The organism is Acinetobacter sp. CWB-B33 (assembly GCF_039655955.1).
Classification (GTDB): Bacteria; Pseudomonadota; Gammaproteobacteria; order Pseudomonadales; family Moraxellaceae; genus Acinetobacter; species Acinetobacter bouvetii.
Map to the genome: position 1 here is coordinate 57,672 of NZ_JAGFEU010000001.1, position 57,271 is coordinate 114,942.

Annotated in this window: 55 protein-coding genes and 3 pseudogenes (1 of these 58 running past the window's edge); 37 read left to right on the forward strand and 21 right to left on the reverse strand. The window is 45.2% G+C overall.

Annotated elements, in window-relative coordinates; genetic code table 11:
• Positions 1–923: the 5' portion of an aldehyde reductase gene (locus tag JZ784_RS00285; protein ID WP_346314230.1), read on the reverse strand. The gene continues 148 nt to the left of window position 1, outside the view; only the first 923 of its 1,071 coding nucleotides appear in the window; the start codon lies at positions 921–923; its stop codon lies off the left edge, out of view.
• A 305-nt stretch (positions 924–1,228) separates the two neighbouring features.
• Between JZ784_RS00285 and rlmF the strand changes: the two genes are divergently transcribed.
• Both rlmF and bfr read left to right on the forward strand, forming a co-directional pair.
• Positions 1,229–2,203: a 23S rRNA (adenine(1618)-N(6))-methyltransferase RlmF gene (rlmF, locus tag JZ784_RS00290; RefSeq protein WP_346313401.1), complete on the forward strand. Its 975-nt coding sequence runs from the start codon at positions 1,229–1,231 to the stop codon at positions 2,201–2,203.
• 358 nt (positions 2,204–2,561) lie between these two features.
• Positions 2,562–3,026 carry a bacterioferritin gene (gene bfr, locus JZ784_RS00295; protein ID WP_130147622.1) on the forward strand — a complete coding sequence of 155 codons (465 nt, stop codon included), beginning with the start codon at positions 2,562–2,564 and terminating at the stop codon, positions 3,024–3,026.
• Positions 3,027–3,097: 71 nt separating this feature from the next.
• Here the strand turns inward: bfr and JZ784_RS00300 are convergent, their stop codons facing one another.
• Positions 3,098–3,670 carry a peroxiredoxin gene (locus JZ784_RS00300; protein WP_005011890.1) on the reverse strand — a complete coding sequence of 191 codons (573 nt, stop codon included), beginning with the start codon at positions 3,668–3,670 and terminating at the stop codon, positions 3,098–3,100.
• Between the two features lie 130 nt (positions 3,671–3,800).
• Between JZ784_RS00300 and JZ784_RS00305 the strand changes: the two are divergent.
• From JZ784_RS00305 to bioD, 7 genes and pseudogenes are all read left to right on the forward strand, one after another.
• Positions 3,801–4,130, forward strand: a pseudogene (locus JZ784_RS00305) (DUF6176 family protein).
• Positions 4,131–4,628 (forward strand): hypothetical protein, encoded by a 498-nt coding sequence (locus JZ784_RS00310; RefSeq protein WP_346313402.1) that lies wholly within the window; start codon positions 4,131–4,133, stop codon positions 4,626–4,628. It begins immediately after the preceding pseudogene.
• Positions 4,629–4,691: 63 nt separating this feature from the next.
• A complete protein-coding gene (locus JZ784_RS00315; RefSeq protein WP_346313403.1) occupies positions 4,692–5,432 on the forward strand; it encodes a hydrolase in 741 nt (246 codons plus the stop codon).
• Positions 5,433–5,526: 94 nt separating this feature from the next.
• Positions 5,527–6,843, forward strand: coding sequence for an adenosylmethionine--8-amino-7-oxononanoate transaminase (gene bioA, locus JZ784_RS00320; RefSeq protein WP_346313404.1), 1,317 nt, complete (start codon positions 5,527–5,529; stop codon positions 6,841–6,843).
• Positions 6,840–8,003: an 8-amino-7-oxononanoate synthase gene (locus JZ784_RS00325; RefSeq protein ID WP_346313405.1), complete on the forward strand. Its 1,164-nt coding sequence runs from the start codon at positions 6,840–6,842 to the stop codon at positions 8,001–8,003. The genes bioA and JZ784_RS00325 overlap by 4 nt, the downstream gene beginning before the upstream one ends.
• A gap of 10 nt (positions 8,004–8,013) precedes the next feature.
• Entirely contained in the window at positions 8,014–8,799 is a 786-nt protein-coding gene (gene bioC / locus JZ784_RS00330; RefSeq protein WP_346313406.1) for a malonyl-ACP O-methyltransferase BioC, read from the forward strand.
• A complete protein-coding gene (bioD, locus tag JZ784_RS00335) occupies positions 8,796–9,440 on the forward strand; it encodes a dethiobiotin synthase (RefSeq protein WP_346313407.1) in 645 nt (214 codons plus the stop codon). The genes bioC and bioD overlap by 4 nt, the downstream gene beginning before the upstream one ends.
• A gap of 588 nt (positions 9,441–10,028) precedes the next feature.
• On the opposite strand, the pseudogene rluB reads toward bioD, so the two are convergent.
• The 3 genes and pseudogenes from rluB to JZ784_RS00350 all read right to left on the reverse strand — a co-directional run.
• A pseudogene (gene rluB / locus JZ784_RS00340) lies at positions 10,029–10,886 on the reverse strand (23S rRNA pseudouridine(2605) synthase RluB); the annotation flags it as partial.
• Between the two features lie 41 nt (positions 10,887–10,927).
• Positions 10,928–11,533 (reverse strand): SMC-Scp complex subunit ScpB, encoded by a 606-nt coding sequence (gene scpB, locus JZ784_RS00345; protein ID WP_346313408.1) that lies wholly within the window; start codon positions 11,531–11,533, stop codon positions 10,928–10,930.
• Positions 11,530–12,324: a ScpA family protein gene (locus JZ784_RS00350; protein ID WP_346313409.1), complete on the reverse strand. Its 795-nt coding sequence runs from the start codon at positions 12,322–12,324 to the stop codon at positions 11,530–11,532. Before JZ784_RS00350 ends, scpB begins: the two co-directional genes overlap by 4 nt.
• 288 nt (positions 12,325–12,612) lie before the next feature.
• Here JZ784_RS00350 and JZ784_RS00355 point away from each other — a divergent pair.
• A pseudogene (locus JZ784_RS00355) lies at positions 12,613–13,347 on the forward strand (GNAT family protein).
• A gap of 281 nt (positions 13,348–13,628) precedes the next feature.
• The gene (locus JZ784_RS00360) at positions 13,629–14,201 is read left to right on the forward strand and encodes a hypothetical protein (protein WP_346313410.1); all 573 of its coding nucleotides are present in this window, start codon (positions 13,629–13,631) and stop codon (positions 14,199–14,201) included.
• A 157-nt stretch (positions 14,202–14,358) separates the two neighbouring features.
• Here JZ784_RS00360 and JZ784_RS00365 read toward each other — a convergent pair whose 3' ends face one another.
• Together JZ784_RS00365 and JZ784_RS00370 are read right to left on the reverse strand one after the other, a co-directional pair.
• A complete protein-coding gene (locus JZ784_RS00365; RefSeq protein ID WP_346313411.1) occupies positions 14,359–14,976 on the reverse strand; it encodes an L-threonylcarbamoyladenylate synthase in 618 nt (205 codons plus the stop codon).
• Positions 14,977–15,084: 108 nt separating this feature from the next.
• The gene (locus tag JZ784_RS00370) at positions 15,085–15,747 is read right to left on the reverse strand and encodes an elongation factor P hydroxylase (protein ID WP_346313412.1); all 663 of its coding nucleotides are present in this window, start codon (positions 15,745–15,747) and stop codon (positions 15,085–15,087) included.
• Between the two features lie 97 nt (positions 15,748–15,844).
• On the opposite strand from JZ784_RS00370, the gene JZ784_RS00375 reads away from it, so the two are divergent.
• The 6 genes from JZ784_RS00375 (at position 15,845) to lysM (ending at position 19,584) form a co-directional block, all read left to right on the forward strand.
• Positions 15,845–16,402 (forward strand): YceD family protein, encoded by a 558-nt coding sequence (locus JZ784_RS00375; RefSeq protein ID WP_346313413.1) that lies wholly within the window; start codon positions 15,845–15,847, stop codon positions 16,400–16,402.
• A gap of 75 nt (positions 16,403–16,477) precedes the next feature.
• Positions 16,478–16,660: a 50S ribosomal protein L32 gene (gene rpmF, locus JZ784_RS00380; RefSeq protein WP_005011848.1), complete on the forward strand. Its 183-nt coding sequence runs from the start codon at positions 16,478–16,480 to the stop codon at positions 16,658–16,660.
• Between the two features lie 205 nt (positions 16,661–16,865).
• The gene (fabD, locus tag JZ784_RS00385) at positions 16,866–17,852 is read left to right on the forward strand and encodes an ACP S-malonyltransferase (protein ID WP_130147648.1); all 987 of its coding nucleotides are present in this window, start codon (positions 16,866–16,868) and stop codon (positions 17,850–17,852) included.
• Entirely contained in the window at positions 17,849–18,583 is a 735-nt protein-coding gene (gene fabG / locus JZ784_RS00390; protein WP_130147650.1) for a 3-oxoacyl-ACP reductase FabG, read from the forward strand. The genes fabD and fabG overlap by 4 nt, the downstream gene beginning before the upstream one ends.
• Before the next feature lie 83 nt (positions 18,584–18,666).
• Entirely contained in the window at positions 18,667–18,903 is a 237-nt protein-coding gene (acpP, locus tag JZ784_RS00395; RefSeq protein ID WP_005011841.1) for an acyl carrier protein, read from the forward strand.
• Between the two features lie 207 nt (positions 18,904–19,110).
• Positions 19,111–19,584 carry a peptidoglycan-binding protein LysM gene (gene lysM / locus JZ784_RS00400; protein WP_005011839.1) on the forward strand — a complete coding sequence of 158 codons (474 nt, stop codon included), beginning with the start codon at positions 19,111–19,113 and terminating at the stop codon, positions 19,582–19,584.
• Positions 19,585–19,677: 93 nt separating this feature from the next.
• On the opposite strand, the gene JZ784_RS00405 is transcribed toward lysM, so the two are convergent.
• Entirely contained in the window at positions 19,678–20,145 is a 468-nt protein-coding gene (locus tag JZ784_RS00405; protein ID WP_018572660.1) for an Lrp/AsnC ligand binding domain-containing protein, read from the reverse strand.
• 135 nt (positions 20,146–20,280) lie between these two features.
• Here JZ784_RS00405 and JZ784_RS00410 point away from each other — a divergent pair, with 135 nt between their 5' ends.
• The 6 genes from JZ784_RS00410 (at position 20,281) to JZ784_RS00435 (ending at position 27,336) form a co-directional block, all read left to right on the forward strand.
• Entirely contained in the window at positions 20,281–21,540 is a 1,260-nt protein-coding gene (locus tag JZ784_RS00410; protein WP_130147654.1) for a D-amino acid dehydrogenase, read from the forward strand.
• Positions 21,541–21,576: 36 nt separating this feature from the next.
• Complete coding sequence (gene alr, locus JZ784_RS00415) at positions 21,577–22,674, forward strand: alanine racemase (protein WP_346313414.1); 1,098 nt, start codon at positions 21,577–21,579, stop codon at positions 22,672–22,674.
• 37 nt (positions 22,675–22,711) lie between these two features.
• Positions 22,712–23,071 (forward strand): RidA family protein, encoded by a 360-nt coding sequence (locus JZ784_RS00420; protein WP_004694941.1) that lies wholly within the window; start codon positions 22,712–22,714, stop codon positions 23,069–23,071.
• 141 nt (positions 23,072–23,212) lie between these two features.
• On the forward strand, positions 23,213–24,655 hold the full coding sequence (locus JZ784_RS00425; RefSeq protein ID WP_005011833.1) for an amino acid permease: 1,443 nt from the start codon (positions 23,213–23,215) through the stop codon (positions 24,653–24,655).
• Positions 24,656–24,841: 186 nt separating this feature from the next.
• Positions 24,842–25,942, forward strand: a complete 1,101-nt coding sequence (locus JZ784_RS00430) for an acyltransferase (RefSeq protein ID WP_346313415.1) — start codon at positions 24,842–24,844, stop codon at positions 25,940–25,942.
• A 74-nt stretch (positions 25,943–26,016) separates the two neighbouring features.
• The gene (locus tag JZ784_RS00435; RefSeq protein WP_346313416.1) at positions 26,017–27,336 is read left to right on the forward strand and encodes a hypothetical protein; all 1,320 of its coding nucleotides are present in this window, start codon (positions 26,017–26,019) and stop codon (positions 27,334–27,336) included.
• 57 nt (positions 27,337–27,393) lie between these two features.
• Here JZ784_RS00435 and hemJ read toward each other — a convergent pair whose 3' ends face one another.
• Positions 27,394–27,846, reverse strand: a complete 453-nt coding sequence (hemJ, locus tag JZ784_RS00440; protein WP_004694935.1) for a protoporphyrinogen oxidase HemJ — start codon at positions 27,844–27,846, stop codon at positions 27,394–27,396.
• 23 nt (positions 27,847–27,869) lie between these two features.
• Positions 27,870–29,099, reverse strand: coding sequence for a beta-ketoacyl synthase N-terminal-like domain-containing protein (locus JZ784_RS00445; protein WP_005011818.1), 1,230 nt, complete (start codon positions 29,097–29,099; stop codon positions 27,870–27,872).
• Between the two features lie 271 nt (positions 29,100–29,370).
• Between JZ784_RS00445 and JZ784_RS00450 the strand changes: the two genes are divergently transcribed.
• From JZ784_RS00450 to rimI, 7 genes are all read left to right on the forward strand, one after another.
• Positions 29,371–30,843: an EcsC family protein gene (locus JZ784_RS00450; protein WP_346313417.1), complete on the forward strand. Its 1,473-nt coding sequence runs from the start codon at positions 29,371–29,373 to the stop codon at positions 30,841–30,843.
• 156 nt (positions 30,844–30,999) lie between these two features.
• The gene (rpsL, locus tag JZ784_RS00455; RefSeq protein WP_004638184.1) at positions 31,000–31,374 is read left to right on the forward strand and encodes a 30S ribosomal protein S12; all 375 of its coding nucleotides are present in this window, start codon (positions 31,000–31,002) and stop codon (positions 31,372–31,374) included.
• A 179-nt stretch (positions 31,375–31,553) separates the two neighbouring features.
• A complete protein-coding gene (rpsG, locus tag JZ784_RS00460; RefSeq protein ID WP_005011815.1) occupies positions 31,554–32,024 on the forward strand; it encodes a 30S ribosomal protein S7 in 471 nt (156 codons plus the stop codon).
• Positions 32,025–32,154: 130 nt separating this feature from the next.
• Positions 32,155–34,290, forward strand: coding sequence for an elongation factor G (fusA, locus tag JZ784_RS00465; RefSeq protein WP_005011812.1), 2,136 nt, complete (start codon positions 32,155–32,157; stop codon positions 34,288–34,290).
• A 93-nt stretch (positions 34,291–34,383) separates the two neighbouring features.
• Positions 34,384–35,574, forward strand: coding sequence for an elongation factor Tu (tuf, locus tag JZ784_RS00470; protein WP_005006977.1), 1,191 nt, complete (start codon positions 34,384–34,386; stop codon positions 35,572–35,574).
• 219 nt (positions 35,575–35,793) lie between these two features.
• Positions 35,794–36,675, forward strand: coding sequence for a metal-dependent hydrolase (locus tag JZ784_RS00475; protein ID WP_130147196.1), 882 nt, complete (start codon positions 35,794–35,796; stop codon positions 36,673–36,675).
• A gap of 119 nt (positions 36,676–36,794) precedes the next feature.
• Positions 36,795–37,253: a ribosomal protein S18-alanine N-acetyltransferase gene (gene rimI / locus JZ784_RS00480; protein WP_346313418.1), complete on the forward strand. Its 459-nt coding sequence runs from the start codon at positions 36,795–36,797 to the stop codon at positions 37,251–37,253.
• Positions 37,254–37,309: 56 nt separating this feature from the next.
• Here the strand turns inward: rimI and JZ784_RS00485 are convergent, their stop codons facing one another.
• The 3 genes from JZ784_RS00485 to trxB all read right to left on the reverse strand — a co-directional run bounded on the left by JZ784_RS00485 (position 37,310) and on the right by trxB (position 39,945).
• Entirely contained in the window at positions 37,310–38,125 is an 816-nt protein-coding gene (locus JZ784_RS00485) for an arginyltransferase (RefSeq protein ID WP_346313419.1), read from the reverse strand.
• Positions 38,126–38,164: 39 nt separating this feature from the next.
• Complete coding sequence (aat, locus tag JZ784_RS00490; protein WP_346314231.1) at positions 38,165–38,896, reverse strand: leucyl/phenylalanyl-tRNA--protein transferase; 732 nt, start codon at positions 38,894–38,896, stop codon at positions 38,165–38,167.
• 98 nt (positions 38,897–38,994) lie between these two features.
• Positions 38,995–39,945 carry a thioredoxin-disulfide reductase gene (gene trxB, locus JZ784_RS00495; protein WP_005011799.1) on the reverse strand — a complete coding sequence of 317 codons (951 nt, stop codon included), beginning with the start codon at positions 39,943–39,945 and terminating at the stop codon, positions 38,995–38,997.
• 252 nt (positions 39,946–40,197) lie between these two features.
• On the opposite strand from trxB, the gene JZ784_RS00500 reads away from it, so the two are divergent.
• A complete protein-coding gene (locus tag JZ784_RS00500) occupies positions 40,198–43,281 on the forward strand; it encodes a DNA translocase FtsK 4TM domain-containing protein (RefSeq protein WP_346313420.1) in 3,084 nt (1,027 codons plus the stop codon).
• 110 nt (positions 43,282–43,391) lie between these two features.
• Here JZ784_RS00500 and JZ784_RS00505 read toward each other — a convergent pair whose 3' ends face one another.
• On the reverse strand, positions 43,392–43,925 hold the full coding sequence (locus JZ784_RS00505; protein ID WP_346313421.1) for a hypothetical protein: 534 nt from the start codon (positions 43,923–43,925) through the stop codon (positions 43,392–43,394).
• 112 nt (positions 43,926–44,037) lie between these two features.
• The gene (locus JZ784_RS00510; RefSeq protein WP_346313422.1) at positions 44,038–44,925 is read right to left on the reverse strand and encodes a LysR family transcriptional regulator; all 888 of its coding nucleotides are present in this window, start codon (positions 44,923–44,925) and stop codon (positions 44,038–44,040) included.
• 105 nt (positions 44,926–45,030) lie between these two features.
• On the opposite strand from JZ784_RS00510, the gene JZ784_RS00515 reads away from it, so the two are divergent.
• On the forward strand, positions 45,031–45,933 hold the full coding sequence (locus JZ784_RS00515; protein WP_346313423.1) for an AEC family transporter: 903 nt from the start codon (positions 45,031–45,033) through the stop codon (positions 45,931–45,933).
• Between the two features lie 183 nt (positions 45,934–46,116).
• Here the strand turns inward: JZ784_RS00515 and JZ784_RS00520 are convergent, their stop codons facing one another.
• From JZ784_RS00520 to JZ784_RS00545, 6 genes are all read right to left on the reverse strand, one after another.
• Positions 46,117–46,404 (reverse strand): PA4642 family protein, encoded by a 288-nt coding sequence (locus tag JZ784_RS00520; RefSeq protein WP_219191023.1) that lies wholly within the window; start codon positions 46,402–46,404, stop codon positions 46,117–46,119.
• A 245-nt stretch (positions 46,405–46,649) separates the two neighbouring features.
• Positions 46,650–46,922 (reverse strand): cell division topological specificity factor MinE, encoded by a 273-nt coding sequence (gene minE / locus JZ784_RS00525; RefSeq protein ID WP_005011785.1) that lies wholly within the window; start codon positions 46,920–46,922, stop codon positions 46,650–46,652.
• A 1-nt stretch (position 46,923) separates the two neighbouring features.
• Positions 46,924–47,736, reverse strand: a complete 813-nt coding sequence (minD, locus tag JZ784_RS00530) for a septum site-determining protein MinD (protein ID WP_005011782.1) — start codon at positions 47,734–47,736, stop codon at positions 46,924–46,926.
• A gap of 65 nt (positions 47,737–47,801) precedes the next feature.
• Positions 47,802–48,521, reverse strand: a complete 720-nt coding sequence (gene minC / locus JZ784_RS00535) for a septum site-determining protein MinC (RefSeq protein ID WP_130147213.1) — start codon at positions 48,519–48,521, stop codon at positions 47,802–47,804.
• Positions 48,522–48,643: 122 nt separating this feature from the next.
• Complete coding sequence (locus JZ784_RS00540) at positions 48,644–49,702, reverse strand: hypothetical protein (RefSeq protein WP_005011779.1); 1,059 nt, start codon at positions 49,700–49,702, stop codon at positions 48,644–48,646.
• Between the two features lie 30 nt (positions 49,703–49,732).
• Positions 49,733–50,659, reverse strand: coding sequence for an acyltransferase (locus JZ784_RS00545; RefSeq protein WP_005011776.1), 927 nt, complete (start codon positions 50,657–50,659; stop codon positions 49,733–49,735).
• A 245-nt stretch (positions 50,660–50,904) separates the two neighbouring features.
• Between JZ784_RS00545 and JZ784_RS00550 the strand changes: the two genes are divergently transcribed.
• The 5 genes from JZ784_RS00550 (at position 50,905) to argB (ending at position 57,170) form a co-directional block, all read left to right on the forward strand.
• Positions 50,905–51,558 carry an OmpA family protein gene (locus JZ784_RS00550; RefSeq protein ID WP_005011774.1) on the forward strand — a complete coding sequence of 218 codons (654 nt, stop codon included), beginning with the start codon at positions 50,905–50,907 and terminating at the stop codon, positions 51,556–51,558.
• Positions 51,559–51,682: 124 nt separating this feature from the next.
• Positions 51,683–53,722 (forward strand): UvrD-helicase domain-containing protein, encoded by a 2,040-nt coding sequence (locus tag JZ784_RS00555; RefSeq protein WP_346313424.1) that lies wholly within the window; start codon positions 51,683–51,685, stop codon positions 53,720–53,722.
• 32 nt (positions 53,723–53,754) lie between these two features.
• Complete coding sequence (gene dut, locus JZ784_RS00560) at positions 53,755–54,207, forward strand: dUTP diphosphatase (protein ID WP_346313425.1); 453 nt, start codon at positions 53,755–53,757, stop codon at positions 54,205–54,207.
• Positions 54,208–54,829: 622 nt separating this feature from the next.
• The gene (locus tag JZ784_RS00565; protein ID WP_005011764.1) at positions 54,830–56,251 is read left to right on the forward strand and encodes a phosphomannomutase/phosphoglucomutase; all 1,422 of its coding nucleotides are present in this window, start codon (positions 54,830–54,832) and stop codon (positions 56,249–56,251) included.
• Positions 56,252–56,261: 10 nt separating this feature from the next.
• Positions 56,262–57,170: an acetylglutamate kinase gene (gene argB / locus JZ784_RS00570; RefSeq protein WP_005011762.1), complete on the forward strand. Its 909-nt coding sequence runs from the start codon at positions 56,262–56,264 to the stop codon at positions 57,168–57,170.
• Positions 57,171–57,271 lie beyond the last annotated feature (101 nt).

Below are 57,271 nucleotides of genomic sequence, written 5' to 3' on the forward strand. Positions count from 1 at the left end.
ACAAAAGATTTGGAAAAGCCAATGAAAGGGCCCAGCAGCTTGAACGCCGCTTTAGGCAGCTGATTGCGCGGGAAGGGGAATTTATTGCCAAAATGCTGGCGCAGGATTTTACCCATCTCCAGCAGGCTTAATGTGCCGCCGCTGATAATATAGCGGTTCTCTGCCTTGGGATTGAAGGCCGCCTGCAGGTGCGCATCTGCAACGTCACGCACATCGACAATGCCGTTCCACATGGGCGGAACACCCGCCAGCGTCATGCCGTTGGCAAACTGCTGCAGAACCTCGACGCTGCCAGACTGTGTGCTCGGCGTAAGCGATGGGCCAAGCACCAGCGCAGGATTAATGCAAACCAAATCCCAGCGCGTTTGCGCTTTTTGCATGTCCCATGCTTTACGTTCAGCCATGACTTTTGAATACGGATAAGGCTGATGCGCTTCGGAACTGGTGGTATTCCAGTGCGATTCATCAAATTCATTATTGGCTGTCTGCCTGATATCAATGGCATCGCCATAGGTCGATGCAATGCTTGAGGTGACGACCACACGCTTGACCGATTCAGTGTTATTGACACTGTTCAGGACATTTTCAGTGCCTAAAACAGCGGGTTCAATAATGTCTTTAACGGCATCTTTATAATTGGTGACCACAAAAGGCGAAGCCATATGCAGAACAACTTCACAGCCTTGCATGGCCTGATCAAATGAACCCGGCTCCAGTAAATTGGCTTGAAACAGCTGCAGTGAGCCTGAACTTTGATTGGCGATTTTTTCCAGGTGGGCAAAACTCTTTTTCTTATTTAAATCTCGAACGGTGGCATGTACAGTGTGTCCTTTTTCGAGCAATTGTTTAATGACCCAACTGGCAATATAGCCTGTGGCGCCTGTAACGAGTATCGGTGTTGTCTTGGTATTCATGTTCTTCAACTTTAATTGACGCATTTTTTATCATATTGAGAATATTTAGTTTTGTCTTTGATTAATTTGAAAAAATATATTTTTATTATTGAGTTTAATGTGCTCTAAATTCAGCAGAAATCTCATGAGAGCGCTGCAAAAGCGATTTTTTATTGATTTCAAAAAACGCTAAGATGGGATGAATGCTGGATAGACAAATAAAAGGATTGGGGCGTCATTGAGCGTTAAATTCACGTACAATATCGATTAATCTGCAGGTATAGATCCTGCCTTATCAGATGATTCTGTTCTCCCGTTGATTTATTGGCATATACATGGCGCAAGCAAAGAAATCTTTTCCGCAGCAAAAATCGGAATTACATGCACGAAATCTGCATCGCAGTCGTTACGATTTTCCCCAATTAATTAAGAGTTGTCCGGAACTTACGTCTTTTGTCAGCCCAAATAAATATAACGATTTATCGGTCGACTTTTCTGATCCGCACGCTGTGAAAATGCTCAATAAAGCATTGCTCAATCATTTTTATGGCATTCAATATTGGGATATTCCTCAAGATTATCTTTGTCCGCCTATTCCGGGTAGAGCGGACTATATCCACTATTTAGCTGACTTGTTGAGTGCCAACAATAAAGGTCAAATTCCAACAGGACATGTCGTTCACGTATTAGATATTGGAGTTGGTGCCAACTGCATTTATCCGATCATTGGTCATCGGAGCTATGGCTGGAAATTTGTCGGCTCAGACATTCATTCTGCATCCGTTAAAAGTGCTCAATTTATTGTGGAGGCAAATCCGAATCTGCGTAAAGGGGTTCAGATTCGATTGCAGAAGACAGCGGGCAATATTTTCAACGGTGTGATTAAATCCTCAGATCGTTTTGATTTAACGATGTGTAATCCGCCATTTCATGCCTCGCAAGATGAAGCAAACGCGACCGCAACGCAAAAATTAAGAAAACTTGGCAAGCCGGCTGATCGGAGCAAGGTGGTGTTAAACTTTGGCGGTCAAAAAAACGAACTCTGGTGTGATGGCGGCGAAGAGCGTTTTGTCTGCCAAATGGTACAAGAGAGCATCCAGTTTGCTAAGCAATGCCTTTGGTTTAGTACACTGGTTTCCAAGAAAACAACATTGCCTGTGCTCTTAAATGCCTTAGCTAAGAGCAGAGCAGTAGATGTGAAAACCATTAAAATGACGCAGGGACAAAAAGAAAGCCGTTTTGTCGCTTGGACTTTTCTAGATTCAAAACAGCAGCAAGCGTGGAAGAATACGCGTTGGACTTCAGCTTAAGCCTGTCTTCTCTGGAAATGGTACCCTTATCTTTGACTAGTACAGTGCTCCCTGTATATAAGCGCAGCAGCTCAAGCGTGGCGTGTTGAATCAATCAGGTGATGTTTGCGCTAAACAAGACGCATTGTTAATTGTTACAAAAAACAGCACGCTTCATTATTTGAATAATTGGCATGCCGCGATATCTGCGCGTTGCGCAAAGGCTTATTTTTTATGTAGAAATTGCGCTGAATTGAACTGTAAATGCGTATGTTTATCATTTAAAATTTATATAAATCATAAGCTTACAAAATTAAAGTTTTGCAATCACCATTAAACTTGTCCATAATATTTAAAAAAGGGTATGGAGTTAATCAAAATGCGTGGCAATCCAGAAGTCGTAGACTACTTAAATATGTTGATCGGTGGCGAACTGGCTGCTCGTGATCAATATCTCATCCACTCCCGCATGTATGAAGACTGGGGCTTATCCAAAATTTTTGAACGGATTGATCATGAAAGCCAGGAAGAGGGCGCGCATGCGGATGCCTTGATCCGCCGCGTATTGTTCCTTGAAGGAACTCCAAACATGGACCGTGACGCGATTGACGTTGGTTCAGATGTTGTGACTTGCCTGAAAGCGGATTTGGCGCTGGAATATCATGTGCGCGGAAAATTGGCGCAGGGCGTGAAGCTGTGCGAAGAAAAGGGTGATTATGTGACCCGCGATATGCTCCGTCAGCAAATGTCAGATACCGAAGAAGACCATACCTACTGGCTTGAAAAACAAATGCGTTTGATTGAGCTGATTGGCCTGCAAAACTATATTCAATCTCAGATGTAAGCTGAACGGCGCCGCTTGAATTGTTGATGTTAAAAAGCCTTTGAATGAATGTTCGAAGGCTTTTTTATCGTTTATTTCTTTGAAAACTTCTGAATATCTGCCAGCACTTGCCCTGCATGAGCTTGCGTATTGACACTGCTATAGTGATAGGAAATTGTCCCTTGCGGGTCGATCAAGAAAGTTTCCCGTTTGGCGATTTTCGCAATGCCTAAGTTTCTGACAATACCCAATTGCGCTGCGAGTTTATGGTCATGGTCGGCCAGAATCGGGAAATTCAGTCCGAGCTTTTCTGAAAACTTCTGATGTGATTGAACATCGTCCAGGCTGACCCCTAAAACCACAGCATTGTTTTTAATGAATTGCGGATAAAGCGCTTTGAATTGATTGGCTTCCTGAGTGCAGCCAGGCGAATTATCTTTCGGATAAAAATATAAAACGATCCATTTGCCTTTGTACTGGCTGAGTTCGTGCCACTTTGAGTTTTGGTCCTGCAGCTTGAAGGCTGGTGCGGCTTTGCCTACCCATTGCCTTTGCTCTGACGCGGATTTAGAGAAAATTGAACTTTCAGCATGGCTTACTGTCGTTAACCCGAAAATTGCAGAAAGGGAAAGTAAGCTGATCTTAAACAGTGTATTGAGTTTCATCTTGCATACATGCCTAAATTGAATTTGTTTTGAGTTTAGCAAAGTTTATTGTATTTGCTTGCTGTTAAATTCTGGTATTTATTGTTGATTATTCTATGATGGTAATCCATTGAAAATAAGCAGAAATAAAATGACCGATGTTGGCGCAGTGCTGATTCAGCTTAAACCGGATTCAATGCCAAATGTTGAAGCATGGTAAACAGAATTAAATGCGCGTCAGGGTGAAGCGATTGAAACCTTAAAAGCTGAAGGGGTGTGCGTTGAATCATGGTTTCATGTGGCGCTTGAAGGCAAAGATTATTTGATTGCCTATATGCGCGCTGAAGATATTGCCAAGGCGCAGCAAATTGGACGGGAAAGCAGTTTTCCCATAGATGCCATGCACAAGCAGTTTAAAGCCAATTGGGCAAAAGGCTATCAGGCTACGTTATTGGTCGATTTGGAAAATATGGACAAATAGATGAATGAAGTTAAGGCGGTTTTATTAGATGAGCATCCTATTCATGGTGTGATTCATACTGCAAAAGGTGAGCTTAAACCTTTTCCGATATTGGCTATTGATGATCTTCCCTTAAACCAGTGGATGAATCAATTTATGGAATTCAAAGATGATTTATCTATTCTTTCATTGGTCCCTGCACAAGGCTGGCTGATTGATGAGCAAGAAAATAAAGCAGCTTGGACTCTCCTAAAAACAACAGATGATAAATCTAGTTCGGCGATTGTCCCTTTATTGATTTGTCCTGATGATTTGGATTTGACCTGTACGACTTTGGTTGTTGAACAAGTGCAAATGGATTCAAAAATTATTTGGAAAAGATTTGGTCAGGCTGTGAATGAAATCAATGCGGTGGTTTCTGCTGTTGATTGGTGGGTTGAGGATCAAAGTTTTGAATTTGAACGAAAGGCATTTGATGCCGCGATAGCGCATTTAATTGAGCTCGATCAAGCATATTGATCATAGGAACAAACGCGAAATTATTTCATAATGCTGGTGTTTTATTGTCATAAGAATCCTCCATTGAATCAAAAAATTTTACTCATTACAGGCTGGGGCGGTGGAACCAAGCTGCTCAATTCATTCAAACAGGCTTTGGAAAATAAAGGCCATAGCGTTGCACTGATCAATATTTTTAATGCTTTGGATGAGCATGCATTACAGCAGCAGGCTGAAAAAGCCAAAGCTTTTGATGTGATCATCGGCTGGTCTTTGGGCGGTCAACTTGCCACCTTATTAGCCGATCAAATTTCCAAACAGTATCATCAGCAGAAAATCCTGATTACACTGGCCTCAAATCCATGTTTTGTCGAAAGCTGTATTGAAAATGCAGAATGGCATACAGCGATGCCTCAAGCGACATTCCAAAGCTTTAAACAATCCTTTCAGCAAGATGCGATTGCCACTTTAAAGAAATTTGGCTTTATGGTTTGTCAGGGGGTGAAAACCACCAAAGAAGACTTCGCAACTTTACAAAGTTTGATACAGCCGCAGAATTTAGACATTTTAAAGCAGGGTTTGAATTGCCTTGAACAACTCAATAATGTCAGTATCTTGAAAAACTATGCAGGGAATCAGTACCATTTATTCGCAAAACAAGATTTCTTAGTTAGTTACAAAGTTGCCGAAAATTTTCAAAACTTCAATGCAAAATTTTTAGAAACTGAGCTCATTAGCGGCTCGCATGGCTTTCCAGTTTTTCAATATGACAGCATAACTGACAAAATATGCCAATATTTACAAAAAATAAATCAAACATCCTGATAAGTGGCAAATCTCGCAATTTATTTTTAATTCATGCGGGTTTAAGATCTGCAAATTAGATTTTTTGCTGTAGATGTTGCACATGGAGTTAAGGATGGCCGATTCATTGATTGAGTTAGATGATCAAACTTTTGATCAGCAGCATATTTGGCATCCTTATACCTCTATGACTCATCCGCTTCCGGCCTTTAAAGTGAAAAGGGCGCAAGGGGCAATCATTGAATTGGAAGATGGCCGCCAGCTCATTGATGGAATGTCGTCTTGGTGGTGCGCAATTCATGGCTATAATCATCCTGAATTGAATCAGGCAGTGACCGATCAGCTGCAGAACATGTCGCATATCATGTTTGGCGGCTTTACCCATGATCCTGCGATTCAACTCGGCAAATTGCTGCTGAAAATTACCCCGCCCAGTTTGGATAAAATCTTTTTTGCCGATTCTGGCTCTGTCGCTGTGGAAGTGGCTTTGAAAATGGCGGTGCAGTTTTGGCATGCGCAAGGCAAGACTGAAAAAACCAACTTTGTCACGCCTCGTTCGGGCTATCATGGGGATACCTGGAATGCCATGTCGGTCTGTGACCCTGTCACGGGAATGCATCAAATTTTCGGCTCAAGCCTGCCGAATCGGATTTTTGTTCCTGCGCCGCAAGTTGGCTTTAATGAAGAATGGAATCAGGCGGATATTGCTGAACTGGAAAAGACTTTAGCTGAACAGCATGAACATATTGCGGGTTTAATTCTTGAACCGATTGTGCAGGGCGCAGGGGGAATGCGTTTTTACCATCCCGAATATTTACGCCAAGCCAAACTGCTTTGTGAAAAATATAATATCCTGCTGATTTTTGATGAAATCGCTACAGGTTTTGGGCGTACAGGCAAGCTCTTTGCATGGGAGTGGGCAGGGGTTGAACCGGACATTATGTGCATCGGCAAAGGGTTGACCGGCGGTTATATGACGCTGTCTGCGGCACTCACCACCAAAAAAGTCGCTGAAACTATTAGTCAGGGTGAAGCAGGCGTATTTATGCATGGCCCAACCTTTATGGCAAATCCATTGGCATGTGCAGTGGCAGTGAAAAGTACCGAAATGCTGATTTCTCAAGATTGGCAAGCCAACATTCAGCGCATTCAACAGCAATTATTCATCCATTTACAGCCACTTGCACAGCTTGAATATGTCAAAGATGTACGCGTGCTTGGCGCCATTGGCGTAGTGGAATTAAGCTTTAATGTTGATATGAAAACCTTGCAACAAGAATTTGTCCGCCGCGGCATTTGGATTCGTCCATTTGGCAAGTTGGTCTATATCATGCCGCCGTATATTATTTCCGAGCAAGAATTAACAACCTTGTTGGAACAATTGGCTGAAGTGGTTAAAAATATTCAGAACATTCAGGAGCAAAGTGCATGAACAGTCCATTGCTCGGCCACTTTGCAAGCCAATTGGATGATTTAAAGCAGCAAGGCAATCTGCGTCAGTTCACTTCAAATCTTCAGCAAGATCGCTATATCACCATTCACCATAAAAAAATGCTGAATTTAGCCTCGAATGACTATTTAGGCTTAGCGTCTAATATTCAGCTTCGTGAGCAGTTTTTTGATGAAACCCCGAACGTACAGCGTTGGATGAGTTCATCATCCTCTCGATTGCTGACAGGAAATTTTCATGAATATGAACAGCTTGAGGCGAGTTTAAGCCAAGCCTTTCACGGCCGTGCAGCGCTGTTATTCAACAGTGGCTATCACATGAATATCGGGATTTTGCCTGCGCTCGCAGACAGTAAGACCCTGATTTTGGCGGATAAGTTGATTCATGCCAGTATGATTGATGGCATCCGTTTATCGACTGCCAAATATGTGCGCTATCGCCATAATGATTTAGTGCATCTGGCACAGCTTTTACAGAAATATCATCAGGATGAGGCTTTCGAGCGCATCATTGTGGTGACGGAATCTATTTTCAGTATGGATGGCGATGAAACCGATTTGGCTGAATTGGTTCGGATTAAAAAGCAATTTTCCAAAGTCATGCTGTATGTCGATGAAGCGCATGCCATTGGTGTGCGTGGCGAGCAAGGTCTAGGCTGTGCCGAACAATATGGCGTGATGGATGATATTGACCTTTTAGTCGGGACATTTGGCAAAGCCATGGCTTCGATTGGCGGTTATCTGATTTGCCATCCGGTCATTCGGGATTACCTGATTAACTCAATGCGGCCGTTGATTTTCAGCACCGCTCAGCCGCCGATCTGTATGGCGTGGACAGATTTTATTTTTAAAAGAGTTCTAAGTCTTAAAGCTGAACGGCAACATTTGCAAATGATCAGTCAAAGTTTGCAGCAAGCGGTTCAATCCAAAGGTTTTGATTGTCCATCGACTTCGCATATTGTGCCGGTGATTATTGGCGAATCGGGCAAAACGGTAGCGAAAGCAAAGGCTTTGCAAGATGCTGGTTTTTACATCATGCCTGTGCGCCCGCCGACGGTGCCGCAGCACAGTTCACGCCTACGCATTTCCCTGACTGCTCAGATAACCCAGACTGATCTTAATCAGCTGACACCGTTATTGTGAGCAGATGGTGATGAAGCGCGTGAATCATTCAGACATTGATAAATCCCAAGTGGCGCTGCGCTTTGCTCAGGCAGGGCAAAGCTATGTTGAGCATGCCATTGTGCAAAAGCAGATTGCACAGCATTTATTTGATTTAATTCAGCAATATTGCCCTGCGCATCTCAATCACGTTTTGGAAATCGGCTGCGGTTCAGGCAATTTAAGCCATTTACTGCTGCATCATCTGAAAGTCAAACATCTGGTGTTAAATGATCTATATGCTGAAATCCAGCAGCATTTTCCATCGCTTTCCAAGATCGAATATCTGATTGGTGATATTGAGCGGCTTGAATTTCCGCAGCATTTAGATTTGATCACTTCAAGTTCCGCTTTGCAGTGGGTGCAGAATTTAGAAGGTATTTTTCAAAAAGCATTCCACAGTTTAAAGCCTGATGCCTATTTCTGCTTTTCTACGTTTGGACAGCAAAATTTGCAGGAAATTAAAGCCTTAACAGGGCAGGGTTTAGACTATTTAAACATTGAAGCGATCCAAAACTTGTTAGAACGCAATGGCTTTGAAATTTTACAGATTTCAGAACAAACCGCTCATCTGAATTTTAAATATCCCAAACAGGTTTTACAGCATTTAAAAGCCACAGGTGTGACGGCAACGGCGTCTAATTTCCGCTGGACGAAACAGTCGCTGGTTGATTTTTATCAGGCTTATCAACAGTTTTCATACAGGGATGAATCAGGTCAGGCGCAATTCCCATTGACCTATCATCCCATTTATTGCATCGCACGGAGAATGCCATGACAGGTTCAGTTTACTTTATCAGCGGCATCGACACAGGCATCGGCAAAACGTACACGACAGGCTATTTGGCGAAGCAGTGGAATGCGCAAGGCCAGAAAACCATCACGCAAAAGCTGATTCAAACGGGCAATGTCGATATTTCAGAAGATATTGAACAGCATCGTGAAATTATGGGCATGGGGTGGTTGCCTGAAGATGAAGCTAAGCTGACTATGCCTGAAATTTTCAGCTATCCTGCATCACCGCATCTCGCGACCAAGCTCGATGGCCGTGAAATTGATTTTCAAAAAATTGAACATGCTACAGCGCAATTGGCTGAAAAATATGAAGTGGTTTTATTGGAAGGTGCAGGCGGTTTGATGGTGCCGCTCACCACAGATTTATTGACGATTGATTATGTCGCAGAGAAAAAGCATCCTGTCATTTTAGTCACTTCGGGGCGTTTAGGCAGCATCAACCATACCATTTTAAGTTTGGAAGCCTTGAAAAGCCGCGGTTTAGAGCTGTATGCATTGGCCTATAATTTAAATGATGAATCACAGGATGAGCTGATTTCTAAAGATACGGCAGAGTATTTAAAAGCGTATTTGGCGAAACATTTTCCGCAGGCGCTGTGGATTGATATTCCTGTACTGAAATAATCAGATGCACTGTCAGTCAGATGGCGGTGATCCAGTGTCTCATGCTGAATTGAATACGCTGCATCAAGCTGGCCAACACTTAAAAAGTGTACCGCTGAAAAGTTGCTCGGTCTATGCAAGCGGTCAGCCATGCGCAGAAAGGTTTGGCGCTGCCGCAAGTAAGGCAATATGCGCCATTTGAATTATATGCATTGTGGAAGCAGCAATAATGAGGCGCACATGCAAAAGCGGGCATATTAAACCGCAGGAAAATAGAAATAAAAAAGACAGAGCTTAGCTCTGTCTTTTTTTGATCTTTAAAAAGCCTTTAGATTAGAACTTTTTAAAGATTTTTTTCGTGCCGTATGGCTTGCGCGGCGCATTGTCATCACGGCGCTCGCGGTTGCCAAAGTTGTCGTCACGGCGTTCGCGGTTTGCAGCGCCTTCCTGACGGTCACGCTGGCCATAAGTGCCCTGATTGCCATTGCTGCGTTCACGCTGCTGGCCATACGCGCCTTGCGTATTGTTTTGACGGCGTTCACGCTGCTGAAATTGGTTGGTTTCATCGCGGCGTTCACGTTCACGGCCAAATACAGGCTTTTGCTGGCCTTCTTCTTCATTGTCACGGCGCTGCTGACGCAGGAAACCGCCGCGGCGCGCAGACATCGGCTTGTCTTGCATGCGTTCGTTGCGGCGTTTGGCCATGCCGAATAGGCCCGTGCCTTGACGCGGCTTCAGCTCTACAGATTTGGTTAAGTTGTCGATATCTTGTTTGTCCAATTCCATCCAGCGGCCAGTGCGCAGTTCGCGCGGCAAGATGACCGTGCCGTAACGGGTACGCAGCAGGCGGCTGACTTTTAAGCCTTGAGACTCAAAAATACGGCGCACTTCGCGGTTGCGGCCTTCTTTAACCACCACTTGATACCAGCGGTTGATGCCGTCACCGCCAATTTCTGTGAATGATTCAAATTTGGCAGGGCCATCATCCAGTGTAACGCCTTTCAGCATGTTGTTTTTCAGCTGCGGAGTCACTTCGCCCATGACGCGGACGGCATATTCGCGTTCAATTTCATTGGATGGATGCATTAAGCGGTTCGCCAATTCACCATCGTTTGTGAACAGCAGCAAGCCAGTCGAGTTAATATCTAGACGGCCCACCATCACCCAGCGGTCGCCTTGGATTTGCGGCAATTGCTCAAATACGGTCGGACGGTTTTCCGGATCGTTGCGCGAGCAGATTTCGCCTTCTGGCTTGTAGTAAATCAGCACGCGGCGGCGGATTTCATCTTCAATCTGAAATTGCACTTTACGGCCGTCGATGCGAAGCTCATCGCCCGGTTCAATGCGTTCACCCACTTGGGCAACTTGCCCGTTTACGCTTACACGCCCAGCGGCAATGACTTCTTCCATATAACGGCGAGAACCCAAACCAACACGTGCAAGCACTTTTTGCAATTTTTCACTCATGACAGCATAACCTTAGAAATTATCATCAACAGTTCACCTATTTATGACTTCGGCGCATTTGCGTCGAGGGCCATAAAAGCTTCCTTGGCATCCTGCAGGGGAGGCAATTGACCTAAAGAGTGAAGGCCAAAAGCATTTAAAAAGTGTGGCGTTGTAACTAACAACGCAGGTCTTCCTGGGAGTTCTCGGAAACCGGACTCTTTAATCCAGTTCCAGTCAAACAGCGTACGTAAAATTTGGCTGTTATTGGTGACTCCGCGAATTTGCTCAATATCTGCTCGGGTCACTGGTTGGTGGTAAGCAATCACAGCGAGGGTTTCGAGCAACGATGGCGATAAACGAGATGGTCGTTCAGGCCATGTCTGTACAATAATATTACGATATTTTGCGCGAACTTGAAATCTGAAACCTTGTGCAGTTTCAATCAATTCAATGGATCTGCCATGCTGCAGCAATGTGAGCTGCTGCAAAAACTGGCGGATTTCTACTTTGGTATATCGGTCTTGAAACGCTTCTTTCAAGCGGGCAACAGATACAGCAGCGTCACTGGCAAAAATAATGGCTTCCAGCTGCATCAGCACTTCGTGGATATCTTCCTGCTGCGGCGCAGTATCTAGATTCAATTCATAATTCACGTCATTATTCATGCATGCGCCCCCTGAATCGCAAGCGGCGCTTCAATACCCGTGGCAATAATATTGACTTTCTGCTGCCGGGTCAGCTCTAAAATAGCCATGAAAGTCACGACCATGCCCATGCGGCCTTGGCTCGGTTTTAACAGGGCTTCAAATTCGAGCACTGCGCCATTTTGCAATTTGCTTTCAATATAGGCAATGCGCTCTTCCAAGAGCACCGGCTCTTGCAGGACCTGATGCACCACAGGTTCTGGACGGTTGAAGACGCAGAGAATCGCATCCCGCAGCAAGCTGGCTTCATAGCCATCGTTGCTGAACGACACATATCCCAGAGTGACATTGGTTTCAAAGGTATCGCGCTCTAAAATGGTCATTTGGCCTAAGCGTTCGGCAGCCTGCTTAATGCGTAAATAATGTTCTAGGCGGTCGATCAATTCTTGTTTTGGATCATTTTCAGGCGTAGCCAGATGTTTCGGCTTCGGCAGCAGCAGGCGGGATTTTAAATCGGCCAGCAGCGCAGCCATCACCATATAATCTGCGGTCAGCTCAATGTTCAGAGACTTCATTGCATCCATGTAGGACAGGTATTGCGCGGCAATCGGCGCAATATCCAATTGCAGCAGATCGAAACCGTTTTTCTGAATCAGGTAAATCAAAAAGTCGAGCGGCCCTTCGAAATGTTCTAAAAGAATTTCAAATGCGGCGGGAGGAATGTAGAGATCCTCTGGAATTGTATCTTGCCATTCATCCAAAACACGGATGTGTGCAGAGAGTTCCATTGGCTCATGGACGGTTTGATTCATTGCAGTTTTAGGCCACGCGAATTTTCAAAAGCATGAAAAAGCTATTTCAAATCAAATTGGAAACGCAATCGCGAGCAGATGATCAGAAAAAGCAAAGATATAGTATCGCGGTAGTTTAATGGAAAACCGGCTTGAAATAAATCGCGGCAGAGGCAATTCCTTAAAAAAAACCTTGAATTGCCGATAGAATGATGACGCAAGTCATGTTTTTAGTAAAAACTGTCTTGCCGTTGATGCGGTATGATGCATGCTGAATAGCACTTATGTATAAAAAAAGATCAGGATGCGATGAAGAACTGCTTAAAATTTAAAGAAAATGAATTTGGTCAAAAAATTGGACTGCCTGTGCAGCTCAATATTCAGCCAGAACACCGCTTTGACATGCTGCAAGGGCGCAGTGTCCGCTTATTGCCTTTTTCAGCGCAGACATTGAATGCGGCGAGGCTGCAGCAATTGTGGGAGAGTGTCTGCACAGAACCGGATGCACGGTGCTGGACATATTTGCCTTATCCGCCAATGCCGAGCGCTGACGCTTTAAATGACGCGCTTCAGCGCGCTTTTGATTTTCAAAACTCAACGCATTATGTGATTGAAGCCGATGGGCGCGCTGTAGGCTGGGCGGCGCTGTTGAATATACAGCACGCGCACGGCACCGCAGAAATTGGCAATGTGTATTTTTCACATCAGCTGAAACAGTCGAGAGCCGCCACAGAAACTATTTACTTATTGCTGCGTGCCTGCTTTAGCGCAGGCTATCGCCGGGTAGAATGGAAATGCGATGATTTAAATGAACCTTCCAAACGCGCTGCGCTGCGTTTCGGTTTTCATCATGAAGGGCTGTTCCGCCAGCACTATATTGTCAAAGGGCGCAGCCGCAATACAGCATGGTTTTCGATGCTGGATGAAGAATGACCTGAGTTGGACAATGCCTATCAAGCTTGGCTGAATGCGGATAATTTTGATGCAGCTGGGCAGCAAAGACGACGCCTGCAGGATTTTATTCAGCAGCCTCAGAAAAAATAAGCTCAAAAAATTACAATAGCTATGAGAGCAGCGGGTCTTTTGAGAGTGCCAGCGCCGATCCAATGCCTGATTTCACAGCTCTTGATTTCGGGCGGTTTTCTCGGCTGCATCTGACATCATAAATCGCCGGTGCTTTTGGCCTGAAGAAGAAGAGGGCTTAAAATTCAGGATGGAGCAGGGCTTAGAAAAAAAGCTAAAAGCTATTGTCTAGGGTTGATGGAATAGCTTAAATTTGTGGCATAACTGGTTGAAAATAAAATTGAATAATAAGGAACTGGAAAATGCCGCTGATATTGGTGCTGATTGGGATGATCTGTTTTGGTGTGTTTTTGGGCTATCCAAAATATCAGATGATGCAGCTTGAAGATGAAGCGCGACATGATTTGAGGTCTGGGGGGGTTGCCCAGTTTGAGGCAAAATACCGGCCATTGATGCGTGCTGCGAAAATTGACTTTTCTGTACTGGATCAATATCCAAATATCCGCTTTTATATGCGCAATACTGCGTATTCTGGAACAGATTTGCCGGAAGATGTGCGCAGCATGGTCAGTACTATGGGATGCGAGTCAATGGAGTCGTTTCGTCCGATGGAAGAGAAGGCGCGAACTGCGCTGCTGAATGTGCTCGAAGAGGATCAAGTCACTTTTCATATTTCTTTAAAGAATAAATTTGGCGCTGAATTGGCTGGACACCAGCAAAAGCTTTCCGCGTGCCCTAATTTTTTAACCTTAAAAAACTTAGAACAGGCTGCTGATCCGAGTCCACCGCAAATGACGCTGACGCCTGCTCCAGCGCCATCGATTCCTTCACCCGCAGCCGCATATTCGGGCAGTGAAGAGGCGGCCGCGCATTAATGCTGAAAATACATCAGCAAGATTTAAAAGATAAAGCGTTTTAGCTGCGCCGTATATGCCGCACAATCAAAAAAACTTGCTGAAGCTTATTCAGTAAGTTTTTTTATAAGAGAGATTATCGGCACTATTGAAGGCAGCCTTATTTAATACTGCCGATTCATTCAAATGCGCTGACATCTCCAGCGCCGCGGCGGATGATTTCTGGATGGTCACCCGCGAGGTTGACAATGCTGGTGGTATTTAATGTGCCGAGGCCGCCGTCTATCAGCACATCAATCTGCTTGCCAATCTGCATTTCAATCTCATAGGGATCATCAAGCGGATCTGTCTGTTCCGGCAAAATGAGCGTTGATGTCAGCAGCGGCTCACCTAATTCTTTCAGCAGTAGCTGGCAGATCGGGTTGCTTGGAATGCGCAGGCCGATGGTTTTCTTTTTCGGATGCATTAAGCGCCGCGGCACCTCGCTGGTGGCCGGCAAAATAAATGTGGTAATAGACGGGGTATTGCTTTTCAGCAGTCGGTACATGGCATTGTCCACTTTGGCATAAGTGGCAATGTCTGAAAGATCTGAACAGATAATGGCATATTGATGCTTGGCATCAAGCTGGCGGATTTGCGCAATGCGTTCCATGGCATTTTTATTGCCAATCTGGCAGCCAATGGCATAAGCGGCATCGGTCGGGTACACAATAACGTCACCCGCGCGGATGCGTTCGACCGCTTGGCTGATGAGGCGGGGCTGAGGATTTTCGGGATGTACGCGTAAATGCAGCATATCAGTTCCTCCGGATTCTGGCTTTTATAGGCTATTTTTTATCAGTTTAAATTGTGATGGATCTGCACACGGTAGGCACATCATCTATTAGAGAGGAAATTGCGCCACTTAATCAAGCATTTCACGTTGAAATTCATTTGAATGTAAGCTTTTGCCACTTCGGGTGCAGCAACAGATGCAGTCTATAAAGCGCTGCGCGTCACGCGGAAGCGCGGCGTCACCGCTAAAATAGCGCTGCAGCTGTGCGTAGACATTGTCTTTAAAAGAAGCGCCGTTGCCGCCTTCACCTGTTAAATTATCTAAAGAGACACGGAATTTGCGTCCAAACGCTTTGGAAAACAGCCACTCAATGGCTTGCGGCTTAATTTCAACCTGTTCAAATAATGCTTGCTGTTCAGCTGTCCTGCCGTCGGGCGCATACCAGTAGCCTAAATCCGGCAAGAGGCGGCGCTGATCGCCTGCAATGCACCAATGGCTGATTTCATGCAGGGCGCTATTGAAAAAACCGTGCGCAAATTGAATGCGGGCAGGGGCGGTTTCATCCGCTGGAAAATATTCAGGTTCAAAATCACCTTTGACTAAAGTGACATTTAAGTGGGAAAACCAGTGATTAAAGTGTAAGATGAGCCAATCGACCTGTTCTGGTTCTGATGATGCTTTAGCCCATTGCGAGAGTTGCACTGGCTTGGCTGAACTGTCAGAATTGGCGGTTGAAAGTGTGCTCATAAGTGATGAAACATTCACTTCTGTTTGCGGCTGCAACAGATGCATGACTTGAATTACCCAAATGGTCTGTCTAAATAAGTACAAAATTGTATCTTAATCTTTGACAGAGTACTGATGAATTTGTAGAATTGCCGCCTTAATTATGTCAGCAAATACCTTTCCGGCACAGATTGAGCCGTTTAAATGGGCCGAACAAGGCTTCAAGTGGTCAGGTCAACTGCCATTATCACGTTTTGTTCGAATTTCCCGTGAAGCTGTTGGATCAATTGATAATCAATTGATTAACATAGACTGTAAGCTATCAATGGATGCCTATCATCGCATTGCATGGCTGGATGGTCACGTTGAAACAAAAGTATCTGTAGAATGTCAGCGCTGTCTGAACTCTGTGGATCTTGAACTTGTTTTAGATTTCCATCTGGCTCTTGTGGATGATGAGTCACTGATAGAGCGCTTGGATGAGGATGCTGATTTCATTGTTCTAGGTGAAAGTGAAGCAACGGTTAAGGGCAGCTTTGATGCGCCTGCAACTGCTGATTTACTGGCGCTTATAGAGGATGAATTGTTATTGTTGATGCCTTTGTCTCCAAAGCATGAGTTTTGTGAACATAAGCATCAGCCTGCCGTTGAAGAGCTTGTTGAAGAAAAGCGGGATAACCCGTTTGATGTTTTGGCAGGTTTGAAGGGTAAACTTAACTAATTTTTGTGTTATACTGTGAAGTATAAGACAACTGAATTTGTTCTGATCCATTTTTTCGATTTGTAAGGAGCCATCATGGCCGTTCAGCAAAACCGTAAAAGTCGCTCTCGCCGTGACATGCGCCGTTCACATGACGCTTTAACCGAGAATGCATTAACAGTAGACCAAACGACTGGTGAAACTCACCGTCGTCACCACGTAACTAAAGATGGTGTCTACCGTGGTCGTCAATTATTCGCTAAAGCATCTGCTGAATAATTGATGATGTATTAAGCGTCAAGCTTAGTAGAAAAAATGGGAGCGTTAAGCTCCCTTTTTTTGTGCCGATTTTTGTTGTATTTGGCAATTACTAAATGCAAATTTAAATGTTAAATTTCCGCACCACATATGAGCTGATATGAGGTCTTGCTGAAATAGTGAACATTTGTCATGTCTCAGCATATCTTAATTAAAGGATTTTTTTATGTCTGCTAAACAACTCGAGCAAGCGGCTCTGGCAACTAAAACTGCATTTTTGTTTCCTGGCCAAGGTTCACAAAAAATCGGCATGCTGGCTGATCTTGCAGAACAGTTTAGCGGTGTTAAAGCGACATTTGCTGAAGCATCGGAAGCAGTTGGTTTTGATTTGTGGCATATCGCGCAAAGCGGCGAAGGTTTGAATCAAACTGAATTTACTCAGCCTGTGCTGCTGACTGCAAGTATTGCCTTATGGCGCATATGGCTGGAGCTGGGCGGAATCATGCCGAAGTATCTGGCAGGCCATTCTTTAGGTGAATACAGTGCCTTGGTGGCGGCAGGCGCAATGAGTTTGGGCGATGCTGTGAAACTGGTCAACTTGCGCGGCAAGCTGATGCAGGATGCTGTGCCGCAGGGTGCAGGCGCCATGGCAGCGATCTTGGGCTTTGATGATGAGAAAGTAATTGAGCTTTGCGCCCAAGTAAGCGCAGCGGGTCAGGGCAGTGTTGAAGCGGCCAATTTCAATGCGCAGGGTCAAGTCGTGATTGCAGGCGCTAAAGACGCTGTAGATGCAGTTATTGCATTGGCGAAAGAAAATTCAGGCAAAGCGATTGCGCTGCCGGTGTCTGTTCCGTCGCATTGTTCATTGATGAAGCCTGCGGCTGAGCAGTTTGCGGAAGCTTTGGAACAAACTGCCATTGAGCTGCCGCGCATACCTGTAATACAAAATGTCAATGCGGAAATTGCCACTGATGTAGCGCAATTGCGTCAGGCATTGACTGCACAGCTGTACCAGTCTGTACAGTGGAGCAAAACCATGCAGTTCATTCAGGACCAAGGGGTTCAGTATGTTGCAGAGTGCGGTCCGGGCAATGTGCTTGCAAATATGGCTAAACGATTGCCAAATATCGAAAAAGCATTTCCATTAGACTCAACAGGTCGTTTGGAAGATGCACTAAACGCCATTTTAATGGCTGAAGGGAAAATTGCATGACACAAGAACGCAAAGTTGCACTGGTTACAGGTGCAAGCCGGGGGATTGGCGCAGCCATCGCTCAGCAGCTGATTCAAGACGGTTATTTTGTTGTAGGCACAGCAACTTCTGAATCCGGCGCAGAAAAGCTTTCTGCTGCATTGGGTGAACATGGCGCTGGCAAGGTGCTGGATGTGCGCGACGGCGCAGCGATTGATGCGTTAGTGTCAGACATTGAGCAAAATTATGGTCCTGTTCTTGCATTGGTGAACAATGCAGGCATTACCAAAGACAACCTGCTGCTTCGCATGTCAGAAGATGACTGGGATGATATTTTGAACATTCATCTGAAAGCAGTCTACCGTTTGTCTAAACGTGTGCTGAAAGGCATGACCAAAGCGCGTTTTGGACGCATTATTAACATCAGTTCTGTGGTTGCGCATTTCGCCAACCCAGGCCAGGCGAACTATTCTGCGGCAAAAGCCGGCATTGAAGCGTTCAGCCGCAGCCTTGCAAAAGAAATGGGCAGCCGTCAAATCACTGTAAACAGTGTGGCGCCCGGCTTTATTGCAACAGAAATGACAGAACAGTTGAGCGAAGAAATTCGTAAGAAAATGAGCGATCAAGTGGCTTTAGGCCGTTTAGGTGCGCCTCAGGATATCGCTGATGCCGTAAGTTTCTTAGCTTCAGACAAAGCAAGTTACATTACTGGTACAGTGTTACACGTAAATGGCGGTTTATACATGGCTTAAGCCGAAGTATAAACTTTCCAAATTATTTATATTCAATTAAACTAACGGCATTAAAAACGCCACAAGCAATGAGGAGAATTCCTGTGAGCGATATCGAACAACGCGTTAAACAAGCGGTTGCTGAACAACTTGGCCTTAAAGTTGACGAGATTAAAAACGAAGCATCTTTCATGGATGACTTAGGTGCTGACTCTCTTGACCTAGTTGAGCTTGTTATGTCTTTCGAAAATGACTTCGACATCACTATTCCAGATGAAGATTCTAACGAAATCACAACTGTTCAATCTGCAATTGACTATGTTTCTAAGAAACTGGGTTAATTTCTGATTTTTCAGCTTTGCTGAAATAAAAAGGCCGCCAGTATTGGCGGTTTTTTTATGGAGGCCTGTTCAGTTTTAACTTTACATGAGTTTACGTTTTTAAAACTAATGGCAGCTAAACGCCGCTGATTTTTTCGCTATAAAAATAAAGGTTCATAAATTTTTGAATTTCAGATTCATAACGTAAAACAATAAGGAGTATAGCGCATGGGTCTTTTTGATTTTGTTAAAGGCATCGGTAAGAAAAATACAGCGCCGGCAGAACCGCAGGCTGCGCCAGCAACACCTGCAGAGCCCTCTGCACAGGAAATTGCCAATCAGCTTTTGGGGCATATTAAGAGTTTGGGCTTGCCTGTGGCAGGGCTTTCCGTGAGCTATAATTCAACTTCTGATTTAGCAACAGTAAAAGGCCAGGTGCAGACACAGGCTGATAAAGAAAAAATTATCCTGGCGGTCGGCAATATTGACCATGTAGCGCAGGTGGATGATCAGCTGGCCGTTGCATCGCCAGAGCCGGAAAGCAAATTCTATACGGTGAAGTCCGGTGATAATTTGTCTAAAATTTCTAAAGAATTCTATGGCGATGCCAATCAATACACGAAAATCTTTGAAGCCAACCGCCCGCTGCTGAAAAATGCAGATGATATTTTTCCGGGACAGGTGCTGCGTATTCCTGCATAGGCTGAATGCAATAAAAAAGCCGCTACTATGACAGCGGCTTTTTTATTGCGCATCATTTTGGCCACTGCTGTACAGTTTTGATACTAAGGAGGGCTAAGAATCCACATCCAAATACAGGCTTTCCTTCACCTCTTCCATCACCACATAGCTGTGGGATGATGCTGAGGCCGGCAGTTTTTTTAAAATATTGCCCAGCAGCTTGCGGTAAGCGCTCATTTCTTTTAAGCGCGCTTTGACTAAATAGTCGAAATCGCCTGAAATCAGGTGGCATTCCAGCACTTCTGGAATATCGGTTAAATCCCGGGCCACCTGCTCAAAAACATCACCAGATTTAGCTGAGAGCTTAATTTCTAGAAAGACCAGCAGGCGCTTATCAACGAGTTCGGGGTTAAGCCGGGCGTAATAGCCCATGATGATGCCGTCGCGTTCCAGCCGTTTGACCCGCTCAGAACAGGGGGTGGTGGACAGATTGACTTGAGCTGCCAATTCGCTGATGGCAATACGGCCATTCTTTTGCAGAATATCCAAAATCATGCGGTCGATACGGTCTAATTTGCGCATTTATTTTTCCCTGTCTTTTTAATAATTTCACGATAAAACAAGTGAATCCACTGAAATTAAGCTGCAAAAATAGCAAAATCAACTATTGAACCAAAAATATACTAGTGAAATAAACTAGTGTGTAAGGGATCAATCATGCGTGTAATTGTCTTAGGTAGTGGTGTCATTGGTGTCGCAAGTGCGTATTACCTTGCACAACAAGGCGCAAGCGTTACGGTTTTAGACCGTCAGGCTGGTCCTGCTGAAGAAACTAGCTTCGGCAACGCAGGGCAAATCTCTCCAGGTTATTCTACACCATGGGCTGCACCGGGTATTCCTTTTAAAGCTGTAAAGTGGATGTTCCAGCATCATGCGCCATTGGCAATTAACATTGACGGCAGCATGTGGCAGCTGAACTGGATGGCGCAAATGTTGAAAAACTGCAATCCGCAAAGCTATGCCATTAACAAAGAACGTATGACGCGTGTTGCTGAATACAGCCGTGACTGCTTGCGTGAACTGCGTAAAGAAACCGGCATTCATTATGAAAACCGCGCGAAAGGAACTTTGCAGGTTTTCCGTAATGAAGCGCAGCTGGATGCAGTACAGCGTGACATCCAAGTGTTAAAAGAATGCGGCGTCGACTACGAACTATTATTGAAAGATGACTTGGCCAAAGTTGAGCCAGCCTTAGAGTATGCCAAAGACAAACTGGTCGGCGGCTTGCATCTGCCGAATGATGAAACAGGCGACTGTTACTTATTTACCAATGCTTTGGCCAATCTTGCCAAAGACATGGGCGTAAAATTCAAATTTAACCAAAATGTTGAAAAACTTGTGGTTGAAGGCGATGAAATTAAAGGTGTGGTAGTGGACGGTCAAGTGCTTACAGCAGACCGCTATGTGCTTGCTTTTGGCAGCTATTCACGTGATTTCTTGAAACCGCTGAATTTGAATTTGCCTGTGTACCCTGTCAAAGGCTACTCACTGACCATTCCAATTGTAGATCCTGCATTTGCACCGCAGTCTACGGTTCTTGATGAAACTTATAAAATTGCCATTACGCGTTTTGATGAACGTATCCGTGTGGGCGGTATGGCGGAACTGAGCGGTTTCAACCACGGCTTAAATCAAGACCGCCGTGCGACCTTGGAAATGGTGACTCAAGACTTATTCCCTGGTGGAAACTTAGCTGAAGCAAGTTTCTGGACGGGTTTACGTCCAATGACACCAGACTCTACGCCAATCATTGGTGCGACTCGTTTTAAAAACTTATTCTTGAATACAGGACATGGCACCTTGGGTTGGACTATGGCATGTGGTTCAGGCAAGCTCATTAGTGACTTGGTGATGAATCATCAACCAGACATCAGTACTGAAGGTCTATCGATTCAACGTTATCCTTCAGCAGCCTAATCCGTTTTAGGTCATATTGATTCAAGGAAGAAGAAAATGCCGCGTCCAATTACTGCAGTGATTCATAGCCAATCACTGCAGCATAATTTAAATGTTGCCCGCACTAAAATGCCGAATAGCCAAGTCTATGCGGTGGTCAAAGCCAATGCCTATGGTCATGGTATTGAGCGCGTCTATCAAGCGTTCAAATCTGCTGATGGTTTTGCGCTGCTCGATTTGGCGGAGGCGAAACGCATCCGCGCTTTGGGCTGGACAGGTCCAGTTCTGTTGCTCGAAGGTATTTTCTCCGAGCAAGACCTGTTTGACTGCCATGAGCTGGATCTAAGTTTCAGCATTCATAGTGAATATCAACTTGAATGGCTGGCGCGTTTTCCTGTAGATGCGCAGTTTGATGTTTATTTAAAAATGAACAGCGGCATGAACCGTTTAGGCTTCCGTCCTGAACAGTACCGTCAAGTGTGGCAGCAGCTTTCCAGCTTGCCTCAAGTTCAGCGTTTGACCCATATGATGCATTTTTCAGATGCCGATGGTAAGCGTTTTGGACGTGACGGTATTGCGCATCAATGTCAGTTATTTGATGAGATTACCCATGATCTGCCGGGTGCGCGCTCAGTCAGCAACAGTGCAGCCATCTTACGCCATGAACAGTTGCAGTCGGATGTGATCCGCAGCGGCATCATGCTCTATGGCAGCTCTCCAGATTATCCAAGCCATTCGATTCAAGACTGGGATTTGCAGCCGGCCATGAGTTTGCGCAGCGAGCTGATTGCCATTCAGCAGTTAAAAGCAGGCGATAGCGTCGGTTATGGCTCAAAGTTCATGGCTGAAACCGACATGCGTGTCGGTATTGTGGCTTGCGGCTATGCCGACGGTTATCAACGGATTACCGCAACAGGCACGCCTATTTTAGTCGATGGGCAGCGCAGCAGCTTGGTCGGAAGGGTCAGCATGGACATGTTGGCGGTCGATTTATCTCAGCTCCCAAATGCTCAAGTCGGCAGTGAAGTGGTGCTGTGGGGGATATCGAAACAGGGCACTGTGCTCAGCATTGATGAAGTCGCAGCAGGGTCAGGCACGATTGGCTATGAGCTGATGTGCGCTGTCACTGCACGTGTCAATTTTATTCAAGATTAAATTTTATTTTTATACAGTTTCATACAAGGAAAGACCTATGTCACATTCAGACATTCAAAAATTCAACACCAACGAAGTCATGAGTGCAGTCACTGTGTTTAATCAAGTGGTGTATTTGTCAGGGCAAGTGCCAAAAAATACTGACAATGATGTCGCAGGTCAGACCCGTGAAATTTTAGCAACAATTGATGAGCTTTTAGCTTTGGCAAATACAGATAAATCACGTTTGTTATCTGCTCAGCTCTATATTAAAAACCTCTCTGATTTTTCAACAGTCAATGCGATTTGGATTGACTGGATGAACGGTTGTGTGGCACCTTCACGCGCCACGATTCAGGCTGATTTGGTCAATCCAAACTGGCTGATCGAAATTGCAGTGACGGCTGCACAAAACTGATTTTTTAAACTCTCCCCGTGTATGTCAGCGCTTGGATTTCAACCAAAGCGCTGATGAGCGTATAAATGCCGCCCGTTAGGATAGCGGGCACTGTATGAACATGGTTTATACGCAAAAAGGACTTTAACAGGATGTTAAAATATGACGACTACCCCACAAGCTGACGGTGCAAATGCATCATCGCATGAATTACAACGGAAATTATCCAACCGCCATCTGCAATTGATTGCCATTGGCGGCGCGATTGGTACGGGCCTGTTCATGGGCTCGGGCAAAACCATCTCTCTCGCTGGTCCTTCTATCTTAGTCATTTATATGATTATCGGGACCATGTTCTTCTTCCTGATGCGTGCATTGGGCGAAATTTTACTGTCAAATTTGCACTATAAGTCGTTTATCGACATGGCTCATGATCTCATTGGGCCGGGTGCGGGCTATTACATCGGCTGGTCTTATTGGCTTGGCTGGGTCTTGGTCGGTATTGCGGACTTGGCAGCCATTATTAACTATCTTGGCTTTTGGCTCCCGCCAGACATGGCCTTCACGCCCATGGGGCAGGCCTTAATCAGTGTCGGCTGTGTGCTGTTTGTCCTTGGGCTGAATTTGCTGACGGTGAAACTGTTTGGTGAAATTGAATTTTGGTTTGCATTAATCAAAATTTTAGCCATTTTAGGGCTGATCGTGATAGGCGGCTTTATGGTATTCAGCCATTTTCACTCACCGGATGGCACGGCTTCCAGCTTTACCAATGTCTGGTCGCATGGCGGCATGTTTCCTAAAGGTGCCGATGGCTTCTTGGCCGGTTTTCAAATTGCGCTGTTTGCCTTTGTCGGTGTAGAGCTGATTGGCACCATGGCGGCTGAAACCAAAGATCCTGAAAAGAATTTGCCGAAAGCAATCAATGCGATTCCAACCCGCATCATTTTGTTCTATGTCTTGTCGCTGTTTGTGGTGATGTCGGTGACGCCGTGGAATCAAATTCCTGCGGATCAAAGTCCATTCGTTTCACTGTTTCTACATGCAGGCATTCCGACTTCAGCCATCATTATGAATCTAGTGGTGCTGTCTTCGGTGATGTCTTCAATGAATAGCGGCGTGTTCTCGACATCGCGCATGCTGTTTGGCCTAGCAAGAGAAGGGCAAGCGCCGCAGAGCCTGGCGCGTCTGTCAAAACGTGCGGTGCCAGCGAAAGGCCTATTCTTCTCATGTGCTTTTATCATGGCGGGTGCAGCGCTGCAGTACTTTGTACCAAACACGGTTGAAGCCTTTACCTTAGCCAGCTCATTGTGCGTGATTCTGTTTATCAGCATCTGGAGCATTATTATGGTGTGCTATATCCGCTACCGTAAATTGCGTCCTGAGCTGCATGAAAAATCGACCTTTAAGATGCCGGGCGGTATTTGGATGTCTTATGTGGTCTTAATCTTCTTGTTCTTTACGTTGATTATTTTGAGCTTAGAGGCGGATACCCTTCGCGCATTGATGATCAGTCCACTCTGGGTGATTATTTTAGCCGTGACCTATCAGCTGCTGTATAAGCCGCGTATGAAAAAACGACTGTTAGAACAGCAGCTGAATAGCTAACAAAATTTATTTTGTACTCGCAATGTTTAAAAGAAAGCCCTGCTTATGCAGGGCTTTCTTTTTGCTGGAATTGAATCAATAGGTTCTAATTAAGTGTTCAATAATTGTATGATTTTAGATTTAAAAGCTGTTTAAATCAGGCGGTTTCACTTTTAATGAAGCACTTTAAAATTTTAACAGCAGTCTATGCGTAATTATAAAATCGACATCCTGCGCGGCGTGTCCATCCTTTTGGTGCTGATTCACCATTTCAATATCCCTTATAAACTGCATGATACGGTTTTAGGCGTGCACATTTTTGGTGAGAGCCTTAGTACGCTGATTGCCCGAAACGGAAATTACGGTGTGACCATGTTTTTTGTCATTTCAGGTTTTTTGATTACCCAGCATACTTTGCAGCGCAGCGGTTCTTTGGCGCAGATTCAGCTGAAAGATTTTTATATCCGCCGGATTGCCCGGATTATGCCGTGTCTGGTGCTGCTTGTTGCAATGGTCAGTTTTTTAGGCAGTTTAGGGCTGAAGCCTTTTATCAATCAGGCGCCGAATGGCATTGAAGTATCTTACGAACTGACGGTGTTATCTGCCTTCAGTTTCTGGATGAATTTGTTGATTATTGAATACGGCTGGGTGAACTATGCTTTGGGCGTATTATGGTCTCTCTCGGTTGAAGAAGTCTTTTATTTAGCGTTTCCTGTCCTGTGTTTAGGGCTTGGCCTGGGCAAGGGGTTTGTTGTTTTTTTGCTCGCGGTCATCGCTTATGCGCCGTATTTTCGCGCCCTGCATTTTGGTGAGGAAAGCGGCGCCTATCTGTATCACTATTTCTCCAGCTTTGATGGAATTGCCATTGGCTGCCTCACCGCAATTTATGCGCAGCATTTCAAGGGAACTATTTATAATCAAAAGATGATTGTTGCAGTGACGGCAGTGTTGATGGTCATATTATATTTTTATGCGCCAATCAAAGAAGTGAGTATTTGGGGCATCAGTGTATTTGCGCTGCTTACTGCGTTACTGATATTTTGCTTTACCCAAGACCCGAAAGTGAAGCCTGTCTCATACACGGCACGGAGTTTGGTCTGGATTGGACAGCGCAGCTATGAAATGTATCTGTTTCATTTGATTATTCTCGGCTTAATGAAAGTGGTATATTTCCCTAAAGACACTTTAGCGGCTGAAAAGCTGATGTTGTTGCCTGTTTATTTTATCGCAGTGTTTATTTTGAGTTGGGCGATTGAGAAATATTATTCGACTCCCTTGAATAAGAGGATTCGAAAAAGCTGGATTTAAGCTTCGGTGAGTTAAAAAATTTTAGTGTTTATGGTTAGCTGTATAGATCTAAACTAAATAATAAGAGAAAAGGTATGCTTCAAAAAAAATGTGTGGGGTTATTTGTTCTGTGCTTAATTTTCGGCAGTTCTTATATAGCATGGTTACAGAAAGAAGTTAAGCTTGGTCAAAAAACGATCAACACTTTAAAGCTTGTTCCAGCCTATGATTTTAATATAAAACAAGAATCTTTCTTTTATGCTAATGGGTTTGATGCGATGGAGAATATTGAACCTTTACAATTGGGAAAGCAAAGTTATGATTTAGATTGGAGATTATACAAAGAGGATTTCAATACAAAAAAATCAAGTCACAATTTCCCAGAAATTAATGTTCAAAGAATTAATTATGAGAAGCATTGGAGTAAAGAGGATAAAGAATTACTTAAGGGGGTAAAGGCTCATTTACAGTCGGCTGAATTTTTTGATACTGCTTTCTGGAGTAAAAATAAAAGGGAAATTGAAGCTTTAATTTCTAGGAATAAGTTCTTAATAGAGCGTTATGAGCAAGAGATTAGTCAGCAAAATTATCATTCACTCATCCAAACACCGAATGCTAATCCTCCCTATGCCTTATATCATGATATCCACACATTATTTCTGACCAATCTATATTTGAAGGGACGTGCTGGTGATGTTTTAGAATATATTCATTTAAAGCTTAATCGTTTGAATGAAAATTTAAATAGTGTTGAGAAGGCTCTTGTCATTGCTCAGGTGAGTCAAGCTATTGATGTGTTAAATATTCTAGCTCAGCGTCAGTCTAAAAAAACTCAATTACCCCAATTAAATATCGAACAGTTGAGTTTTGAGAAACAAGCTGCTTATGAAATGCGTAATGCTTATTATATTTTTAAAAGTGTCGATGAACTTCTAAAACGAGCATATGATCAGTCATCAGATCTGGCTAAATTGTGGGGGAGAATCTATACCCCTTTTGCCTTTAATTTTAATCAGTCGATGAATCAAGCTAATTTAAGTTATCAGCCTTATATTGAAGTTTCAAAATTATCTTATCCTGAGTTTAGTGTTAAAATTAATCAAATCCAGTTGCCTAGGCAGAGGAAGTGGGTTTTAAGTAATAACATTGGCAATATTCTTAATCAGGTTGGTAGTAGTACTTATTGGGTGAATGACCTATTACGCCCACGTCTTTTAAATAATAAAATTCAGGTATTTAATATTATACATTCAGGTCAAAATACAGATCGGGAAATTTCTGAAAAAAGTCAAGAAGGCTATGTTTTTATTAAAAATGCCAATCAGCTTTGTATCGTGAATCCTTTTGAAAAAAGGCAAAAGTTAAATGAACGATTGCAACAAGATAGTTGTGTTGAGATCTATCCGAAACATTAACCACTAACAGATAAAAAAACCTCCATTTCGGAGGTTTTTTTATTTATAGATTTTTAGTTAGAACGTCGGTTTAACCACGACTAAAATCACCACAGCAAATAAAATGAGGGTCGGCATTTCATTAAAGAAGCGCCAAAATTTGTGTGACTTGTAGTGGGCGTTGCCAATCAATTTCTTACGGTAATAACCGCAAACAAAGTGGTAAATCACCAACAGTCCAACCAAGCCGACTTTGAGGTAGAACCACAGGGCTTCATGGTAGTGGCGCGTTGCATCGCCCCAATCAACCAAGAAATGCGCCGTAATCAGTGTTGCAATCATCGACGGCCACATAATGCCGCGGTACAGCTTGCGTTCCATAACCTCGAAACGCTGATGGCTGACGGCATCATCACTCATGGCATGGTAAACATAGAGCCGTGGCAAGTAAAACAATGCAGCGAACCAGCACACCACGGCAATAATATGTAATGCTTTTACCCACAAAAAAGCATCAGAAGGAGCATCCATCAAGTCACCCTAAAATGGGCGGCTTAGCCTTCCCATTTTTTGAAAATGAGACAGGCATTTACGCCGCCAAAACCGAAACTGTTACTCATCACAGTATTCAATTTTGCGTCACGTTTTTCAAGCACGATATCAAATGGTTTTGCACCTTCATCCAGTTCAGTCACGTTGATGTTGGGTGCAATAAAGTCATTTTGCATCATCAGCACTGAGTAGATTGCTTCCTGCACGCCTGCAGCGCCAAGACTATGGCCTGTCATCGACTTGGTTGAGCTCAGTGGAGGAACTTGACCTTCGCCAAATGCGCGTTCCATTGCTTTTAATTCAGTGATGTCACCGGCAGGCGTCGACGTGCCATGCGTATTCACATAGTCAATTTTGTCTACGCCGTGCTGTTTTGCTTCTTCAAGCGCCATCAGCACACAGCGTGTCGCGCCTTCACCCGATGGCGCAACCATGTCTGCACCGTCAGAGTTTGCCGCATAGCCCACGACTTCAGCCAAAATGTTGGCGCCGCGCGCTTGCGCATGTTCTAAAGACTCAAGCACCACAAAACCGCCGCCGCCTGCAATCACGAAACCGTCACGGTCAGCAGAGTAAGGGCGAGACGCTGTTTCTGGCGTGTCATTGTATTTTGAGCACAGTGCGCCCATGGCATCAAACAGCAAGCTTTGAGACCAGTGGTCTTCTTCACCGCCGCCTGCAAGCATTAAGTCCTGCTTGCCCAATTGAATCAGGTTGTAGGCATAACCAATGGCATCCGCAGATGTTGCGCATGCGCTGGTAATGGTGTGTGCAACACCTTGCATTTTAAAAGCAACGCCAACGTTTGCCGTAATGGTATTCGACATGTTGCGCGGCACGAAGAACGGACCAACTTTACGTGCGCCTTTGGTGTCCAGCAATTCTTTCATTTCAACGACAGATGCCGTTGAACCGCCGCCTGAACCGCCAGTAATGCCGTAACGCGGATTGCCGCCAATTTGCTCTGCCGTTAAGCCTGCATTTTCAACCGCAGCCAAGGCAGCATTGTATGCATACATGGCGCAAACGCCCATAAAGCGCTTTAAGCGGCGGTCAATGCCGTCAAAGTCCTGTTCAGCAGCTGCGCTGATATGGCTCTTGAAGTTCAATTCCGCATAAGTCGGATTAAAACGTGTTCCTGAAATCCCGTTTTGCAAAGAGTGAGTAACATCTTCCAATGTATTACCAATGCATGAGTTAATCCCCATACCAGTGATTACAACACGTTTCATCTACAGATCCCTTTATGTTGAGTTAGAGATGCAGAAGCCCCGCGCATTCAAGACGCTGCGGCGGTTTACATCTCATGTTATTCAATTGCAATCATGATAGCAGAAAGATTTTTGAATTCTTATGGCAAATCCTATGCCTATTTATGCGGAGCTGGAATTGAACACAGTTGGCCGATAAGTTAACTAAAAGATACACAATGATATTGAGATAAACTCAGACAGGACCTAGTATTTATCCATAATTTCAAGAATTGCAAATGCGGGGGAATGAATGGCGGATTCTAATAATAAACAGACAGCAGGATTCTTATCAAATGCCTTTGGAGTGGCTAAAAAGCTCAGTGCGGCAGGCGCGTCATTGCTGAATCAGGCAGCGCCGGACACTGTCACTAAGCTTTCCTCATCAGAAAACCATGCCAAGGCAATAGAAGGAACTGCACAGTATAAAGGCATTTTTAACGTCAAAAACTATGACAATCCGCAGCAGGTGCTGCGCGAACATGTCCCGAATGTTTCACGTCAGCTGCTGGGCCGTCATTACAGCAAGGTGAACAGTGTGGCGCATCTTGTAGCGCCGCAGTTTTCAGACAAAGTTTCAGACTATCTCTTTGATCAGCTGAATCACTTCAGCAACAGTTTAAGTTCAGTGGATGATGTGCTGGATAAGGCAGGCGTGCGTGATTTAGAAGAACTGACTCAAGATGTTGACCGCTCTAAACGCCTCAGCTCAGCTTTGGCGGAGCAAAATAAATGGATCGCTGCTGTGCAAGGCGCACTGACAGGCGCAACAGGGGCATTGGGATCGGCTGTTGATATTCCTGCTTCCCTAGTGATGTCTTTGCGGGTGATTTATCAAGTCGGGCGCGCTTATGGTTTCGATTTGAGCAAAGAAAGCGATCAGGATATTGTGCAGCACATCTTTAAACAGATTGATTTAGGCATTATTGCAGAAAAGCAGGCATTGCTGATGGGCTTAAAAGCCCTTTCAAGCACCATTCAAAACAGTGATATCAGTCAGCTGCAGCAAATGCTGGGTTCCAGCAATGATGCTGAGGCGCTGAAAAAGCATTTGATTGATGAACATGGACAATACAAATGGGGCTGGCTCAACCAAGTGCCTAAGGTTTCGGTGCTGGATAAGCTGACCCAGCTGACTCCGCTGGCCAGTGCGGGAATCAGCGCGGTCTATAGTCGCCGTCTCGTTGATGAGGCGAATCAAAAAGCGCAATTGGTATTTTCACATGCGCGTGAATATTTGATTCAGCATGCAGATCATCAGCTGTCGCCCTTGGCGGCTTATGAAAAGTCACTGGATCTGCTGGCGCAGGCTGCGCCCAAATTATTGGAATCCATTAAGTCGATTGAAAGCAGCTTAAAAGAGCCTGTGATAGGGCGGGAGGTTGAGATTTCGGGCAACCGCAATATCAGCCAAGTGAAAATCATGAAAAAAGGCAAAGCGCCTAAAGCGCAGCCGGAAGACAAGGCCTCAGGTATTTCAGAACAGCTGGATGCCTTGGCGAAGAAAGAAGTCGCGCCTAGTGAGGCTGTTCCGCCGCAAAAGCCGGCTCTATCCGACGTTATTGAAGAGCCTGATGCGGACGATGCATATGCAGACAGCAGTTTTGCCGATGAACAGGCAGCAGAGGCTGCAACAGATGCTGCAGTGGAAAAGACGCTGGAACCTGCGGAAAAGCCAGCGAAGAAAAGAGTTACAAAAAAGCCGGCAAATGATGCGGGGGAATAAGCTGTTTATACGCTTCTGAATATTGGATTGAAATGTAATCCAGTCAAGATTTGGCTGCATGCTGAATCTTGACCATTTTGGCTTCCTGAATTACAATTGCATGCCCTCAAAAAGCAGTATGGTTTTGGGGCTTTTTATTAACGGGAGAATTGCCAAATGGCAACAACAAATCAGTTGATCCGCAAGGGTCGTACGACTTTGATTGAAAAATCAAAAGTTCCTGCGTTGAAGGCTTGTCCACAGCGTCGTGGTGTTTGTACACGTGTTTACACAACTACACCTAAAAAACCTAACTCAGCAATGCGTAAAGTTTGCCGTGTTCGCTTAACTTCAGGCTTTGAAGTTTCTAGCTACATCGGCGGTGAAGGCCATAACCTGCAAGAGCACAGTGTTGTTCTTATCCGCGGCGGCCGTGTAAAAGATTTACCAGGTGTGCGTTACCATACCGTTCGTGGTTCTTTAGACTGCGCTGGTGTTAAAGATCGTAACCAGTCTCGTTCTAAATACGGTGCTAAACGTCCTAAGAAATAATCTTTCGAGATTAAGCTCTTAGTTCGCTAGAACTGCAATCCTTTATCGTCTCGCTTGTCTGATTTCTGCATTAATTTTGTGAAATTCAAGCGACGTGTAGTAAGGCCAGCGAAGGGTGCATGACACTTTGCACTGATGCTGGATAAACCTGAAGTGTCATATTTATTAGGTAGTTTAAAATGCCAAGACGTCGCGTAGTTGCTGCTCGTGAAATCCTTCCGGATCCGAAGTTCAGTAGCCAAACAATCGCTAAATTCATGAACCACGTAATGCAAGATGGTAAAAAATCTATTGCTGAAAGTATCGTTTACGGTGCTTTAGACCGCGTTCAAGAAAAATCAAAAGTAGATCCAGTTGAATTTTTCGAGACTACTCTTGAAAAAGTTCGTCCTATGGTCGAAGTAAAAGCACGCCGTGTCGGCGGTGCTACATACCAAGTACCTATGGAAGTACGCCCATCCCGTCGTACTGCCTTGGCTATGCGTTGGTTAGTAGATGCTGCTGCTAAGCGTTCTGAAAAAACTATGGCTTTACGTCTTGCTGGCGAGTTGCTTGATGCAGCTGAAGGCAAAGGCGCAGCGATCAAAAAACGTGAAGATGTGCACCGTATGGCTGAAGCCAACAAAGCCTTCTCTCACTACCGTTTCTAAGCGGATAAAACAGCCCCTATTCAGGAGGGTGGCAAAGCAGTTTTCATTGTTTTGTCATCGAATCGCTTTAAGCTGCTCTGCAGCTTAAAGCGTCCTGTTTTAATAACAAAATTTAGGAATGCAAGAAATCATGGCTCGTCAAACCCCAATTTCTCGTTATCGTAACATTGGTATTTCTGCGCACATCGATGCGGGTAAAACCACAACAACTGAACGTATCTTGTTCTACACAGGTGTATCTCACAAAATTGGTGAAGTACATGACGGTGCAGCAACAATGGACTGGATGGAGCAAGAGCAGGAACGTGGTATTACCATTACTTCTGCTGCGACGACTACATTCTGGTCAGGTATGTCTAAGCAGTTCCCTGAACACCGTATCAACGTAATTGATACTCCGGGACACGTTGACTTCACAATCGAAGTTGAACGTTCTATGCGTGTTCTTGACGGCGCGTGCATGGTTTACTGTGCTGTAGGCGGTGTTCAGCCTCAGTCTGAAACTGTATGGCGTCAAGCGAACAAATACCAAGTGCCTCGTTTAGCATTCGTGAACAAGATGGACCGTACTGGCGCCAACTTCTTCCGTGTTGTTGAACAAATGAAGACACGCCTTGGTGCGCACCCTGTACCTGTAGTTATCCCTGTTGGCGCTGAAGAAAACTTCCAAGGCGTAATCGACTTGATCGAAATGAAAGCGATCATTTGGGATGAAGCTTCACAAGGCATGCAGTTCGAATACGGTGAAATCCCGGCTGAACTTCAAGCGACTGCTGAAGAATGGCGCACCAACATGGTAGAAGCTGCTGCTGAAGCTTCTGAAGAGTTGATGGATGAATACCTGAACAATGGCGATTTGAGCAAAGAGCAAATCGTAGCAGGTCTGCGTGTTCAAACTTTGGCTTGTCAAATTCAGCCAATGCTTTGCGGTACTGCGTTCAAAAACAAAGGTGTTCAACGTATGTTGGATGCTGTAATTGAATTCTTGCCGTCGCCTACAGAAGTTAAAGCGATTGAAGGTGTTCTTGACGATAAAGCTGAAACTAAAGCTGTTCGTGAAGCATCTGATGAAGCTCCGTTCTCTGCGCTTGCGTTCAAAATCATGAACGACAAATTCGTAGGTAACTTGACTTTCGTACGTGTTTACTCTGGTGTTCTTAAGCAAGGTGACTCGGTTTATAACCCAGTTAAATCTAAGCGTGAGCGTATCGGCCGTATCGTGCAAATGCACGCAAACGACCGTCAAGACGTTGAAGAAATCCGTGCTGGTGATATCGCTGCGTGTGTAGGTCTTAAAGACGTAACTACTGGTGATACGCTGTGTGATGAAAAAAATATCATCACTTTAGAACGTATGGAATTCCCAGAGCCAGTAATTGCATTGGCTGTTGAACCAAAGACTAAAGCTGACCAAGAAAAAATGTCTATCGCTTTAGGCCGTTTGGCTAAGGAAGATCCATCATTCCGCGTTCGTACAGATGAAGAATCTGGTCAAACAATTATTGCTGGTATGGGTGAGCTTCACCTTGACATCATTGTTGACCGTATGAAGCGTGAATTCGGCGTAGAAGCAAACATTGGTAAGCCAATGGTTTCTTACCGTGAAACGATCAAAAAGTCAGTTGAGCAAGAAGGCAAGTTCGTACGTCAAACTGGTGGTAAAGGTAAATTCGGTCACGTATACGTACGTTTAGAACCGCTTGATCCTGAATCAGGAAAAGATTACGAATTCGTAGAAGAAGTTGTAGGCGGTGTAGTACCGAAAGAATTCTTCGGCGCTGTGGATAAAGGTATCCAAGAGCGTATGAAGAATGGTGTCTTGGCTGGTTACCCAGTTGTTGGCATTAAAGCTACATTGTTCGACGGTTCTTACCACGATGTCGACTCTGACGAATTATCGTTCAAAATGGCAGGTTCTTATGCCTTCCGTGACGGTTTCATGAAAGCAGATCCAATCTTGCTTGAACCGATCATGAAAGTTGAAGTAGAAACTCCAGAAGACTACATGGGCGATATCATGGGTGACTTAAACCGTCGCCGCGGTATGGTTCAAGGTATGGATGATTTGCCTGGCGGTACTAAAGCAATTAAAGCTGAAGTTCCACTTGCAGAGATGTTTGGTTACGCGACTCAAATGCGTTCTATGTCTCAAGGCCGTGCAACTTATTCAATGGAATTTTCTAAATATGCTGAAACTCCACGTAACGTGGCTGAAGGCATCATTTCTAAGTTCCAGTCTGGCGGTAAAAAAGGTGACGACGAGTAATCTTTCGATTACTATAAGCCCAAACTAATTCATAGTTAAAAACCAAGTGCTCATGCAGTGTCCCTGCATGAGTAGTTAAAAAAGGAAGATCTCATGGCTAAGGCTAAGTTCGAACGTAATAAGCCACACGTTAACGTGGGCACAATCGGTCACGTTGACCATGGTAAAACTACTTTAACAGCTGCTATCGCAACTGTATGTGCGAAGAAATTCGGCGGTGAAGCGAAAGATTACGCTGCAATCGACTCTGCACCAGAAGAAAAAGCACGCGGTATTACAATTAATACTTCACACGTAGAATACGATTCTCCAATCCGCCACTACGCTCACGTAGACTGCCCGGGCCACGCCGATTATGTTAAAAACATGATTACTGGTGCTGCTCAGATGGACGGCGCGATCCTTGTATGTGCTGCGACTGACGGCCCAATGCCGCAAACTCGTGAACACATCCTTCTTTCTCGCCAAGTAGGCGTTCCATACATCGTTGTATTCTTGAACAAATGCGACCTTGTAGACGACGAAGAGCTTCTTGAATTAGTAGAAATGGAAGTTCGTGAACTTCTTTCTACTTATGACTTCCCAGGCGACGACACTCCAGTAATCCGCGGTTCAGCTCTTCTTGCGTTGAACGGTGATGCTGGCCAATACGGCGAAGAAGCTGTAGTTGCTCTAGTAGAAGCGCTTGACACTTACATCCCAGAACCAGAACGCGCAATCGACAAGCCATTCTTGATGCCTATCGAAGACGTATTCTCAATTTCAGGCCGCGGTACAGTAGTAACTGGCCGTGTTGAAGCTGGTATCGTGAAAGTAGGCGAAGAAGTTGAAATCGTTGGTATCAAAGATACAGTTAAAACAACTGTAACTGGCGTAGAAATGTTCCGTAAACTTCTAGACGAAGGCCGTGCGGGCGAGAACTGTGGTGTTCTTCTGCGTGGTACTAAGCGTGAAGACGTTCAGCGTGGTCAAGTATTGGCTAAGCCAGGCGCGATCAAGCCGCACACTAAATTTGACGCAGAAGTATACGTGCTTTCTAAAGAAGAAGGCGGCCGTCATACTCCATTCCTTAACGGTTACCGTCCACAGTTCTACTTCCGTACAACTGACGTAACTGGCGCGATTCAGTTGAAAGAAGGCGTTGAAATGGTTATGCCTGGTGACAACGTAGAAATGTCAGTAGAGCTTATCCACCCGATCGCTATGGACGCTGGCTTACGCTTCGCGATCCGTGAAGGCGGCCGTACAGTTGGTGCTGGTGTAGTTGCTAAAGTAACTGCATAATCATCTGATTGTGTAAAAAAAGCGCCCCGAAAGGGGCGCTTTTTTTATTGTTGAATCATTCTATACCGGAAATTGTCAGACAAAATTTTCACAAGCTGTCCTTAACTGATAATTCGCTGTCCTTAACTGCACTTAACGAAAAATGAGAAAAACGTAAGATAAAACTATGAAAACAAATATAAGTTTTAAGTGAGTTGCTTGCTTAAAAGGAGCAGTAAGATGAATGCTAAAGTGAAAATTACCAACCGTGCTGGCGCAAGCTTCCCAGTCCGCCGCATGAATTTTGATTTTGATTCGGTGCCGGAATACTGGATGGATGGTTCAGCAGGCTTGACCCATTTTATGACAGGCTTGTCTGCATTATTTCCAGCAGGTGAAAAGTTTTTTATTGACAGTGTGCGCGCTGTGCGCCAGCACCCGGCTATAAAAGACAATGAGGCGCTGCAAAAAGAAATCAGCGCATTTATTGGCCAGGAAGCCATGCATACTCAGGAGCATGTGGGCTTTAATGCATCAGCTCAAAAATTTGGACACGATGTCGACCGTTTGGATCAAATTACAGACCGCGTGATTCAACGTACGCGCAAGGTCTTTGCTTTTATTGGCAAGCCCGTCGGCATTACGCAGGAAATGGTTGATTTAACCGCGACTACGGCCTTAGAGCACTTTACAGCGACTATCGCATCGCAATTGCTGACCAATCAGCATATTCAAGAGCTGATGACAGATGAAACCATGAAAACCATGTGGTTATGGCATGCCATTGAAGAAAATGAGCACAAAGCCGTAGCTTATGATGTTTTTGAAGGGGTCTTCGGCAAAGGCCTAAAAGCTTATGCGCTGCGTACAGGTTCGCTGGTCGGCGCAATGGTGACTCTATTCTTTGTGCAAAGCTATTTTGTACTTCGCCTTCTGCAGGATGACAAGCAGCTGAATTTAGAATCGTTAAAGGATATTTACACCTATGGCTACAGCCCGTCAAAAGGGGTGATTACCGGAATGTGGAAAGAAATGCTGGCGTATTTCCGTCCAGGATTTCATCCAAATGATTTAGATACAGATCAGATATTGATGAGCTGGAAAGCGAAATTAGGTTTTTAAGTTTTAAGCTGTAGTTTTTTTAATGTGTTGAGCGATGAGAATCGCTCTTTTTTTTGCTCGATTTTTTTTAGAAAGTTTTTATAATTTGATATTCCTATTATGATAAAAGATAAACGAAGATGATTCGTTTGATGAATGTTGCGGATATTGCATCGGCTGCAGAAATTGAAACATTAGTACAAAGCCATCCGTGGAGCAAAAAACAGTTTGAAGAAGCTGTAGATGCCTATCAATGCACAGTGATTGAATTGAATGGCCAAGTGCTGGGCTTCTGCATATTGCAGCCCGTGCTGGATGAAGCAAATTTATTGCTGATGGCCGTTCATCCCAATCAGCAAGGCAAGGGGCTGGGCTATCAGCTTTTGGAAGAATCAACGGCTATGTTGAAAAACAATCCGCTGCAGATTTTTCTTGAAGTGCGTGAAAGCAATACCCCTGCAATCAAACTGTATGAAAAAGCAGATTTTCATCAAATCGATTTGCGCAAAAATTATTATCCCAAACCGGATGGCGGCCGCGAGCATGCAATTATCATGGTGAAAGCCTGCAGCGATGATTTTTCCAAGCTGTTCAGTTAGGCCTTGCCGATTCATTTAGCATGTTGTTGAAATTCAATAACGATGGCAGCCCGTCATTATTTAATAATCGGGCTGTTCCAGCCAGACGGCAAAGTGGTCATCAGGGAATCCCCCAGCTGCGCGATTTCTTCGGCAGTGAGCGCGCGGTTGAGCCTGCGCCATTGCCCATCAAGCAAAAGCTCCAGCGGAATATAGTCAGATTTATAGTTCATTTTATTGGAATGCGGCACCCAATAGCCTAAATAGATGTATTGCAGGTCTAAACTTTGCGCATGTTCAATCTGTTTTAAGATGGCAAAGACCCCTAATGAACGGCGGTTTTCATCGGGATCAAAAAAGGTGTAAACGGCAGACAGGCCGTCATCCAGCGGATCACAGGTTGAAACGCTGATCAGGCGGTCATCTTTCCATAATTCTAAAAAGAAGCTGTCAGTACAGCTGTGAATCAGAAATTTTTCAAACTGGTCGCGGCTTGGCGGATACATGTCGCCATCAGCGTGGCGTTCATTGATATAGCGCTCATAAAGGGCATAGTGCACATCTGTTGCATCTTGAGGCCGGCTGATTTTTAAGATTAAATCTTGGTTGCGTTTCCAGGCTTTTTTCTGTTTGCTGTTCATCTTGAAAAGCTGAACTGGAACACGGGAGGAGAGGCATTGACGGCATAAATGGCATTCTGGCCGATATACAAAATCACCGCTGCGGCGGAAACCCATACGGGAAAGTTCAGACAGAGTCACTACATCAATGCGGTGAACTGGATCTAAAAAGACCATGCGTGCAGATTTATTGTCCAGATAGCTGCAGCCATGCGGCGGCGTAATATAATACTGCAATTCATTCAGTAGGGATTTTGGTTGATATGAATTCATTTCAAATATCCCTCGCTATTCTTGTGGTGCGGCTATTGGTTATTCAATGAGCCGAGCATTTTCTGCTATTGTTTTACTTGAAAATACACCGTCCTGATACTTTTTCCAATCTATAGCAGGCTGTTTTATTACATCTTGTAACGATTTTAGGTATTCATGGCGAGAAAGTGTACAAGCACCCAGGCTGATTAAATGCTCATTGACCAGCTGGCAGTCAATCCACGGCAGATGATTGTCACGGCCCAGCAGCATTAAGGCGTAAAAAGCCATCTTGGATACATCGGTTTGCGTGCTGAACATGGATTCGCCAAAACAGCCATGCCCGATGGCAAGGCCGTATAAGCCGCCCACAACTTTGCCGCTGTCCCAGACTTCAATACTGTAGCCGTAGCCGGCATCAAACATTTGGCAGTAGGCTTGAATGATCTCTTCGCTGATCCATGTTTCATCGGCATAACTGCGGGGCAGGGAGCAGGAGCGGATGACGGTTTCAAAAGCCTGATTAAGCGTAATTTTATAGTCCATCTTTTTCATGCTGCGCAGGAGAGACTTGCTGGGATGATAATCCTGCGGGTGGATGATGCAGCGCGGTTCCGGGCTCCACCAGCAAATCGGCTCACCTGCCGAAAACCAGGGAAATAAGCCATGGCTGTAGGCTTCAAACAGGGTGGCAGGGGAGAGGTCGGCGCCAATGCAGATCAGTCCTTGGCCTTCGGGATCCGCTTCAGCCGGATCGGGAAAGATGTATTCTGAAGGCGGCAAAGTATGCATCATATGGGCACGGTTCAAATGTAGTCGTATTGGGGATGATACATAAAAAAACCGCCGTTAACGGCGGTTTTTTGATTCAGATTGAAATGGCTTTAAGATTAAAGCGCATCTAAATATTTTTCTGCATCTAGAGCCGCCATGCAGCCTGAGCCTGCAGAAGTAATCGCTTGACGGTAAACGCTGTCAGCAATATCGCCCGCTGCGTAAACGCCTTGAATCGAGGTTTGAGTGGCATTGCCGGCTGTTCCGCTTTGCACTTGAATATAGCCGTCACGCAAATTCAATTGACCCGCGAACATTTCACTGTTCGGCTTATGGCCAATGGCAACGAACATGCCGGTTACATCAACCGTTTGAGTCGAGTCATCTTGAGTTGATTTCAGGCGGACAGCTGTTACGCCAGACTGCGCATCGCCCAGCACTTCATCCACTTGGTGATTCCAGATGATGCTGATTTTGCCTTCTTTTTCTTTTTCAAAAAGATGATCCTGCAAAATCTTTTCAGAACGCAGCGAATCACGGCGGTGAACCAGTGTAACGTGCGAAGCGATATTGGATAGATACAGCGCTTCTTCAACCGCAGTATTGCCGCCGCCTACCACCATCACTTTCTGATTCTTATAGAAGAAGCCGTCACAGGTTGCGCATGCGCTGACGCCTTGGCCCATAAATGCCGCTTCAGATTCAAGACCTAAGTACTGTGCGGTTGCGCCAGTTGCAATGATCAGTGCATCGCAGGTGAATTCATCCATGTCGCCTTTAAGTACAAATGGACGGACGCTTAAATCAACTTCGTTGATATGGTCATAGACAATTTCAGTGCCGAAGCGTTCAGCATGCGCCTGCATGCGTTCCATCAGGGCTGGGCCTGTTAAGCCTTCAGGGTCGCCCGGCCAGTTATCCACTTCAGTGGTTGTGGTCAGCTGACCGCCAAGCTGCAGGCCGGCAATCAGTGTTGGCTTTAGATTGGCGCGGGCAGCGTAAACTGCAGCGCTGTAGCCGGCAGGGCCAGAACCAAGAATAATCAAACGTGAGTGACGAGCGCTCATCCGCGGCATCCTTTTTTTATATAGAAATTTGTGGAATTATACGTGAAAGTGTATGGCGAATGTGTGCGATTAAAGTCGATATTACTGATCATTGAAATCGATTTGAGCTATATAGCTTTCAGTTAACAACATACATCAATAATCTTGCATCTTTTTTCAAGGAACAGGTGCATAATAATGGGTTATTGCGGGGCTTTTTAAAGCAAAACAGCAAACAAAAACATTCATGAAGAATTGGCTACAGGACAGTATATGACAGCGGTGTCGAGTGCTTATGCACAGCGCTTAGTAATGACATTATTTTTAGTCTCTTTTGGGATATATCTGTTCCTTGCAACAGTGACATATACACCCTTTGATCCAGGCTGGATGCATATTTCCAGTGATACCTTGCAGGTGTCAAATGCAAGCGGCGTGGCTGGCGCATGGATTGCCGATTTGCTGTTCGGTTTTTTGGGCTGGGCCAGCCTGCTCATTCCTGTGTATTTATTTGCTGAAGCCATACAGGTTTGGTGGCCGCACAGTTTTCTGAGCCGCCCATTCCGCTACGCTGCGCAATTCTTTATTTTGCTGGCAAGCGCAAGCCTGCTGTTTTTGCTCTGGAATGTTCCTGCAGACACTTTAGACAATTCTTCCGGCGGCATTATCGGCTATGAATTGGGCGGCAGTTTAAAAAATCTGCTGACAGTATACGGCGCTGTGCCTTTTTTACTGGCATTTTTGATTCTGCTGCTGACTTTAGCCTTCGGTATAAAGTGGAACCGGACATGGGCTACGTTAAAAGCTGCGCCCGCATATTTGCAGGATCTGTTTTACCGCAATGTGCCTGAATCTGAGTCTGCATTTGACCGTACTGCGCCGCCACTTAAAAAAGACCCCGCGGCTGCTAAGCCTGCGGCAGCGGTAACACCTGCGCCGGAACATCATGAAGTGCAGGTTGATCCAGCGGTTCGCGACCGCGCAGCTGAACGCCTGTTTGAAGATATTGCGCATAAAGAATGGACTTCTACGCAGAATCATCCGCTGGATGACTCCCTGAATGAAGCTGAGCAGGATGAAGAATTTGAACGCACATTGGAAAAGGCTCACCGTTTAGAGCAAGACAGCCAGCGTGTTGTCGTAACCGGTGAAGTTTGGCGCGCATTGAATTCTAATGAGGATCAGCGCCATAAACAGGATATCGATGCTTTGCTGAAGGCTGCTGAAGAAGAGCAGCCAAGCAGTCCGGCTGGACATTTTCAGCACGTGGTTCATCCTCAGGCGGGCATTGAAGCCGCAGAAGCGCCAAAGCAAAAAAATGTGGATTGGGATGATGACGAAATCTTTGATGAGCTGCTGGCAGCTGTGCCGAACGGCAAGACAGCGACAGATGTTCATACACCATTCAATCACGCCGCTGATGCGGCATCTCCTGCGCCAGTCCTGCATATTTTAGACAATACCGCTTCTGTTGCCGCAGCAGCAGCGGCAGTACAGCCTGTGCCATTTCCTAAATCGGCGGCAGAACCTGATTTTGATGATTTAGGCGATTTGCTGGTCGATGAGGCTGATGCAGTTGAGCCAGCACCGCGTACTGCGGGCAGTTATGCACAATCCTCCGCTTTTGTGAAAGCGGATATTCAGACGAATTTCAATCAGCCCGCGGCAGTGCCTGAGTCTTATATTTCTGAAGATGAAAAAGCGCTGATTGCTGCCAACAAGGATGCATTCCGCGATGTCTGGCAAGATACCGCCGGAAAACCGGCTGAAGTTGATTTTGATGAAGAAGATGACTTCGATTTAGATGCGCCATTGACCGATGCAATGGGCCGCCCAATGTCACGGGCTATGCAGGTTGCTAAAAAGCGTTTGGACTTGCCGCCATTGCCGGGACTGGAATTGCTGGACAAGATTGATCCCAATAAGAAAGTCAATTTTACAGCAGAACAGCTGGCGCGCTTATCTGAATTGCTGGAAATCAAGCTGCAGGAATTCAACGTAAAGGCGAAAGTGATCGAGGCGCAGCCGGGGCCTGTGGTGACACGTTTTGAACTGGATCTTGCGCCTGGCGTAAAGGCATCTAAAGTCACCAATATTTCAAAAGATTTAGCGCGTTCAATGTCCATGGCTTCCGTCCGCGTGGTTGAAGTGATTCCAGGCAAGCCTTATATCGGGATTGAAGTGCCGAACAGCGCGCGTGAAATGGTGCGGTTGATTGAATTATTGACCATTCCTGCATTTAAAGATCCCAACAGCATCCTTTCGATGGCAATGGGCAAGGATATCTCAGGCAATCCCGTCATTGCAGATTTGGGCAAAGCGCCTCATATGCTGGTTGCCGGAACGACGGGTTCCGGTAAGTCAGTTGCTGTGAACTCAATGATTCTGTCGATGCTGCTGAAATATACGCCAGACCAGCTGCGCTTCATCTTAATTGACCCGAAACAGCTGGAACTTGCGAACTATAACGATATTCCGCATTTGCTCACTCCTGTTGTGACAGACATGAAAGATGCTGTAAATGCATTGAACTGGTGCGTCAATGAAATGGAACGCCGCTATAAGCTGATGTCATTCCTGAAAATCCGTAAATTGGCCGACTACAACCGCAAGGTCGAAGAGGCGCTGATCAATGGTGAAGATTTAATTGATCCAACATGGAAAGCCAGTGATTCTGTAGCGGGTGAGCGTGCGCCGCGTTTAGAGCCTTTGCCGTCGATTGTGATTGTGGCGGATGAATTTGCCGACATGATTATGCAGGTGGGTAAAAAAGCTGAAGAAATGATTACCCGCTTAGCGCAAAAGTCGCGTGCTGCGGGCATTCACTTGCTGCTGGCGACGCAGCGTCCATCGGTAGATGTGATTACCGGCTTAATTAAAGCCAATATTCCAACCCGCGTGGCATTGCGTGTAAACAGTAAAATTGACTCGCGTACGATTTTGGATGCGGGCGGTGCGGAGGACATGCTGGGCCATGGCGACATGCTGTTCCTTGGGCCCGGTAAAATTGAGCCGGAACGTGTGCATGGCGCCTTTATTTCAGATGATGAGGTCAACCGGATCTGTGATGCGTGGCGTGAACGCGGCGAGCCTAATTATGTCGATGAAATTTTAACGCCATATGATGAAGAGCCGACTTCACGCGGTTTTGAAGACGGCGATGGCGGCTCAGACCGTGATGCGCTGTATGATCAGTGTGTGTCTTTTGTTTTAGAAACCCGCAAAGCCTCTACATCTTCGCTGCAGCGCAAATTCAGTTTAGGCTACAACCGTGCCGCCCGCATTATTGACCAGATGGAAGAGAACGGCATTGTCAGCGGCATGGGCGCCAACGGCAAACGCGATATTTTAGTTTAATTGTCATTTGTATATCGATGATGACATGCCTGTTTACATGCTGATGAAATTCAGCTGTCATTGATAAGGCATGATGGCGCCGCAATAAGTTCTGCTTACTGCGGCGTTTCTCATATGAACAGCGCAGCCAGAATCAGCAGCCAAAATATTGCACCGAGCGCAATCAGTATCCATTGCGGGATGCTGAATTTCTGCATATGAATGAGTTTTAAGCCTTGCGTATGCTGTTTGGCATGATTCAGGGCTTGGAAAGCAGGAATTAAAAAGAGAAAAGAACCTATTGAAATGAGCCAGTATGGGTCAGGTAATTGGACGAGTAATGAGCAGGCAATGAAGCCAATGCACATGACTACCGATGAGAACTTTGGTGTATAGCCTTGCGCCTTGGCATAATTTTGGATGCGGTTAAATAATGGATAAATGAAGAAAACGGCGAATATGGCGCGGGCTGCAGGCATAATATTCAGTCTGTCCTTTTGCATAAAGAAGCGCCATGCTTCAAACATCCACCAAATAGGGTAAAGGCCAAAAGAAATTACCGACAGGAAGATAAATCTGTTTAAGCTGATGATTCTTTGTTCTTCAACACCAATATTGGGGATGTGGACTTCCGTTTCTTTATTTTCTATATTTTGCATGATCATTATTTTTTGGCCTGTTTTTTAATATAGTGAATTTTTAATTTTAAATCAAAAGTTTGAAGTTTGGTGGCGTTGCTTAAAAATCAAAGTGAGCCATTCAGTTTTTTATCTTATTTCACGGCTTAGAATAGAACAGCTCTTGCGCCACTTGAATAAACGCTTTAGCTGCGGGGCTGGCCGATTTTGCATCCTTGACCGCAAGCCCAATTTGCCGCTGCGTATTTGGAATTAACGGCCGCTTCACTACATGGGGATGCAGCTGCAGCAATTCAGGCGTCATCGACATATCGGCGACAATCGCAATGCCTTCCTGCAAATTGACCATATTTAAGATCGTCAGCAGCTGTGACATTTGGTACATGATTTTCGGCTGAATCCGGTATTGCTTTAACAGCTGCTCGACATGCGTCTGACTGCCGGCTTTGGTCATAATAAAAGGATAATCCTGCAAGTCCTGTATATTTAAGGCGCTTTGCTGCGCTACGGGATACGATTTTGGAATCAGCGCAATAAAAATATCCTGCAGCAGGAGATAAGTTTCTAAATCGGCGCGGGGCAGGACAGCAAAACCGACATCCACCTGCCGTTCTTGAATCCATTGCGAGACATCATGGTCTGTGCCTTCTTCTACAAAAACTTCAATCTTGGGATAGCGCAGGCGGTAGGCATTCAGCAGTTCTGGAAGCAAATGAATGGATGCTGATGCGCCAAAGGAACCGATCCGCAAGGTCCCTTGCTGAATGCCGTGAGACGCATTGATTTCCTGCTGCATAATTTGCGCTGTATTCAGCATCTCTTTGGCATATGACAGCAGCTGGCGGCCAATATGAGACAACTCGACTTGATTCTGTTCTCGAATCAATAAATTGACCCGCCAATGGCTTTCTAAGGATTTCAGCGCGTGTGAAACAGCCGACTGAGTGATCCCTAGATGTTTAGCTGCTAGAGTAAAGCTTTGATACTCGGCAACTAAAACAAAAATTTCGAGTTGAGTTAAGGTCATGGCTTGTTATGAGCATTCACTCATTTTGTTATGAGTATGAATGAGGATTATATTATGGAGTGAATGAAAGAGAAAGCGCATAGATGGTATGCGCAGGGAAAAACAATGAACCTCATCATGGCTTTATTTCCGCTGATTGTCCTGATCGCCATGGGGTATGCCTTAAAAAAGCGGCAGTTCCTGCAAGATGAATTTTGGGCCAATTCTGAAAAGCTGAATTACTTTATCCTTTTTCCCGTTTTGCTGTTTAGCAATTTGGCGGATATACAGCTCAATTTAAATGCGGTATTCCGCATGCTGATGGCATTCTTTATTGTGGTGCTGAGCGCCAGCGCCGTATTATGGTGCATCAAAAGAATTTATCAAATTCCGCCAGCCCGTTTTGGGGTATATCTGCAAAGCCAGATCCGCTTTAATACTTATATTGGTTTGGCGCTGATGGGAACGCTGTACGGCGCAAAGGGCATGCAGATGTTCGCTATGCTGATTGCCGTTGCGATACCGGCGGTGAATATCTTATCTGTGATGTCTTTTTCGCAAGGACAGCGCGGCCAGTGGCTCCATACGCTATGGACGATTTTTAAAAATCCGCTGATTTTAGGCTGTCTTGCAGGGGTGGTGTTTAATTTGTCTGGATTAAGCTTATTTACTGGCCTGCAGTCCCTGCTGAAAATTTTGGCGTCCATGAGCTTGCCTCTAGGCCTGCTTTCAGTTGGCGCGGCTTTGCAGTTTGGCCAGCTGCGCTGCGATATACGCAGCTTAGCGCTGAACACTGCTGGACGTTTAATTTTGATGCCTTGTTTTGCTTTTGGGGTCAGCCTGTGGGTCGGCCTCGGTACGCTGCAGAGCATCATCATGGTGACGTTCTTTGCCTTGCCGACCGCTTCAGCATCCTATATTTTGACGCGGTATTTTCAAGGGGACAGCCAGCTGATGGCGGGGATAATCAGTTTGCAAACACTATGCTTTACCGCCTGTTTTCCTGTATTGATGTGGCTGCTGTATTAAGGGTTTGCAATCACTGTGAAAAGCGTTGTTTGTATAGAAGGATGCAATAAATAGTTAATATAATCATTTTATAAATCAATATGTTATGTTTTATAGGCAATGCATTAAATTGAAAAGTGACTTAAGAAAGCAGCCCAATAAAAAAGCCTGCATGTGCAGGCCTTTTTATTGGCAGAAAAATGCTTAAGCGAACTTTGCCAATACTTCTAAAAAGCCTTCACTTTGACGCGGGTACTGCATGATGACCTCATGAATACGCTGACCTTCAGGATTGGTGGCATTGACATCGCGGCCGTCGGCTGTGAATTTAGTCAGCAGGCGCTCATAATCATTAGGGCGCATGTGTTTGAACGCATGGTAAAGCACATGAAAATCGCCGTTTACGCCTTCAGGAGGCAGCTGATTCAAGTAGGCAAATACACGCTCATCAGACCATTCTTCGTTAAACGTCGCTGGTTGAGATAATGCCATCGCAGTCTCCTTGGTATTCTTTTGAAAATAAATAAAGGCAAAATATGAGCAAGCAAGTGACAAAGCATTTTGAATGTCTTTGCCAATAGGAAGCAGAGCTTCCCGCCCTGCGGCGGGTTAAAGTGCTGCTTAATCATTCAGCCACTTCGAAGCTCAGTTTCTTGTCTTGCGCCTGAACAAAGCAGCGCTTTGTCCAGCCTCATATTTTGCCTTGAATCAATTTGCTTGACTAATCAGAAATCAGATTATCGCTCTTCAGGCAAATTGATATTCATTTCAAGCATTTCAATATTTGCTTCTGAACGAACAGACATTTGAATGTGCTGTTCATCCACGCCGCTGACATAGCGGTTCACGACCTGCATGATTTCTTTTTTCATTTGGTCGATTTTTTCTTGGCTTAAGCGTTTGCCCAAGCCCTGTTCAGAAGCAACAATAACTTTTAAACGGTCTTTCGCAGTTTGAGCGCTAGATGGCTTGTCATCGCTGCTGAAAAGTTTACTCCAGAATCCTGCCATTTTATGCTCCAAATAATCGTGCTAGCCAGCCTTTCGGTTTTACCGTAATATGACGGTAACTGCGTTCTTCACCAAGGAAACGTGCGACCAAATCATCATATGCCTGGCCCGCAGTTTCTTCTGTAAAGAGGATCACTGGCTTACCTTCATTTGAAGCTTGAAGCACGCTCTTGCATTCAGGAATGACGCCTAAAGTCGGGACACGCAAAATGTCTTTAGAGATGTCATCAATGGTCAGCATTTCCTGCTTATCAGCACGTTCCGGATTGAAGCGTGTAATGCACAGATGCTTGCGGATGCGGCCTTCATTCTGTTCTACTTTTTTGGTTTTACTGTCCAGCATGCCAATGATCCGGTCTGAGTCGCGAACCGATGAAATTTCAGGGTTGGTCACAATAATGGCTTCATCAGCATGATACATGGCCATAATTGCACCGCGTTCGATACCGGCAGGCGAGTCACAGATAATGTAGTCAAATTCTTGAGAAAGCTCATCCATAACGCGTGCAACGCCTTCGTCGGTTAAGGCATCTTTATCGCGGGTTTGAGAAGCGGGTAAAATATACAAGTTCTCAATGTCTTTATCGCGAATGAGCGCCTGCTGCAATCGAGCTTCATTATTCAGGACATTGACAAAGTCGTAAACAACGCGGCGTTCACAACCCATAATTAAGTCAAGGTTACGTAAACCTACGTCAAAATCGATAACAACAGTTTTGTGACCGCGCAGGGCTAAACCTGTTGCAAAAGATGCACTTGTTGTAGTTTTACCTACGCCGCCCTTGCCTGATGTTACGACAACAATTTTCGCCACCGAATCCACTCCTGTTATGGTAATCCCCCTATATAAAAATGGGGGTTTTGGTGTTTATTTATACATTAAAATTGCAAAGCTTCAAATACTAGCTCTTGCTGATCATTTAAATAAATATGTACAGGCTGTTTTGCCACATGCTGCGGAATGTCATCAGCAACGCAGTAAGTTCCCGCAATTGATACTAATTCTGCTTCCAGTGAATGGCAGAATATGCGTGCAGCGGCATTGCCTCCAGCTCCGGCAATGACTCTACCACGGGCGCTGCCATAAATATGTATATTTCCTGAAGCAATCACTTCAGAGCCGCTGTTGATGCCGGCGGTACTGATGATGTCGCCATGATTTTGCACCAGGCATTGGCCGGTGCGCAGAATTTCATCGTGATAAGAGCTGATGTGCCGCACTGCAGGCGCTTCTTCAGCCTGCTCAGCCGCTGCATTATTTTCAGCAGGGGCAGGCTTGGTTTCCACCACTTGTTCTTTGGTGGCTTTCACCTGCTGCAACTGGCGGTCAGCTGGAATAACAGGGAACTGAATGGCGCGCGCCTGAGAGGCAAGCAGGCCTTCTGTGACAGCCATCGGCTGCAAGTCCAGGCTGATCAAAAGCTGAATCAGTTCTATCAATTCCTGATCTACACTGCTTTCAATCACAGCTAAAGTGCCCGCTGGAAAAGCTTTTTGAAGCATAGGGGTGAGTTGCTGGCGGATCGCATCATGATCATTTGTATCGAGGCTAATGCGTATCGCATTGACCATTCTGCCTTTTATCCGTATGTCAGCCATAATTATTCCTTCGTACTTCTGAGCTGTTTGTTTTATGCCGAAGCGATGTGATAAATAAAGCAAATGCTAGAACAAATTGACGCATTTCACTAGCGCGAAAATCAAATATTTTGCACTGCTGCTTATTCTTTGGCTTGATCCTGCTCCTGCAGGATTTGCTGCCATTGTTTTACCTTAACTTGTTTGCGGACCGCATCCAGACTTTCAAATACTGCAGAACGGACAAGTTCATCCAATTTTTCATTTTTTTCAATTTCAATCTGGCTGATTCGGTTTGAAATATCCGAGTACAAGTTTGGCTGATGCGCAGCAGAGGTGTCAGGATAAGCCAGCGGGTCAATCAGGCCTTGGGTGATATTTTCGCCCAGACGCTGGCCGATACTCTGAATCTGCTGTTCAATGCGCCCGCCGACAATCGGGATTAGGCGCAGCAGCTGAGTCAGTTCAGGCGTGTCTTCAATGGCTTGGCTGACAATCTGTCCGACATTTTTTGCAATGCGCTCACGGTCTGCTCTGAGTTCTCTGCTCAGGTTTTCTTGCAGCATATCGGCAAGTACTTGAGAAAAAAGCTCACGGTGATGCTGGATCACGTTGCTGATCAAGTCTTTATGCGTGGTGCTGGTATTCAGCTCGTGCTTGAGCCCATCCAAAACGGTAATGACCACGCGGTCAGACAGTTCTTCCATCACCACCCGGTAATAAAACAGGGCTTTGTTCTGCCAGGATTTAGGAAAAATCTGATAGCCCATTTCATATAAGCGGTAAGCGATAATGCCAGCGCGGAACAGCCTTAAAAAACGCAGATACGGAATAATGGCCAGTATTTCATACAGGTGAATAAAGGGAAAAAAGAACCAGCGCTGATGATGTTTTTGAACAATTGCAATGCCCCAGCGGATGAGCAGCTCTGCAATCAGAAAAATGATGAACCAGGCTTCAGTGGTAATAACCCAAGGATGCAGGTGCTCACGGTAAAATTCCAGCACGCTGCTCAGGTGGATGCTGTTGAAGAACCATCCGCCGATGTTGCTCATGAGGAAGAAGTTCATGCCCAGGCAGAAGAGGTTAAAAATGATGATAAACACCATAAAAATATCATAGGCCAAGAACAGCTTGAAGGGTAAGCTGCCCGGGTCAAGATGATGATATTTAGACTTTTTAACACTTTCAGTTTGCGGCATGTCCGTTCACTTATTCCTTGTTTTTAGGGCTTATTGCTCAAGCGCTGCGTATTGCGCTTTCATTTTTCCAATCAGCTGATCTTTTTCAGCCCACAGCCCGTCAACCCAGATTTGAAATTTTTCACGGAATGCCGCATCTTCATCATAATTGCCTTCAAGCACCCATGCCGGAACCTCAATTTTACGCAAATTGACGGCGATGCGCGGCACTTCACCCAGCCAAAACTCGCCATAGCCTGGCGCGCCGTCAGGGTAGACAATGGTCATATCAACCAAAGCATCAATTTTATCGCCTAAAATACTCAGCGCCAGCGCTAAGCCGCCGGCTTTGGGCTTCAGCAAATGCTGATACGGCGATTGCTGCTTCGCCTGCTTCTCAGGCGTAAAACGCGTGCCTTCCAAATAGTTCAGTAAGGTGAATGGCTGGCTGAGCAGCTGTTCACAAGACTTGCGGGCTTCATCCATATCGCGGTATTTCAGTTCCGGATTTTTCGCAATTTGCTCTTTGGAGTGGCGCTTCATCATTGGAAAGCCGAGAATTTTAAAGGCTTGGCCGACAAAGGGGATAAAAATAAGTTCCCATTTTGTAAAGAAGCGGGTCAAGGGCATGCGGGTCAGGCCAAAATACTGGTTCACAGTAGTATCAACCCAGCTTTGATGATTGCAGGTCATCAAATAACGGCCCTGCATATTCAAATCCAGCTGTTCATCAACGGTAATGTCCCATTGTGTATTGGGTAAAACTTTATCAATCAGCCAGTTATTGACTGCCAGCCAGCTGTTGGTAATTTTAATATTGGTTTCATCCACCTTGCTGGATTTCTTAAAAAGCTTGGTCAATCCCAAGGCTAAAACGGGTGGGCCGTGAAAAAAAGTGCTGCCGGTAATAACTGAACCGACTGTAAGCCCGCGTGTGATTTTTTTTAAGGCTGGTTGCTTATTGCTTTGAGATGGCATAAAAATTTCCTAGGATCAAATCATTTATAATTTGCCGAATCTCACAAATATAGCTGCAGATTTGAAAATAGAAAAGTCTTGTATTCTAACTATGAAGAAATTGTGACGAAGTTAACCGTTTTCTCGCAATCAATCATTACAAAATGTAAATAAAGAGCTTATTATTAACAAAAATTCAATGGTTCAGCCATTTGTTTTCATTCATCATTTCATTCATACAACAAACACAACGAAGGAGGCATGCGATGCGTGCACTGGTAATTTCGTCAGCGGTAGTAGGGGCATTAGTTCTATCTGGCTGTCAATCAACAGGTAATAATATTGGCGGCATGGAATATGACAAGTCTGCGATTGGCGCACTTGTAGGCGCAGCTGCCGGTTATGGCTTGTCTCGTGGCAATGCAAACTCGAGCGCGCAAAATAACCGTGCTGCCGCTATCGGCGCAGTGCTGGGCGGCGCTACAGGCGTATACCTCGACAATAAAGAGAAAAAACTTCGTCAGCAAATGGCGGGTACTGGCGTAGAAGTTAACCGTAATCCAGATGGTTCTGTGGGCTTGATTATGCCGGGCAGCATTACGTTTGATACCAACAAATCAAACATCAAACCAAACTTTTATGCAACTTTGAATAAAGTGGCGCAAACTTTGGCTGAAGACAACAAGAGCGGTATTCTTGTTACGGGTTATACCGATAACACTGGTAACGACTCAATTAACATTCCATTGTCGCAAGCGCGTGCACAATCTGTTGCAAGCTATTTAGCGGCTCAGGGTGTTTCTACTACACGCATTAATGCGCAAGGCCAAGGTTCTGCAAACCCAATCGCGTCAAATTCAACGCCAGCAGGCCGTGAACAAAACCGCCGTGTTGAAATCAGCATCTATGCCATTCAATAATTTTTATTGAGTGAGAGAAACCACCTTCGGGTGGTTTTTTTTATGAACGGAAAATCGACTTTTAGATTATGAAAGTTGTGCAGAGATGACTATAATCGACTCCGAATCAGGAAAAGGAAACACTATGTCACTCGGCAGCCAGTTAAACGACAAGCAGCTTGAAGCCATGAAATATACTCAAGGGCCCTTGTTAGTGCTTGCTGGCGCAGGTTCGGGCAAGACATCGGTAATTACCCGTAAAATTGCCCATTTGGTCAAAAATTGCGGCATACCGGCGCACCGCATTACGGCAATGACGTTTACCAATAAAGCCGCGCGCGAAATGAAAGAGCGGGTGACGAAGCTGCTGTCGCGTGAAGAGGCCAAAGGCCTTTCAGTCTCTACTTTCCATACTTTCGGCTTGAATCTGCTGCGCTTAGAACTCAAAAATACGCCGCTGAAAGCCAACTTTTCAATTTTAGATGCCGATGACTGCAAACGCATTCTGATGGATCTGATGCACCGCGATAACTTATCGGGTGCGGAAAGCAAAGAACTGATCGCCAAAGCCATGAAGATGATTTCGGATTGGAAAAATGACCTGATTCCGCCAGAGCAGGCGCATACCACCTGTGAAACGGCAGAAGATGTGCAGATGGCGCATCTGTACCAGCTGTATGAGCGCAACTTGCGCGCCTACAATGCCGTCGACTTTGATGACCTGATTGTGATGCCGACCCTGCTGCTGCAGCAAAATGCTGAAGTGCGCGACCGCTGGCAAAACCGCACGCGTTACCTACTGGTCGATGAATATCAAGATACCAATACGGCGCAGTATATGCTGGTGAAGTTGCTGGTTGGGGTGATGGGGCAGTTTACTGCAGTGGGCGATGATGATCAGTCAATTTACGCCTGGCGCGGCGCTAAGCCTGAAAATATGGCGCTGCTGAATGAAGATTTCCGCAATTTAAAAGTCATTAAGCTGGAACAGAACTACCGTTCGACCAGCCGTATTTTAAAAGCCGCCAATACCGTGATTGGCAATAATCCGCATATTTTTGACAAGAAACTCTGGTCAGATAAAGGCCATGGTGAGGTGATCCGGGTGATCACGTGCCGCAATGATGATGATGAAGCGGAACGTGTGGTTAAGGATTTAATTACGCATAAACTGATGAACGGCAAAAACTGGAAAGACTACGCGATTTTATACCGCGGCAATTTTCAGGCCCGCGTACTGGAAACCCAGCTGCGTCAAATGCAGATTCCCTATAAGCTGTCCGGCGGCCAGTCATTCTTCGCGCGCTCAGAAATCAAAGACATGATGAGCTATTTGCGCTTAATCATTAATCCGGAAGATGACAGCGCCTTCTTGCGCATTATCAACACGCCAAAGCGCGCAATTGGCCCTGTAACGCTGGAAAAACTGGGCTTGTTTGCTCAGGAGCAGCGGCTTTCTCTGCTGGCTGCAGCTGGCGATCAGCGCCTGACCATGGCCATTCCGAAAAAAGCCACAACGCAACTGGCCGAGTTTGCAGACTTTATCGACCGCTTTACCCGCAACTTGGTGGAGGATGACGAACCGGTTCCGATTATCCGTCAAATGATGCTGGAAGCCGGCTATATCGATTATGTCAAAGAAACGGCCGCCACGCCTGCGCAGGAAAAAACTAAGCTGGACAACATTGAAGTGCTGTACAGCAGTATTCAAAGCTTGATTAACCGTGCTGAAGATGTGGATGAAAAGAACATTGAAAGCGTCATCCGCAAAATGGTGCTGCTGGATATGCTGGAGCAGCAGCAGGAAGAGGAAGATACCGACAAAGTGAATCTGCTGACGCTGCATGCTTCTAAAGGCTTGGAGTTTCCATATGTCTATCTGATTGGCCTGGAAGAAGAGCTGCTGCCGCATAAAAACTCAATTGCCGCCGATACTGTCGAGGAAGAGCGCCGCTTGATGTATGTGGGGATCACACGGGCGCGCCAAGGCCTGACCATTACTTTGGCGGAACAGCGCAAGGCGGGCGGACAGATGAAGCAGCAGACGCCAAGCCGTTTCTTGGATGAATTGCCTGAAGATGAGCTGGAATGGCTGGGCCGCAAGAAAAAGCTGGCCGGCAATGTAGATCCGAAACAGCAGGCGCAGCATTACTTAGACAATTTACGTGCGCTGATTAAGCGTTAATCTCCATTAATTTTATAAACAGGAATGAACCGATGAAAGTTCAGGTAAAAGTACTCGACGCACGTTTAGGCACAGAATGGCCGATGCCAACGTATGCAACTGCAGGTTCAGCAGGCTTAGATTTGCGCGCTTGCGTTGAGCAGACCACCGTGATTGAGCCGGGGCAAACCGTATTGGTGAAAACAGGCTTGGCGATTTACATTGAAGATGTGAACTTTGCTGGGCTGATTTTGCCGCGTTCAGGCTTAGGCCATAAGCACGGTATTGTATTGGGCAATTTAGTGGGCCTGATTGACTCTGATTATCAAGGTGAGCTGATGGTTTCAGTCTGGAACCGCAGTCAGGCCGCATTCAGCCTAGAGCCGGGTGAACGCCTTGCGCAATATGTGCTGGTGCCTGTTGTTCAAGCTGAGTTTGATGTGGTCAGTGAATTTGCAGCAACTGAGCGCGGTGCAGGCGGTTTCGGCCATACTGGCAAAAATTGAGCATCAGTGACGCTAAGTTTAAACACTTAGCGTAAAACAAAAACGGATTGCTGTATTCAATGACAATCCGTTTTTTGTTGCGTTATAAATAGATATTTGCATGAAATAAATAATATATAAACAGTGATTTAAGCCGTTTAAAATGATGAATCATCTTGTATTTAAAAAATTTAATTCATTGTATTTTTGTACAGAAATGTAAAGTGATTTTAAATGAGCCAATCAGCAGCTGGATTGTAAGTTAAGTGAGAAATGCTGTTTTTTTTGTTGAATATGTATTTGGCAATATATTGTTTTTTAATGTGAATTTGACCATGAAGTGTCACTTTAAAAATAAGCATAATACATTAAAAGATTGAAAACATTGTCTTGATAAATTTAAGAAATTTAAAATAAATAGATGGGCGTATAAACGCTAACATTTCTTCTGATGATGAATATGCTGTATTATTCAGGCTGATTTTTTTTAATTGATTCTAAAACAGCAATCATATAAAAAAGATACGCCTTGGCGAGGCAAATATAATTTAATTAAAATAGGGCTTAATTAACTTATTTACACTGCGATTTGTTTGAAATTATGAATCGGTTTTAGCAACCTTGATGATTAGAAGAATGCATTATGGGGTCATTGTATAATAATTTCCCGATACAGATTTTCCGTGCTTATGATATCCGCGGAAAAGTATCATTGCTGAATGCGGAAATGGTGCAGGCAGTCGCGCACGGTTTGGCGCAGCAGTATATTCGTGCAGGTCAATCACAGCTGGTGATCGGTTATGATGCGCGTTTAACCAGTCCAGGCTATGCGCAAATTATTCAGGAAATATGCCAGCAGCATCAATTGCAGACCGTGATGATCGGCTGCTGCTCCAGCCCTATGCTGTATTACATTGCTGGCCAGTATGGCGGCAACGGCATTATGGTGACAGCCAGCCATAATCCCAAAACAGATAATGGCATCAAGTGGATTATTCAAGGCGAACCGCCTTGTCCTGAAATGATTCAGCAAGCCGGGCAGGATTCTAAAAAATATTTTGTCCCTAAAGCAGCAGCGCACACCGTCTTGGCGGAGCAGCGGGTTTTTCCGGAGTTTTGCCTGCAGTATCAGCATTCACTGCTTTCGGATATTCAATTAAAGCATCCTGTCAAAGTTGTGCTGGATGGCTTGAATGGTTCGGCTGGGCGCTGCGCCGCGCTGGTGCTGAAGAAGTTAGGCTGTGATGTTGCTGCAATACGCTGTGAAGCGGATGGCAATTTTCCAGACCATGCGCCGGATCCATCGCAAGAAGTTCATTTGAAAAAAATCCGCCAAGCCGTGCTGGATCAAAATGCTGAGATTGGCATTGCTTTAGATGGCGACGGCGACCGCCTGGTCTTGATTGATGAGCATGGCAAAATTATTTCTGCAGACCGACTGCTGTGCCTGTTTGCAGAAATGTGCCTGTCAGATCATCCTGATTGTGAAATTGTCTATGACGTAAAGTGTTCAACCATGGTCCGAAATACAATACAGGCTTTAGGCGGCTGGCCTGTCATGATCCGCACAGGCAGTTCCTTTCTGCGAAAATATTTAGCTAAATCAAAAGGAAAAGCTATTTTTGGCGGTGAGTATGCGGGGCATTATGTGTTTAATGATGGCCGCGGCGGCGGCTATGATGATGGCTTATATGCGGCGCTGCGGGTGCTTGAATACATTCAGCGCAAAGGCCTAAGCCTGTCACAGGCGCTGGCGCCGTACCCGGAAAGAAACGGCACCGAGGATTTGTATATCAGCACCTATCAGGCCATCCCTCAAACCGTTTTAAATGCGGTAGAGCAGCAATCTCAGTATATTGATGCAGAAATCAGTAAAATTGATGGCATACGTCTTGATTTTGATGATGGATTTGGCATCATTCGAGCATCGAATACAGGCGAGTATTTCACGGTGCGCTTTGATGCAGATAATGCCGCGCGATTAGATGAAATACGGACCTTGTTCAGTTCCATGTTGTCAGAGCAGTATCCGCATATTGCTCAAGACATCTTAGATGCTCAATAAGGAGAGGCGAATGCCGCATCAGCATACTGGCATCGACAAAGCGCAAATTTTGACAGAAGCTTTGCCGTACATTCAAAGATTTTCGGGCAAGACGCTGGTTGTAAAGTACGGCGGCAATGCCATGACCGATCCTGAGCTGGAAAGTTCATTTGCGCGTGATATCGTTTTACTTAAAACGGTGGGCATCAACCCGATCGTAGTGCATGGCGGTGGCCCTCAAGTGGATTCCTTCTTGAAGCAGCTGGGCCGCGAATCTGACCGTATTGACGGCATGCGTGTCACCGATCCTGCAACCATGGAAGTGGTCGAAATGGTGTTGGGCGGCAGCGTGAACAAATCGATTGTGAACCTGATTAACCAGCATGGCGGCCGCGCGATAGGCTTGACGGGTAAAGACGGCAATTTGCTTCGCGCGCAAAAGCTGCTGATGCAGAAGACAGCAGAAGACGGTTCAGTGACTGAAATTGATCTGGGCCTGGTCGGTGAAGTGGTTGGCGTAAAAACAGATGTGCTGGAAATGTTTACGCAAAGTGATTTTATTCCAGTGATTGCGCCTTTGGGGGTAGATGAAGAAGGCAATACCTACAACATCAATGCAGATTTGGTTGCAGGCAAAGTTGCTGAAGCGCTGGGCGCTGAAAAACTGATTCTGCTGACCAATATCAGCGGCGTATTGGATGAAAACAAAAACTTGCTGACAGGTTTAAGCACGCAGGAAGTGGATCGCCTGATTGAAACCGGTGTGATTTACGGCGGCATGATTCCGAAAGTCGGCTGTGCATTGGATGCGGTAAAAGGCGGGGTCGTCAGCGCGCATATTGTCGATGGCCGTGTACCGCATGCAACGCTGCTGGAGATCTTTACCGATCATGGCGTCGGCACACTCATTACCAACCGCAGCAATGTGAAAAAAGCTTGATTGAATGACGGCTGTTTACCGAATTTAGATTCTGCAAAATTTCGGTAAAATAGAAAGCCGTCTTAAAATATGAATGCCAGTCAATACAGATATTGACTGGC

Excerpts from the sequence above, each read along its gene's own strand:
- JZ784_RS00450 (WP_346313417.1), top strand. The coding sequence starts at position 29,371 with ATGGCGGATTCTAATAATAAACAGACAGCAGGATTCTTATCAAATGCC.
- alr (WP_346313414.1), top strand. The coding sequence starts at position 21,577 with ATGCCGCGTCCAATTACTGCAGTGATTCATAGCCAATCACTGCAGCAT.
- rimI (WP_346313418.1), top strand. The coding sequence starts at position 36,795 with ATGATTCGTTTGATGAATGTTGCGGATATTGCATCGGCTGCAGAAATT.
- bioC (WP_346313406.1), top strand. The coding sequence starts at position 8,014 with ATGAAGCGCGTGAATCATTCAGACATTGATAAATCCCAAGTGGCGCTG.
- hemJ (WP_004694935.1), bottom strand. The coding sequence starts at position 27,846 with ATGGATGCTCCTTCTGATGCTTTTTTGTGGGTAAAAGCATTACATATT.
- fabG (WP_130147650.1), top strand. The coding sequence starts at position 17,849 with ATGACACAAGAACGCAAAGTTGCACTGGTTACAGGTGCAAGCCGGGGG.
- JZ784_RS00425 (WP_005011833.1), top strand. The coding sequence starts at position 23,213 with ATGACGACTACCCCACAAGCTGACGGTGCAAATGCATCATCGCATGAA.
- JZ784_RS00485 (WP_346313419.1), bottom strand. The coding sequence starts at position 38,125 with ATGAATTCATATCAACCAAAATCCCTACTGAATGAATTGCAGTATTAT.
- JZ784_RS00360 (WP_346313410.1), top strand. The coding sequence starts at position 13,629 with ATGCCGCTGATATTGGTGCTGATTGGGATGATCTGTTTTGGTGTGTTT.
- JZ784_RS00350 (WP_346313409.1), bottom strand. The coding sequence starts at position 12,324 with ATGAATCAAACCGTCCATGAGCCAATGGAACTCTCTGCACACATCCGT.
- JZ784_RS00430 (WP_346313415.1), top strand. The coding sequence starts at position 24,842 with ATGCGTAATTATAAAATCGACATCCTGCGCGGCGTGTCCATCCTTTTG.
- JZ784_RS00565 (WP_005011764.1), top strand. The coding sequence starts at position 54,830 with ATGGGGTCATTGTATAATAATTTCCCGATACAGATTTTCCGTGCTTAT.
- bioA (WP_346313404.1), top strand. The coding sequence starts at position 5,527 with ATGGCCGATTCATTGATTGAGTTAGATGATCAAACTTTTGATCAGCAG.
- JZ784_RS00555 (WP_346313424.1), top strand. The coding sequence starts at position 51,683 with ATGTCACTCGGCAGCCAGTTAAACGACAAGCAGCTTGAAGCCATGAAA.
- JZ784_RS00410 (WP_130147654.1), top strand. The coding sequence starts at position 20,281 with ATGCGTGTAATTGTCTTAGGTAGTGGTGTCATTGGTGTCGCAAGTGCG.
- rlmF (WP_346313401.1), top strand. The coding sequence starts at position 1,229 with ATGGCGCAAGCAAAGAAATCTTTTCCGCAGCAAAAATCGGAATTACAT.
- bioD (WP_346313407.1), top strand. The coding sequence starts at position 8,796 with ATGACAGGTTCAGTTTACTTTATCAGCGGCATCGACACAGGCATCGGC.
- argB (WP_005011762.1), top strand. The coding sequence starts at position 56,262 with ATGCCGCATCAGCATACTGGCATCGACAAAGCGCAAATTTTGACAGAA.
- JZ784_RS00310 (WP_346313402.1), top strand. The coding sequence starts at position 4,131 with ATGAATGAAGTTAAGGCGGTTTTATTAGATGAGCATCCTATTCATGGT.
- JZ784_RS00325 (WP_346313405.1), top strand. The coding sequence starts at position 6,840 with ATGAACAGTCCATTGCTCGGCCACTTTGCAAGCCAATTGGATGATTTA.
- JZ784_RS00365 (WP_346313411.1), bottom strand. The coding sequence starts at position 14,976 with ATGCTGCATTTACGCGTACATCCCGAAAATCCTCAGCCCCGCCTCATC.
- JZ784_RS00545 (WP_005011776.1), bottom strand. The coding sequence starts at position 50,659 with ATGCCATCTCAAAGCAATAAGCAACCAGCCTTAAAAAAAATCACACGC.
- lysM (WP_005011839.1), top strand. The coding sequence starts at position 19,111 with ATGGGTCTTTTTGATTTTGTTAAAGGCATCGGTAAGAAAAATACAGCG.
- JZ784_RS00300 (WP_005011890.1), bottom strand. The coding sequence starts at position 3,670 with ATGAAACTCAATACACTGTTTAAGATCAGCTTACTTTCCCTTTCTGCA.
- rpsG (WP_005011815.1), top strand. The coding sequence starts at position 31,554 with ATGCCAAGACGTCGCGTAGTTGCTGCTCGTGAAATCCTTCCGGATCCG.
- JZ784_RS00475 (WP_130147196.1), top strand. The coding sequence starts at position 35,794 with ATGAATGCTAAAGTGAAAATTACCAACCGTGCTGGCGCAAGCTTCCCA.
- JZ784_RS00420 (WP_004694941.1), top strand. The coding sequence starts at position 22,712 with ATGTCACATTCAGACATTCAAAAATTCAACACCAACGAAGTCATGAGT.
- JZ784_RS00375 (WP_346313413.1), top strand. The coding sequence starts at position 15,845 with ATGTCAGCAAATACCTTTCCGGCACAGATTGAGCCGTTTAAATGGGCC.
- aat (WP_346314231.1), bottom strand. The coding sequence starts at position 38,896 with ATGCATACTTTGCCGCCTTCAGAATACATCTTTCCCGATCCGGCTGAA.
- JZ784_RS00435 (WP_346313416.1), top strand. The coding sequence starts at position 26,017 with ATGCTTCAAAAAAAATGTGTGGGGTTATTTGTTCTGTGCTTAATTTTC.
- dut (WP_346313425.1), top strand. The coding sequence starts at position 53,755 with ATGAAAGTTCAGGTAAAAGTACTCGACGCACGTTTAGGCACAGAATGG.
- JZ784_RS00370 (WP_346313412.1), bottom strand. The coding sequence starts at position 15,747 with ATGCATCTGTTGCAGCCGCAAACAGAAGTGAATGTTTCATCACTTATG.
- JZ784_RS00515 (WP_346313423.1), top strand. The coding sequence starts at position 45,031 with ATGAACCTCATCATGGCTTTATTTCCGCTGATTGTCCTGATCGCCATG.
- JZ784_RS00520 (WP_219191023.1), bottom strand. The coding sequence starts at position 46,404 with ATGGCATTATCTCAACCAGCGACGTTTAACGAAGAATGGTCTGATGAG.
- fabD (WP_130147648.1), top strand. The coding sequence starts at position 16,866 with ATGTCTGCTAAACAACTCGAGCAAGCGGCTCTGGCAACTAAAACTGCA.
- scpB (WP_346313408.1), bottom strand. The coding sequence starts at position 11,533 with ATGAATAATGACGTGAATTATGAATTGAATCTAGATACTGCGCCGCAG.
- rpsL (WP_004638184.1), top strand. The coding sequence starts at position 31,000 with ATGGCAACAACAAATCAGTTGATCCGCAAGGGTCGTACGACTTTGATT.
- JZ784_RS00505 (WP_346313421.1), bottom strand. The coding sequence starts at position 43,925 with ATGATCATGCAAAATATAGAAAATAAAGAAACGGAAGTCCACATCCCC.
- rpmF (WP_005011848.1), top strand. The coding sequence starts at position 16,478 with ATGGCCGTTCAGCAAAACCGTAAAAGTCGCTCTCGCCGTGACATGCGC.
- minC (WP_130147213.1), bottom strand. The coding sequence starts at position 48,521 with ATGGCTGACATACGGATAAAAGGCAGAATGGTCAATGCGATACGCATT.
- JZ784_RS00510 (WP_346313422.1), bottom strand. The coding sequence starts at position 44,925 with ATGACCTTAACTCAACTCGAAATTTTTGTTTTAGTTGCCGAGTATCAA.
- JZ784_RS00500 (WP_346313420.1), top strand. The coding sequence starts at position 40,198 with ATGACAGCGGTGTCGAGTGCTTATGCACAGCGCTTAGTAATGACATTA.
- bfr (WP_130147622.1), top strand. The coding sequence starts at position 2,562 with ATGCGTGGCAATCCAGAAGTCGTAGACTACTTAAATATGTTGATCGGT.
- JZ784_RS00445 (WP_005011818.1), bottom strand. The coding sequence starts at position 29,099 with ATGAAACGTGTTGTAATCACTGGTATGGGGATTAACTCATGCATTGGT.
- fusA (WP_005011812.1), top strand. The coding sequence starts at position 32,155 with ATGGCTCGTCAAACCCCAATTTCTCGTTATCGTAACATTGGTATTTCT.
- JZ784_RS00550 (WP_005011774.1), top strand. The coding sequence starts at position 50,905 with ATGCGTGCACTGGTAATTTCGTCAGCGGTAGTAGGGGCATTAGTTCTA.
- tuf (WP_005006977.1), top strand. The coding sequence starts at position 34,384 with ATGGCTAAGGCTAAGTTCGAACGTAATAAGCCACACGTTAACGTGGGC.
- minE (WP_005011785.1), bottom strand. The coding sequence starts at position 46,922 with ATGGCAGGATTCTGGAGTAAACTTTTCAGCAGCGATGACAAGCCATCT.
- JZ784_RS00540 (WP_005011779.1), bottom strand. The coding sequence starts at position 49,702 with ATGCCGCAAACTGAAAGTGTTAAAAAGTCTAAATATCATCATCTTGAC.
- trxB (WP_005011799.1), bottom strand. The coding sequence starts at position 39,945 with ATGAGCGCTCGTCACTCACGTTTGATTATTCTTGGTTCTGGCCCTGCC.
- JZ784_RS00405 (WP_018572660.1), bottom strand. The coding sequence starts at position 20,145 with ATGCGCAAATTAGACCGTATCGACCGCATGATTTTGGATATTCTGCAA.